The sequence below is a fragment of the Bacillus paramycoides genome (assembly GCF_038971285.1).
Classification (GTDB): Bacteria; Bacillota; Bacilli; order Bacillales; family Bacillaceae_G; genus Bacillus_A.
The window spans coordinates 545,687-603,357 of the sequence record NZ_CP152427.1 but is presented as its reverse complement, the minus strand read 5'-3'; the positions used below and the strand labels follow the sequence as shown (position 1 = coordinate 603,357).

Genomic DNA, 57,671 nt, shown 5'->3' with positions numbered 1-57,671 from the left:
ATAGGCCTTCAGAAATTCACTCACAGCAAAGTAAATAAGTACCCAAAGGTAGAACGCCTACTTTATGTAGAAGGTAGAGAGGCCTTTCTACTCGTTCTATCGTTTCGATTAATACCTTTCATCCCATCAAGTATCGTGACTTTATTTGCCGCTCTAGGCAAAATGTCATTACTCTCTTTCAGTATTGCCAGCACAATAGGTAAAATACCGGCTTTGCTAATCGAAGTATATTCTGCCTATCATGTCATGAATGGAACGAATGAAGCGAAGTGGATTGTCACAATCGCGGGGTGTGTTGGATTGTTTTATCTGTGGAAAAAATGGAGAAAAAAATAAAGAAGGAGCATAGGCTCCTTCTTTATTTTTGAGATATTTTATTAATAATAGTCTATTAAACCCTTAGTTTACACCAACAGCACTATATGATTGCTTCACTGCTGCTACTTCTGCAGAGTTAGCACCATATAAATCAGCTGCAGCTTGTACTAAACCAGCACGAGCTTGACTAAACGTAGTAGATTGAGTGAAATATTGCGTGTTTGCACGGTAATAAATCGCTCCTACTTTATCTTTGCCAATACCACTCACAGTCACACCGTAATGCGTGCCACCATTCGCTAATAAATAAGCCGCTTTGTTAATAATACCGCTATTCGTATGAACGCCACCATTGTCACTAGTACCAGTGTAACGCTTAGAGTAATGGTCTGGATCACCGTATTTCGTTGGATCACTCATAGAGCGAAGCGCATCTCCTGCTTTACCAGGCGTATAAATATCTTCCCCAATTTCCCAATCTGGATTACGGTTATCATAATACTCTACTAATGTACCAAAAACATCTGAAATAGCTTCATTTAATGCTCCCGATTCATTTTGATAAATTAAATCTGAGCTATACTCTGTAACCGCATGCGTTAATTCATGTCCAATTACATCAATACCACCAGATAATGAAGTGAACGTTACACCATCACCATCTCCGTATACCATTTGTGAGCCGTTCCAGAATGCATTATTATACTTACTTCCGTAATGAACTGTTGATTTTAATGGTGCTCCTGCATCATTAATAGAGTTTCTATTAAATGTAGCTTTATAATAATCATATGTTTTACCTGCATAGTAATGAGCATCTACTGCCGCTGCATCATACGCTGCATTGAAAACATTATCTGCATCTACCCATAAAGTTCCTGGTAACGTAGTACGATTTTTCGCATCATATGTGAAAATCGTTGCTCCACGCGTATTATCTTGTAAGTAGTAAGATGAGCTAGATAACGTTGTATTAAGTGATTTTGTATCTCCTAATACCCCTTTACCAGTACCCACTGCATTTGTTCCTGTTACAGGCTTTGCAGCTGGCTTTGCTTCTTGTTTAGGATCCTCTTGCTTAACTGGTGATTTATCTTCATTTGCTACATGATCAAGTTTATTATATTTATTTAATACTTTACCGCTGTCTGCTTCAATGAAGTAATAGTAGTTTCCTGGGCTTGGATCTAAGAAGTTTAGATTTACAACGTATGCATATGTTGTTTCTTCACCGTTTTGATATACATATAAGTCCGCTTTTGGTTCTACCTCATATTTAGGTGTAACCCCTAAATCTTTTTGCGCAATTTCAATTGCTTTTGCGCCTTCAATCTTATTTTTATTTTTCAACTTGTCCTTTTTGTCTAAATCAGGCGCAACTGTTCCAGACAATACTTTTAAAGAACCATCTTTACTTACGTGAGCTACTTGCGTAGACCCCCATACAGGTACTCCTTCATATACTTGTTGCAAACGTAATACTGTTGAATCAGTTACAGCATCTTTCTTCACTTGTTTCACTTTGAAAGAATCTTGCGCACTCTTTTCCCCTAACTTATAATCACCTTTTGCCGCGTTTAAGTAATCAAACACAACAGATTCTGCTTTCTTACCAGTTGCCCCAGTTAAATCACCAGAAATAAACTCCGGTGACTGCACCGTCTCATTGTACTTCTTCGTAGAGAGTACATTTTTAGAATCCGCAAATGCAGATCCTGCCCCTCCAAACGTTGTAACTGCCATTCCTGTCGCTAACACTAATGCTAAACTTTTCTTTTTCATGAACCTTCCCCCTAATAAATTATTTTTTGAAAAAGAGTAGTTTCATATTAGCATTATGTTTTCACTATTAATATACTAAAAATTCAATTAATTTATTTCTCAAGTTTTGTAGAATTTTGGGGAACAAATATTGAAAAACCCCTTTCCGATTGGAAAGGGGTTCTTATTAAGAATTTATTACTTCTATTACTTCTTTAGCTTGACCATACATATCTCCAGTCCAAGCATATTGAGGTTCTAACACTACTAATATAGCCACTAATGCTAATGCACCAAAAATCATTTTTTTCATATTCATCTTCCTCCCTTTTCTTCTAATAAATTAATAGTTAGTCTATAATATCGATTACTTTCTTGGAATTCTAATACTTCCTCATGATATTTTGCTAACTCTAAATATACCTTTTTTAAATCTTTTTTATTTTCCTCTTGCTTAAAAAATGTTAAAGCTTCTGTCTCTAAAAACTTTTTATACACCCCCTTCTCTTCAAAATATTTATATTGAAGTATTAAAAGTGTATATAACATACTTTTATACTTCTCATCTCTTTTCGCAACTTCTATCCCTTTATTAATCCACTCTTTTACTTCTTCAAATTCCTTCAATTCAATACATTGCAATGCAATCTCATATACAGCATCAATGTAATCTAAATCTTCTTCCTTCTTGTATTGTAAACATTGTAAATAATACTCTTTCGCTTTTGCATAATCCTTTAAATGGTAATGTAAATATCCCATGTTATTTAGAGCAATCGCTGTTATGTTATCTTTATCCGCAAAAGAATTAGCTTCTCTTAAAATATTTCTATAAATTGCTAAAGCTTCGTTATATTGTCTTTTCTGTATATAACTTAACCCTATCAATAACTGGCAATTAATCACATGACGAAATTTATATTCATTCTTAAAGCCTTCCATAGCTAAATGAGCAAAATGTAAAGCCATATGTTCTATTTCTAATTCATTATAAACGAGAGCTAAATTATAATAGATTCCAGTTTCATAATAGCCTTGTTCTTTCGCCATCACTTCAGTTTGAACTAAATAATCTAAGGCCGTTTTATATTTATGCTGTAAAAAATAATATAGACCTTTACTATACGTATATAATAATTTCTGAAATGGCGAATACTTTTTGTACATCTTTTTTAAGCTCTCTAATTCTTCTTCAACAGCAGGAAAATCTCGTTTCATAATTAAATAACGCGTATAAAGCAGTTTATAATAATTTATAATTTCAAAATCTAAAACATGCTTCATTTCACCTTGTAATTCTTCATATATGCGCTCTACTTGTGGCTTGTCCAAATGAACTAATGCATTTAACCAATCATCCAGCTTCCCCTTCACATCTTCTTCTACATCTCTCAAATCCGTCACGGCAATTTCTAACCTTGTGCAGAGCAATTGTAGAATTTCTTCTGATGCTTCGATCTTTCCATTTTCGATTTTACTTAAGTATGAGACAGAACAAATGCCCTGACATAATTCTTCTTGTGTCATTTTTTGCTGTAGCCGCTTGTAAAAGACTTGTTTTCCTATTTTTTCTAATGTTTGTTGCATTGTCCTCCTCCATTCTCATTTACCCCCATTACTCTAATAATACATAAAATCTAGAGAAATATAAATTGATAAATGTTAATTTTCTAAAAAATATGCATTATTTCATTTTTTTCTCTCTTGACTTCATACCAATATCTCTTCTTTGCTACGAATGGTGAAAAATTGGTATACTATAACCAAATTATGGAGGTGTTTTCGCGATGACTTATTATAAAGACGATAGCTATGCCTTACATACAGATTTATATCAAATTAATATGGCTTATACATATTGGAAAGATGGTATTTACAATCGCCGCTCGGTGTTTGATTTATACTTTCGAAAACTTCCATTTGAGAACGGTTATGCTGTTTTTGCTGGTCTTGAAAAGATTGTAGAGTACATAGAAAACTTCAGCTTTACCGAAAGCGATATCGCTTATTTAGCAGAATTACAATTTGAAGAAGAATTCCTTCACTATTTACAAAATATGAAATTCACTGGGACGATTCGAAGTATGCAAGAAGGTGAGGTTGTATTTAATAACGAGCCTTTATTACGTGTTGATGCACCGCTCGGCGAAGCACAAATTATTGAAACTGCCTTGTTAAACATTGTGAATTACCAAACATTAATTGCAACGAAAGCTGCTCGTATGAAGCACGCTGCAAATAACGATGAACTTTTAGAATTCGGCACAAGACGTGCCCACGAGTTTGATGCTGCTCTTTGGGGCACACGTGCTGCCTTTATTGGTGGTTTCTCATCTACGAGTAACGTACGGGCTGGGAAACGCTTCGGAATACCTGTAGCCGGCACACACGCTCACTCTTTCGTTCAAGCATATCGTGATGAATATGTCGCGTTTAAGAAATATGCTGAGACACATAAAAAATGCGTCTTTCTCGTTGATACATATGACACATTAAAATCCGGTGTTCCAAATGCAATTCGCGTCGCGAAAGAGTTTGGGGATCGTATCGATTTTTATGGCATTCGCCTTGATAGTGGTGATATGGCTTATTTATCTAAAAAAGCAAGAAATCTACTAGATGAAGCTGGGTTTACACATACAAAAATTATTGCTTCTAGCGATTTAGATGAATACACAATTATGCACTTGAAATCTCAAGGAGCAAAAATTGATGTATGGGGCGTTGGAACAAAATTGATTACGTCCTTTGAGCAACCAGCGCTAGGGGCTGTTTATAAACTAGTTGCGATTGAAGATACTGATGGAAAGTTAAATGATACAATTAAAATTTCATCTAACCCGGAAAAAATCACTACTCCAGGACTGAAACGAATTTATCGCATTATCAATCGAGTTAATGATCATGCAGAAGGCGATTATATTGCATTAGATTCTGAAGAACCAGGAAAAGAAGAACGCTTAAAAATGTTTCACCCTGTTCACACGTATATAAGTAAATTTGTAACAAACTTTGAAGCTCGCGAACTGCATAAAGACATTTTCGTTAACGGTGAAAGAACATATGAACTACCAGACATATTAGATATTCAAAAATATAACGAACAGAGTCTCGCGCTCTTTTGGGAAGAGTATATGCGAACTTTAAATCCTGAAGAGTATCCTGTCGATTTAAGTCAAGAATGCTGGGATCATAAAATGAATTACATTCAAACTGTTCGAGAACAAGTTGAAAAAAATATACAAAAATAAAACAGAGAAGCTTCCCCTTCTCTGTTTTTTTCATGCTATATGTATCTTTATGAAAAATATATTAACATAATAAGACAAATATTTTTTATTTGTAAATTTTAATATTAAGTTATTTATTAATAAAATAATATTTGCTATTATTTTAGTGAGTCAATTTCAACAAAATAACTTAAAAAAGAGGACGCAACTTGCGTCCTCTTTTTTATAAATCTTTCACTCGTAGTACACGCATTGCATTTAACACTGCAAGTAGTGTCACACCGACATCTGAGAAGACAGCTTCCCACATTGTTGCAATACCGAAAGCACCAAGTAATAAAACTAATCCTTTTACTCCTAATGCAAAGATGATATTTTGCCATACAATGCGTCTTGTACGTTTTGCAATGTTTACAGCTGTCGCAATTTTTGAAGGCTCATCAGTCATAATAACGATATCTGCCGCTTCAATTGCTGCATCTGACCCTAAACCGCCCATCGCAATACCAACATCTGCTCTTGCTAATACAGGTGTGTCATTAATGCCATCACCAACGAAAGCAACTTTTTCTTTTCCGTGCTTCGCTGCATCAATTTTTTCAATTTCTTCTACTTTTTGTTGTGGTAATAGTTCTGCGTGAACTTCATCTAAACCTAATTCTTTACCAACAGCTTCACCAACTGTTTTTGCATCCCCAGTTAACATGACTGTCTTCTTAATACCTAATTCTTTTAACTTTTGAATTGCTTGTTTTGAATCTTCTTTTACCTCATCAGAGATAACAATATAACCTGCGTATTTTCCATCTACAGCAACGTGAACTAATGTACCTACTGTTTCTGGTTGCTTAAATGTAATGTTTTCTTTTCTCATTAATTTAGCATTACCTGCAAAGATTTCTTTTCCTTGTACTTTTACGACTGTACCGTGACCAGAAATTTCGTTATAATCATCGATGATTTTTTCATCAATTGATTTTCCATATGCATTTCGAATCGATTTTGCAATTGGATGGTTAGAATACACTTCAGCAAATGCTGCATACTCTAATAATTCTTCATTTGTAATACCTTCGCTTGGTTCCATTTTTGTAACTTTGAAGACACCTTTTGTTAATGTTCCTGTTTTATCAAAGACAATATATTTCACATCATTTAAAGCTTCTAAGTAGTTACTTCCTTTTACTAATACACCACTTTTAGATGCGCCACCGATACCTCCAAAGAATCCAAGAGGAATAGATACAACTAACGCACATGGACAAGAGATTACTAAGAACACTAACGCTCTATAAATCCAATCTGCAAATGTAGCTCCTTCTAAAATAAGTGGTGGAATAAACGCCATGATTGCTGCTGTAATAACTACAACTGGAGTGTAGTAACGTGCAAACTTCGTAATAAAGTTTTCTGTCGGCGCTTTTTTACTGCTTGCATTTTGAACTAAATCTAAAATTTTTGATACAGTTGATTCGCCAAACTCTTTTGTAACTTCAATTGTTAATACACCATTTTGATTCACAAAACCACTTAGGACATCATTTCCAACTTCCACTTCACGTGGTACAGATTCACCAGTCAATGCTGAAGTGTCTACCATTGATGTTCCTTCAATTACTTTTCCGTCTAATGGTACTTTCTCACCAGGTTTCACAATAATATAATCACCGATTTGTACATCTTCTGGCGATACTTGTTTCGTTTCATTTCCAACCTTTACATTTGCGTAATCAGGACGAATATCCATTAATGAAGTAATTGATTTTCGAGAACGATTTACCGCAATACTTTGGAATAGTTCCCCTACTTGATAGAATAACATTACTGCAACCGCTTCTGGGTATTGCTGAATCGCGAAAGCTCCTAGTGTTGCAATTGCCATTAAGAAGTTCTCATCGAACACTTGACCACGAGTTATGTTTCTTACCGCTCTCCAAACGATATCTCCACCTATTAATAAATACGCAAGGACGAATAACGGAATTGTGATCATTTGTGGTAAGCCAGCTAATGCAGCAATTGCTGTCAAAATTCCGCCGACCACTAATCGTCCTACCATCTTTTTCACATTTGCTTCACCATGGTCGTGACTATGCCCGTGATCATAACCACCTTTTTCTTCCCGAACAACTTTCACATCTGGTTCTAACTTTTGAACGACATTTTTTATATTTGCTACAGTCGCTTCTAATTCTCTTTTATTCGCTACTTCAACTCTTAATTTCTTTGATACGAAATCAACAGTTGCTGCTGAAACAGTCGGCATTTCTTTCACTTTATTTTCAATCTTCATCGCACAGTTTGCACAATCTAAACCTTCTAATATAAATATTTCTTTCGCTACTTTTGTGCTTTTTTCTTCTTGCACTTTAATGTGCGGTTCTAATTTTGTAACGAGTTGTTTCGCTTCTGTAACAACTTCGCTTTCTTTATTTTGTGCTGTTTCTAAAACCATTGTTTTTGTTGCGAAATTTACAGAGCAAGAATTTACTCCTTCTATATTTCCAACACCTTTTTCGATTTTCATTGCACAGTTCGCACAATCTAAACCTTCTAACATCAGTTTCTTTTTCACTAATGCTTCAGCCATCGTTCTCCCTCCTCGCGTACTTTTTATTCTTCCTCGTTTACGTGTTCAAACGCTTGCTCGAAGATATGAATTACGTGCTGGTCAGCTAACGAATAATAAACGACCTTTCCTTCTTTACGATTCTTTACAAGTTTCGCTTGCTTTAACACACGAAGCTGGTGTGAAATAGATGATTGTGTCATTCCTAATAAATACGCTAAATCACAAACGCACATTTCTGCTTCAAATAACGCATGTAATATTCTCGTACGTGTACGATCGCCTAATACTTTAAATAGTTCTGCTACTTTACTTAAACTTTCATCAGTTGGAATTGTTTGTTTTACTTGATCAACAACTTCTTCATGAATTATCGTTTGAGAACATGTCTCTTGTGGTGTTTCTACTTTATTTCCAGCCATTATAGCTCACCTCTTTATTTGAACATATGAACAATCATTCATATATCTTATACTCTTATTATATGAGCGTCCATTCATATGTGTCAATGAAATCTCATACATTTTTTTGAACATTTCGTTCACATTAAAAAAAAGATCTACACATATTTTCCGCATCCATTACATTCTCATACAAAAAAGGATGTACATTTTACACAAAAGAAAAAAGCCTTGCGCGCTCCCTAGACGCACAAGGCTTACTATACTTATATCCCTTTTAATTAAGCTTTTAATTAGCTTGTTCTAAATTATCCTGCGAACTTCCATCGTCTTTTAAATGACTATGTTTTTTCGAATAAACAAAGTATACAACTACTCCAATTGCTAACCAAATACCGAAGTAAATCCATGTTGTTAACGGTAGGTTAAACATTAAGAATAGACAACATGCGATTGAAATAATCGGTAGCGTTGGTACAAGTGGTACCACAAAGCCTCGTTTTAAGTTCGGATGTGTTTTACGAAGAATAATAACTGACACACCTACCATCGCAAATGTTAACAATGCTCCAATATTCGCTAAATTCGACAATTCTTTTAAATCGATAAATCCAGCAATTAAAGCACTACCAATACCTGTTAACCAAGTTGAGAATACTGGCGCTTCTGTTTTCTTATTAATTTTCGCAAATGATTTTGGTAATAAACCATCACGGCTCATCGCGAAGAATACACGTGTTGTTGCATAAATGTAAGCAAAGATTACAGCCATAATACCAATTACAGCTCCAACTGCGATTACACCTGCTACTTTATCTTGTCCTACAACCTCTAACACATATGCCATAGCCTCTGGTACATCTAACTCTTTATAAGAAACCATACCTGTCATAACGAGACAAACTACAACATAAATGATTGTACAAATTACTAACGAAGCAATAATACCAATCGGTAAATCACGTTGTGGATTTTTTACTTCTTCAGCAGAAGTTGCTAATGCATCAAATCCTAAGAAAGCGAAGAACACTGCTGCTCCTCCGGCAAAGATTCCGCTAATACCGTATGGTGCAAATGGTGTCCAGTTTTCTGGTTGTACGTAAAACGCACCAACTGCAATGAATAAAATAACAATACCAATTTTGATTAATACCATTATGTTATTCACACGTTTACTTTCTTTCGTACCTCTTGATAATAACCAAGTTAAAACTAAAGTAATAACTACTGCTGGTAAATTCACAATTCCACCTTGTGATGGAATCTTTAACAGCTCTGTTGGAATTTCTAATCCAAATCCACTCACTAAGTTATTGAAATAACCTGTCCATCCACCAGCTACTGCGGCAGTTGTTACAACATATACAGATAGTAATGTCCATCCCATTAGGTGGGCAATAAACTCACCAATTGTCGCATATGAATATGTGTACACACTACCTGAAACCGGCAGTGTAGATGCAACTTCTGCATAACATAATGCTGCAAATCCACAAACAATCGCTGCAATCATGAATGAAAAAATAACTGCTGGACCAGCATCTCTTGCTGCTACTAATCCTGTTAATACTAGAACTCCTGTACCAATTATCGCACCAATCCCTAGCATTGTTAGGTCAAATGCCCCTAGCGTTTTCGTTAAAGTTTTACTTTTACTTTCCCCTAACAATTGCGTAACGGATTTCTTTTTAAATAGGTTGGCCACGATGTATGCCCCCTTTTGCCAAGAAGAGCTAAGAGATATTCACTCTTAGCTCTTATCATGTTGGTTTATATATTGTTCGATTTTGTTTTGTATAATGCTTCTATTAGCAAGATACTGTTTCTGCTTCTAATAATTCTTTAGCACCTTTGTACTCTACACCGTGAGCTTCTGCAACTGCTTCAAATGTTACATAGCCATCTAATGTGTTAATACCTTTTAGTAATGCAGAGTTGCCTAAGCAAGCTTCTTTGTAGCCTTTGTTCGCAATTTGTACTGCGTATGGTACTGTTACGTTTGTTAATGCAAGAGTTGATGTACGTGGAACCGCACCTGGCATGTTTGCAACTGCATAATGAACAACGCCGTGTTTTTCGTAAGTTGGGTTATCATGAGTTGTAATACGGTCAGTTGTTTCGAAAATACCACCTTGGTCAATCGCGATATCTACAACAACAGAACCTGGTTCCATTGATTTAATCATTTCTTCTGTTACAAGTTTTGGCGCTTTTGCACCTGGGATTAATACTGCACCGATTACAAGATCAGACTCTTTTACAGCTTCTGCAATATTGTAAGGATTAGACATTAAAGTTTTTACTTGGTTTCCGAAAATGTCATCTAATTGACGAAGACGTTCTGCACTTAAGTCGATGATTGTTACATCCGCACCTAGTCCAACTGCAATTTTAGCAGCATTTGTACCAGCTTGTCCACCACCGATGATTGTTACTTTACCACGTTTAACCCCTGGAACACCTGCAAGTAAGATACCTTTACCGCCTTTGTTCTTCTCAAGGAATTGTGCACCAATTTGTGCAGCCATACGACCAGCTACTTCACTCATAGGTGCAAGTAATGGTAGAGAACGGTTTTCTAATTGTACTGTTTCATATGCAATAGAAACAACTTTCTTTTCGATTAATGCTTTTGTTAATTCTGGTTCTGGAGCTAAGTGTAAGTATGTGAATAAGATTAAACCTTCGCTGAAGTGTTTGTATTCGCTTTCAATTGGTTCCTTAACTTTCATAACCATTTCCATGTTCCAAGCTTCTTCAGCTGTATCAACAATTTTTGCTCCTGCTTCAACATACTGAGCATCTGTGAAACCAGATCCTAAACCTGCACCCTTTTGAATGAATACTTCGTGATTGTTACGAATTAAATGTACAACACCTGCTGGTGTCATTGCCACACGGTTTTCGTTGTTTTTAATTTCTGCTGGTACCCCAATACGCATAATGAAATGCCCCCTTATAATTAACAGAAAAAAGAAAGTCTTTTTTCTTTTTGTAATAATTAATAACTTATGTCCTTATTCTAGCATAACTTAAAAGTTATGAAAACGCTAACATAATATGTTTTTAAAGTTTATATATTTAGAATAGTGTAAATTTATGGAATATTGATTCTATTAGCCTCTTTGTTCCATCTCATTATTTATCACTCTATTTTTATTATACTCCTTCAAAATAAGTAGTAATCATTTATTATTTGACAATAATGTAACGATGTAAGAAACCTCAATGATGCCGTATACATATTCAGTTATTAATTTACACAATACTTTAGAGATATATTCTTTTTGTAAAAAAAAACAGCTACAGGCATTTAGCCAGCAGCTGGGTAACTTATAAATAACTTGGAAAATAAATCATCTGTTGTTTCCGTAATTTTATCAAACAGATCACTTTCTTCCGCTTCTTGCTCTTTTAACATCTTAATTGTTTCACGTGCATCTTCAGGGTAATCGGTAATGATACCATCTACGTTTAACTTATAATATCCCTTTAAACTTTCCATATCATTTACCGTCCATACATAAATTGGTTTGTTTAACTTCCTTGTTTCTTTTACTAACTTCTTATTTAACATGTATTCTTCCGCTACATAAAAATCAGCTTTCACATTCTTTAAGTTGGCTCTACTTGCATACAGTATATATCCGACTTTTATATCTGAATTTGCACGCTTAAACTCTTTAATAAGCGGGTAATGTAACGTTTGAATAACACATTGCTTCTCAAATTCATTATCTTTAATCGTTTTTAGTACTTTATTTACAAAATCTTTTTCGCCACCATGAAGCTTCACTTCAATATTAAGTTTGATTTTTCCCTTAGCCAGCTTAATGATTTCATCAAGTGTACTGATTTGTCCTGAAAACCCATCTTGACTAAGAGTAAGCTGTCTTAACTCGTCCATCGTTAAATCCGAAACATGAACATTAGCATTGGCAAGACGTTTCAACTTCAAATCATGTATAACTGCTAGCTCACCGTCTTTCGTTTGTAGTACATCAATTTCAGCGTAGTCTGCTTTCGCATCAATAGCTCCCTGCACAGCTTCTTTCGTATTCTCTACACCTTTTGAAATATAACCGCGATGAGCCATAATAATCGGTTCTTTATATGTGTTTGTAATAAAGGTCACAATGAAAGCAACAACCATTCCCGCCGTAATAATTCCTACAATATATACACCAATAAATTTCCAACGATGTTTTTGGAAGAAACATTTATCTGCCTTCGTCTTTGAATAATCTAATCCTTCTTCTAATAAAACATCTTCGACCGGAACCTTTTGTAAATACAATCTTGTTAACGCCATAATATAGAACGGCGTCATAATAAAGCTAAATAGATACAATGTACTTGTTAAGAAGACTGAAATAGTTGACTCTGCTAGTAGTGCAAATGTCCCTTCTGGGTTTGTAAATTCATATACTCCCCACAGACAAAGTAAATAAATTCCTACACATAAAAGAAAAACAATTCCTACAGATATGAAAAAACCTACTAAAAAGAACAACACTTTAAAGAAGCTTTCTTTTACTAAGTTTGCACTTTTTCGTGCTGCCGTACGGAACGGCTTCTCCTCTAAAACGATAATAGGTAAAACAAAAATCCAACGAAGGTTCAAATAGGCAACTACAGCAAAGAAAGTATAATATCCAACTTGCCCCATTGTTGTCTTAAATAGTTCACCTGTAATAAAATTAGGAATTTGAATTTCTGGAATCAATGCAGACTTATATCCCATACTTAATAGTGGTAATAGTACAACTGCATACAAAACAAATCCAGGTAAGCAATATGTAAACAGAGAAGGTAAATACGTTACTGTTTTATATAAAATTGGACGTAATCTCACCTTTTGCCTTTTATGAGCGAAGTACGAAATGATAATAAGTACTGCAAACTCTGTAAAGATCAGGAACAATGCCAATATAGATAAAATTACAATCGCCAAAATCCCGTATGGTGTTTTCAAAAATGCTAATAACTCATCATTTGTTGCGTTTGCATACCCACCAAAGTACAACAACTTATTGAAAATAATACCGAAAAGTGGGATAAACACAATCGCTGCTAACAATTTATAAGCAAGTTGGAATGTTAACACATTCCAAAAGGCAAATCTAACAGTTTGAAAGGAATGTCTCATTACCCCTGGTATAGATAGTCTTTTACGGTGTTGCATATATTCCTCCACATTCTAAAACGATATTTGAGATGGATTCCACATTTCCATTTCTAACCCATCCCTTTAATAATAATATATTCCGCTTAACATGAACACTCTTATACATACAATGAAAAAAGTGATGGCTACTTCCCATCACTTTTTTCATTGAATCTATTTTTTCTCTAACCCTTGTCCAAATGCTTTCAAGAAGCTAAATCCGAATGTAATGGCTCTATTGATATCTGGATCTTTTAACACTTTAAAGAAATCCATTACTTTTGTTTTTTTACCACTCTTTAATTCATCTGTTGCAAATTGCAATCCAGTGACTAAACTCGATGTGATTTGCTTTGTTACTTCTGGGTCAACTGAGGATAGCGCTTCCCCCGCCCCCATCATGTTGTTGAGTGCATTTTTAACTGGTTCACGATTTAATTGCTCCACAGCGATTTTTGAAACATCTTCCTTCGCAGCAAGCAAACTAATTGCCGCATCTAATATACCAGCCTTCTGCAACTGTGCTAAAAGCTTCATCGTTTCTTCTACTGCTTCACGATTATTAGATAGCTCATTTAGAAGTTCATCTGCTACTTGCTGTTTCTGTTCTTCCTCTGTTACAACTTTCTTTTTAATTAACGTAATTTCTTTCGCCACTATCTCCGCCCCCTAGTCCACAAGTGATACGTATTGTTTTCTTTGCCATTTTTGCTCAATTTCAACACCATTTTGCGGATTACGCTGTTTATCTCGTGGGTTTGAAGATGGTAACGGACGGTTTCCTTTTTCACGTAATACACGCATTTTCACCATCGTTTGTTTATACGCCGGTGTACACGTATAAAGGTCTGTTGCCGTCCCAGTTAAAATATTAATCGCTTCTTCATTTATCGTTGCATGCATCGGTAAATATAGTTCTTTCCCAGTTACACGATCAGTAATAAGCGCTTGTACTTTAATCTTTCCAAATGGTGATGCTAATTCCACAAGACCACCATCTTTCACATTGCGCTCTATAGCGAGTTCAGGTGAAATTTCAACGAATACTTCAGATACTTTAGATAAGATACCAGCCGACTTATTCGTCATATTCCCTTCATGGAAATGTTCTAGCATACGTCCATTATTTAAAAGTAAATCGTACTCATCTGGCGCTACAACCGGTGGTATCCATTCATCTAATGATAAACGAGCGAGTTTATCTGGGAAGTTAAATCCGTCTACATATAATAGCGGTGTATCGCTACCATCATGACTACCCCAACATAAACTATTCCATCCTTCTAGACGGTCGTACGTTGCTTGAGAGTATAACGGTGCAAGTGATGCGATTTCGTCCATAATTTCACTTGGACTTTCGTAATTCCAATCACCACCGAGTGCACGAGCAACTTTTTGCAAAATCCACCAGTCTGGTTTTGAATCACCAAGCGGTTTCAATACTTCATATAATCTTTGAATACGGCGCTCTGTATTCGTAAACGTACCTTCTTTTTCTAAGCTTGGTGCCGCTGGCAAAATAACATCAGCAAAACGAGCTGTTTTTGATAAGAACATATCTTGAACAACGAGGAAGTCTAAATTCGCTAAAATATGTTGTACATGGTTCGCATTGGAATCGACTAAAGCCATTTCTTCCCCCATGACATACATACCACGTAGTTTTCCTTCTTCTGCCGCGAGTAACATTGCAATATTATTTAATCCTGGTGCTTTCGGAATCGTTGTGCCATATGCTTTTTCAAACTTAGCACGAAGCGTATCATCTGATACTGCTTGATAACCTGGAAGCCAGTTTGGTAATGTTGCCATATCACAAGCACCTTGTACGTTATTATGACCTCGTAATGGATATGCGCCTGCACCAGGACGACGATAGTTGCCTGTAACAAGCAGTAAATTTGAAATGGCTGCAGACGTTGTACTTCCTCCTGTATTTTGCGTTACACCCATTCCCCAAAGCACACAAGTACCATCTGCTTCATATACCATACGAGCCATTTCTTTCAGATTTTCTTTCGAAATCCCCGTAATTTCTTCTGTATAATCAAGCGTATACTTTTCTAACATTTTGCTATATTCATCAAAGTTCTTCACATTTTCAGCTAAAAACTTTTTATCGTGCCAATCTTGATCAATAATATATTTCGTAATACCAGCAAGCCATACGTAATCCGTACCCTGGCGCGGATGAATAAATAAATCCGCACGCTCTGCCATTTCATGTTTGCGAAGGTCTGCTACAATCAGTTTTTGCTCGTGTAATTTATGAGCACGTTTTACACGCGTCGCAAGTACAGGGTGTCCTTCTGTTGGATTCGCACCAACGATAATGACAAGGCCTGCTTCAGCTATATCTTTCACTGTTCCAGCATCCCCGCCCATACCGACAGTTTTAAATAAACCATCTGTTGCTGGAGATTGACAATAACGAGAACAATTGTCCACATTATTCGTTCCATATATTTGTCGAGCTAGTTTTTGCATAAGGTAGTTTTCTTCATTCGTTACTTTCGATGAAGAAATAAATCCAAATGCATCGCTACCATATTCAGATTTAATATGCTGCATGTTAGAAGCAACAACTTCAAGAGCCTCTTCCCAAGTAGCTTCAACAAACATATCTCCTTGGCGAATTAATGGCTTCGTAATGCGATCTTCACTATTTACAAAGTCCCATCCAAATTTTCCTTTTACACATGTGGAAATACCATTAACAGGTGCATCTGAAACAGGTTGAACTTTTAGTATATGGCGATCTTTCGTCCATACTTCGAATGAACAACCGACACCACAAAATGTACAAACTGTTTTTGTTTTATTCACTTTCGTCTTACGCATCGCAGCCTCTACTTCCGAAACCGCTAAAATACTACTATATCCAGGCTCTACATCTTTTACAAAATCAATCATCGGATCTAACACATCTGGTTTTAATCCAGTCATGAATCCAGCTTCACCTAACATTGATTTTTCCATTAACGCATTACATGGACATACTGTTACACACTGCCCGCAACTTACACAAGACGAGTCATTAATGCTTACACCATGATCCCATATAACACGTGGACGATCTAAGCTCCAATCTATTGATATAGTTTCGTTAACCTGTAAGTTTTGACATACTTCTACACACTGTCCACAAGCAATACATTGATTTGGATCATACCGATAAAAAGGATGTGACATATCCACTTCACAAGCACTTACTTTCGGCTCATACGGATATTTCTGTTCTTCAATTCCCATCATATGTACCGTGTTATGGACTTTACAGTTACCATTATTGTTATCACAAACAGTACAATACAATAAATGATTCTCTAATATTCGATCCATTGCCTCTGTCTGTGCCTCTTTTGCACGCTGGGACTGTCTTTCAATATGCATACCATTCTCTAATTTCGTTGAACAAGCACGCATTAACTTCCCATTCACTTCTACAATACACGTATCACAAGTTTGAATTGGATCTACTTCTGGTACATGACAAATTTGAGGATGTTCCAAATTACTCTCGTTAAATAATTGTAGTATCGTCTTTTCACCCGATGCGGAAAATTCTTTACCATCCACGGTTACACGGACTGTCTGTTCTGCCATAGTTTCCCCTCTCCTTACAACCAACTGTACAAAATAAGATTATGAATCCGTTTTCAAAATCGCATTACTGTACATATTTTTGAAACGCTCTGCGCAAATACTTTTCTTATGAAGTCGATTCTAGATGTTATAAGGTATAACTACGAAAGCTTGAAAATATCACTATTCTACTGTTCTATTATATCGTACATATACAATAATAACCAAAATAATCTGTAATCTTCTTGCTAATAGGTGTTTTTATTTTCTCATTGTTTTATGATAAATATGGGAGAGAAATACATATAAAAGGGGAATTTAATATGGGGCCTACGCAAGAGACTTATACAATTGTACGCTATCAATCTGGTACATTTTCAAAACAGCTTGATGAGATTGTTACAGAATCTCCTATTACGATTAAATTGAATGGTGAAGAATATGTAACAGTCGTATGCACACCAAATTATATTGAAGATATGGTAATTGGTTTTTTAATTTCTGAAGGAATTATTTCTTCCTATAAAGATGTTGAAGAACTATGGGTTCAAAAAGATAACGGAATTGTCCATGTAACATCATCAAAAATAAATCCGCTCTATCAAAATTTATATAATAAACGATACATTACTTCTTGTTGCGGAAAAGGTAGACAAGGTTTTATTTTCGTTAACGACGCAGCAAAGGCAAAAGATTTACATGATATACACGTGAAAATTTCTCCTGAAGAATGCTTTCACTTAATGAATACTTTACAACAATCTTCCACTACATTTCGCCAAACCGGCGGTGTTCACAATACCGCACTATGCGATCGAAACAATATCCTCCTATCAAGAATGGATATTGGAAGACATAACGCATTAGATAAAATATATGGCCACTGTTTGCGCAACGATATATCCGTTAAAGGAAAAATCATTGCATTTAGCGGGCGCATTTCATCCGAAATTTTACTCAAAGTTTCAAAAATCGGATGCGAAATTGTTCTATCTAAATCTGCTCCAACAAAACTAGCATTGCAACTCGCTCACGATTTAGGCATTACAGTTGTAGGATTTATTAGAAATGGATCTTGTAATATTTACACACATCCACATCGAATTGATGGTTATCAATCGAATAACTAAAATAACTCCTCAAACGAGGAGTTATTTTAGTTATGAAAATGTAATATATTAAACACTTGAATAGTTAATAAAGTTAATATATAATTTCATTACATATTAAAAAACAAAACATTGTAGCATATATCTTTTCATTCTTTTACAAATTAAAAGAGACTGCTAACAAAACGCATACGCAATCTTATAAAAGTAATGGATCTATTTTATTTGAAATCGACCAAGGAGGTTACAACTATGGAAATTCGCTTATTAACGACAGAGGACGCAGAAATATATTTAAAAGTTTGTATGGAAGGTTTAACGAAGAACCCGGAAGCTTTTAGCTCTTCTTATGAAGATGTTCTTAAACATGAGAATCCTGTAGCTGCTATGGCAAAACGATTAAGCAATCCGGATAAGTATACTCTAGGGGTCTTCAAAGATAACGATTTAATCGGCATTGCTACTTTAGAAACAAAGCCTTTCATTAAACAAGAACATAAGGCAAAAATCGGTTCCGTTTTCGTTTCTCCAAAAGCGCGTGGCCTTGGAGCAGGACGAGCTCTCATTAAAGCAATTATTGAAAATGCCGATAAATTACAAGTAGAACAACTTATGCTCGATGTTGTAGTTGGTAACGATGCCGCAAAAAAATTATATGAGTCATTAGGCTTCCAAACTTACGGCGTACAAGAACGTTCATTAAAACATAATGGTCAATATTGGGACGAGGAACATATGGTTCTGTTCTTAAATGATTAATACTTCAATATAGTTTTTAAAAGCATCTTCTTATTAAGAAAGGTGCTTTTTTCATTACAACAATGTAATCTTTATGTCACCTTTATCGATCGTACCAAACCTTTCCATTCATTATACTAAAAATATAAAGTGAAACTTTACTCAGTGGGGAACTACATCCACGCTAATCGCATGTACTTGATAGGTAGAGGAGAATGTGACATGAAACAAAACAAACGAGCTATGCTTTTAATATGTACTACAGCAATTGTAACTTCTGGGTTAGCAATTTTACCTTGGTTTATTATATAGAACGATTCCCCTAATAACGAAAAAAGCTTATTGCTCCTTAAGAAGCAATAAGCTTTTTTTATATTATAAAATCCCCAAAATTTTATTTACACAACTTATGATAATAACCATAGATACGGCAATGCACATGACAACCGTATTACGATCTTGCTTTTCTTTTTTTGAAATTTCTTCTTTTGGATTCATGTGTATGATCTCCTTTTAAAAAAAGTGTGAGATAGGAAATTTTTCTTATCCGATGCGAGGTGAATACGAAAACCCTCTCTATCTCACATACACAATAGAATGGAATTGTCATTTTATAAATAAAATGACATGACGTTATGTCGCAACATAGGGTATTTTGTGTCGCTACGTTTTCTATTATAAAAAATAGTTGTGCAAAACTAGTGCATTTTTTATGTCAATTACTCTGAGCGAAAAATAACTCTTCCACTCAATCACATAAAAAGAGTTTTTTATTATTTTCATGTAAACTATACAAGTAGAATGAACAGTTTGGGGTGCACAAGATTATGGTAAAAATTTTATTAGTAGACGATGAAGAACGCATGTTACGATTATTAGATCTGTTCTTAAGTCCTCGTGGCTATTTTTGTATGAAAGCTACCTCTGGCCTTGAAGCGCTAAAGTTAATAGAACAAAAAGACTTCGATATTATTTTGTTAGATGTTATGATGCCGAACATGGATGGCTGGGATACTTGCTATCAAATTCGGCAAATTTCCAACATTCCAATCATCATGCTAACAGCTCGTAATCAAAACTACGATATGGTGAAAGGCCTCACTATGGGCGCGGATGACTATATTACAAAACCATTTGATGAGCATGTATTAGTCGCAAGAATTGAGGCTATATTACGCCGTACAAAGAAAGATGGCTTCGTTAGCTTCAATGGTATTGAGTGGGATAAAACGAAACATACTGTCACAGTATATGACGAAAAAATTTCACTAACTCCTATCGAGTTTTCGTTACTTGGACTATTTTTACAAAATACAAACCGTGCTTATAGCCGAGATGATTTAATTGAAAAAATTTGGGGTTATGAAACAGACATTGAATATAGAACAATCGATTCACATATTCGCAATATCCGTGATAAACTACGCAAAAAAGGATTTCCAGTTGAAAATTACTTAGAAACTGTCTATAAAGTCGGATATAAATGGAAAAGTGAATAATTACTTCGGTCAGTGGAAAATATCGTACCACTGACCGTTTATTATGAATAAGGTATGGTGAGAACATGAGCAAACTTTCCCTTAAAATCGGGACATACTTTTTAATATTAGCTTTATGCATCGAAACAATTGCTTTCGTTTCTTTTTACAAAAGCATTTCAACAATGCGGATTGAAGAAGAAACACTTGCTCTTTTAGAAAAAGGTAATCGCTATAGTAAAAAAATTAAAATTCGCGAGAGACGGGATGAATATTATAAAGAAATGCAACACGCTGAACACAATAAAAATCCTAAACGCCCCGTGTACCCTGAGTTCCAGATTGCAAATGCGGCTGCACACTTAGTTGAATCGGAATCAATTTCTAACACCGATATAGCTATCATTATTACTGACCATAACGGCAAAATTATTTCCACCTCAGAACCCGTAACAAAAGAAATGCAAAAACAACTTACTTGTAAAACAGAATCTGTCCCAGAAAGCGGATTAATCGTTGAGAGAAACTGGAAAAAATCAAAATTCATCACAACAGTAAGCCCACTTAACACAACAAAGTTTCAAGGAAAGTTATATATGTTATTAAAAACATCTTTCTTAGAAAATATGTTACTTAAACTCATGAACCAATTTCTTATCATTAGTGTTTTAACAATTATTTTAACAACTATTTCTGTCTTTATTTTTTCTCGTGTTATTACAGAACCGCTTATAAAAATGAAGAGAGCAACAGAAAAAATGTCAAAATTAAATACGCCAATTCAATTAGGTATAAAACGAAATGATGAACTTGGAAGTTTAGCAAAAACGATTGAAGATTTATCCAGTGAATTGACTTATATGAAAAAAGAACGCAATGAATTTCTCGCTAGTGTTGCCCATGAACTATTAACTCCATTGACCTATATGAAAGGGTATGCGAAGGTAGCAAAGAGAGACTCTTTAACGAAAGAAGAGCGAGAAGAATACTTGCAAATCATTGAGGATGAAACAGATAGTGTCACTGATCTCGTCCAAGATTTATTTATGCTTGTACAATTAGAACAACACCAGTTTGTTATAAAAAAACAAAAAGTGCTACTTAAACCATTTTTAGAACGAATGATTGAAAAAACAAAAACAACATTAACAAATAAAAAAATGCAACTCCATGTATACTGCAAAGATGATTTAGAAGTTTGCATAGACGAAAGACGTATGGAGCAAGTTATGTTAAATTTATTACACAATGCTTATCAACATTCGCCAGAAAACACATCTATTACGATACGTGTACTCACGGAAACAGATTCTTTTACAATAAGTGTAGACGATGAAGGAGAAGGTATTCCTGAAGAAGATATCTCACATATTTTCGATCGTTTTTATCGCGTTGATAAATCCAGAACGAGAGCTACTGGAGGAAAAGGTATCGGACTAGCTGTTGCAAAAGAAATTGTAGAATTGCATAACGGTTCCATTCTAGTAACAAGCAAATTAGGAGTAGGAACAAACTTTATAATTGAACTACCTTTTGAATAAGATGCGTGTGAAAACACCAGTAGTAGTAAACACTACTGGTGTTATTTTGTTCATAAAATCTATTCATTTAAGCTAAGCTTTTGAAATTATTCTTATTTCAATATAAAATAAAGATACATTTGTCAAAGATTTGGAGGGTGATATAATTGGATATCCATGTATTAACAAAAGATGAAGCGGAAATTTACTTAGAACTTCGTGTAGAAGGTTTAAAGCAAAACCCTGAAGCTTTCAGCTCTTCTTATGAAGATATTATTAATAAAGAGTGTGCGATTGAATATAAAGCACAAAAATTAGCACAAGATGAAAACTATACGCTAGGTGCATTTAAAGATGGACAATTAATCGGGGTTGCAACACTGGAAACGAAACCATATGTAAAACAAGAACATAAAGCTAAAATTGGTTCTGTATATGTGTCTCCAAAAGCACGCGGACTTGGAGCAGGAAAAGCACTTATTAAAGAATGTCTTGAACTTGCTAAATCTTTAGAGGTAGAACAAGTTATGCTTGATGTTGTTGTCGGCAACGATGGAGCGAAAAAACTTTATGAATCATTAGGATTTAAAACATTCGGTGTACAAGAACGTTCATTAAAATATAACGGACAATATTGGGACGAAGAGCATATGGTCTTATTCTTAGACGAAAATAAATAATAAAAAACATCCTCTTATATTGAACTGTACCCCGAATCATGGACACTTAAAAAAAGCCCCATGATTCGGGGTTTTTGTGTATTTTTATCAAAAAACCTCGTTATAATGGAACCAACGATAGAAATGAGGTACGGAGAATGAGTAAAATTATTTTTAATGAGATTCAAATGAAGCAGCTGGAAAAAAATAAAAATGTAGTAAAAGCGTCGGAACGTTCGATTAGCTATTGTCCAGATTTCAAAGTAAGAGCGGTAAAAGAAAATCAACAAGGAAAAGGTCCTAGCCAAATCTTTTTAGAGAATGGGTTTGACTTAGCTGTGATTGGTGAGGAGAAACCAAAACAATGCTTGAAACGTTGGCGAAGAACCTTTGAACAATTTGGTGAAGAAGGATTTTATACAGAACGCCGCGGGAAAGGAAGCACGGGACGTCCTTCGGAAAAACCTCTCTCTTCCGATGAAAAATTAAAGAAAGCGGAAGCGCGTATTGCGTTCTTAGAAGCGGAATTGACATTCCTAAAAAAGTTAGAAGAACTCGAAAGGCAGGCGTTACAGAAGAAGCGTTAACACCACGAGAAACATACACACTGATTGAACAAACCATACGTCGATTCCAATTCCCACGTATGGTGCGTTATCTTTGCACACTGGCTGGGGTAAGTCGGAGTGGATACTATGCGTGGCTTCATCAGACAGAGAAACATTTAGAAAAAGAACGCAATGATGAAACAGATTATGAATGGATCCAAGAAATTTTCAATCGAAAAAGGAAAACATGTGGTGGTCGTTCTATCAAAATGGTGTTGGAAAAGACAAAAGGAATTTGTATGAACCTCAAACGTATTTACCGTATTATGCGTAAATATAATCTTGTGACAAAGATTCGCCGAGCGAATCCTTATAAACACATCGCAAAGGCGACACAAGAACATAAAACATGTCCGAACCTTTTAAAACGCCAATTCAATCAAGAAGAGCCTGAAAAAAGTATGTTAACGGATATTACCTATTTATTTTATGGAAAAGGAAAGAAGGCTTATTTATCATGTGTAAAAGACAGCACAACACGAGAAATTTTAGCCTATCATGTCTCCTCTTCTTTACAAATGGATATCGTCTATCAAACATTAAATAACTTGAAAGAGAGATTAGGAGAAAGCATCCATTCTGAAGCGCTTCTACATTCAGACCAAGGTATTCATTACACACACCCTGAATTTCAGAAACGCGTAAGGGAAATGGGAATCAGACAATCTATGTCCCGTAGGGGCAATTGTTTAGACAATGCACCAATGGAATCCTTTTTTGGTCATATGAAAGATGAATTAGATTATAAAGATTGTCAAACCTTTGAATCCCTCGAACTCAACATAAGGGAATATATGAAGGAGTATAATTATAATCGTTATCAGTGGACATTAAAAAAGATGGCTCCGATTGAATATCGGAACCACCTTTTAAGTGCTTGATTTTTCAGGGCTTTTTTATTAAACTGTCCATTTTATAGGGTACAGTTCAATATATGAGGATGTTTTTTACTTTTTTCTAAACCACGCTGTATCTAATAGTTGAATCGCTTTCGCAATTTCTTCTTCTGATAAGATCGCAAACCCAAGTAAAACGATATTTTCAGGTGCAGTACCGTCTTTATAGTACGTAGAAACAGGATATACTTTAATACTATATTTCGCAGCTTCTTTAATGAGTTCCTCTTCTCGCATTCCATTATGCACTTGTAATAAAATGTGCAATCCCGAATCTTCTCCTATCACTTCAACACGATTAGAGAAATACTTTTCTATTTCAAAGACAAGTCGATCCCTCTTTTTTCGGTAGACGACACGCATTTTATGAATATGTTTTTCCAAATGGCCTTCATTTAAAAACCTTCTAATCACTTCTTGGTCCATTCTCGAAACACTTTGCGTATAAAACAAATATTCCTGTTGATATTTTTCAATTAAATTCTTCGGTAATACTATATAGCTCATCCGTAATGAGGGTAACAAAGCTTTTGATAGCGTCCCCATATAAATAACTTTCCCATCTGTATCTAATCCTTGTAGTGCCGGAATTGGCTTTCCTGAATAACGAAATTCACTATCGTAATCATCTTCAATAATATATCTATCTTCTGCTTTCTTCGCCCATTGTAAAAGCTGCGTCCTTCTCGTAATAGGCATAATCATTCCATATGGAAACTGATGAGAAGGTGTTACAAATACAACATTTGCATCGCTATTTTCTAAATCTGCCATACAAATTCCGTCCCTATCTAAAGACAACATTTGAACCTTCTTTTCTCCTTGTTCAAAAACAACCATTTTCCTATGATAACCTGGGTTTTCAACTGCATAATTACTTCCCTTCAACAATTGAAAAAGTAACTTCACTAATATTTGTGTTCCCGCCCCTAATACAATTTGGCTAGCTGAACAACGCACACCTCTAGATTCATACAAATAGTTGGCAATTTCCTCCCTCAGGCTCAATTCCCCTTGAGGATGTCCAAGAAAAAGCAATTTATTATTATGTGGCTGCCATACATCATTTATAAGCTTGCGGTACATAGTGAACGGAAAGGTATGCGTATCAACTCCTGTTTGGGTGAAATCAAATGTATAGTTTTCCTCCCTAAACGGAACCTCTTCTACTTTCACTTCACTTCCTTCTACATAAATCATCTGTTCAACTTTACATACAAAATAACCTTTTCTCGATGCCGACTCAATATAACCTTCTGCAAGTAATTGCTCGTAAGCCGCTTCTACTGTATTCTTACTCACTTGTAAATAGCTCGCCAGCTTTCTTTTTGCAGGTAGTTTTGTTAAAGCCGGAATCGTTCCATCTTTAATCTCTTTTTTTATATACTCATACAATTGCACGTACAATGCTCTTTTACTATTCACATTTAAATTAGGCGTTAATTCTAACATAATATCTGACCCCTTAATAAAACTAAAATCTGATACTTTTTACAGTACCAGATTTTATATATAATTCCTTTTATCATGTCACACATAAAAAATCAAATACCGGAGAGGAGAAACATGATAATGAACAATGGTAGACGTATCGGACTCATTATGATTATTACAGGGGCTACATTATGGGGATTATCTGGCCCGATGATTCAGTGGCTATTTCAACATACTAACGTATCATCAGTTGATTTTTTAACAATTCGCTTATTGCTTGCGGGAATATTTATTTTATCTTTCTTACTTACAAAGAAACAAAACATATTTCAAATTTGGAGACACCCTAGACATTCTATACAACTTATTATTTTCTCTATTCTCGGCATGCTTGGTGCGCAATACGCCTTTATTGAAACAGTTCATATTAGTAACGCGGTTACAGCGACATTATTTCAATTTCTTGGCCCTGTTCTTATTACCATTTATGTCGCATTTGGACAAAAAAAATTCCCAGCGTCTATGCAACTGCTCGCAATTATAACGGCACTAACGGGGACATACTTTATTATTACAAATGGTTCAATTGAAAATATTGTTTTATCAAAAGAAGCCATTATTTTTGGTCTATTAACAGCAATTGGATTTGCATTTTATACCCTTCATCCAGCCTCTCTTATTAAAGAATGCGGAACAACTGTAGTAATTGGCTGGGGAATGTTAATTGGAGGTATTGCCCTGCTTATTTGTAATCGCTCGTTTGAATGGAATCAGCTTTCACAAACTTTTACACTAAAAACATTTTCTATGCTTATTCTTATCATTATAAGTGGCACTCTTTCTTTCCTCCTTTATATCGGTAGTCTGAAATATTTAGCAGCAACAGAAACAAGCATTTTATCTAGTATTGAACCACTTGTAGCTACCATCGTTTCAATCGCTTGGCTGAATGAATCCTTTGGAGCCTATCAATTATTAGGCGGCTTATGTATCGTTCTTTCTGTTATTTTCTTAACGATGCCACAAAAAGAGAATGAACCTACCTTTTCAACTGAACAAATATAAAGTGAAACTTTAATCAGTGGGGGGGTTCTTCATCCCCACTGATTATTAGTTGAACCAATCGGACTTTTATGGGCAGTTGATCCCCCACCTAAATTCTTAGCTTTCGCTGAATTTTGAGGTGGGGATCTTACTGCCCATTAAAGCGGGATAGAAAATGTCAAAAGAGGTCGTACAAAACTTACGACCTCTTTTGACGTTTTAAAGGAATTGTCCCGCTTTCTGGCAAATACAATTACACTAACAATAAAAATTAGGAGTGTGACACCATGAAAAAAATCGGAACTATGCTACTTTTCTCCTTTCTCATCGCTGGATGCACACAAGCGCAACCTGATTTAGAAAAACCTAAAAAAGAAGCTATCGCAACGTCATCCACTCAAGTTAATGCACCTTCCTTCTTTCACCTTAGCGTTTTAAAAGATGTAAATTGGGAAGAAACACCCTCCTTCATACAAGAAAAAATACCTTTAAGAGGTATTGAAGACAAAATCGCAATGGCTGATAGCCCTATTATCGCAAATGAAAAAAGCGAAATGATGTGGTACTTTTTAGATCCTGAAATGCCAACTGGAAAACTATCTATTATTGCACTAAAGCAAGGATCAGTAACTCCAACACCAGTACTCTTTCAACAAGAAACTTCCAAACCAACTTGGACTACTTCAAATACAATTGATTCCACTACAAACGAACTCCCTCTCACTATGTCACTACCTTCATCTGGATTATGGGTATTAAATATATATGTGAATGAAAAATATTATGATCAGTTTGTAATCCATACTGAGTAAAGTAACTAAACTAAAACACTCTCTCCTTATTTTAATTTCTTATCTCAACAAAGCAGTGCCTTTTAGGCACTGCTTCTAGCTATTAATAACTTGGCACTTCTGTAATTTGTGCCACACCTGACTCAATGGCTGCTTTCGCTACAGCTTCCGCAACACTTGGAACAACTCTTTTATCTAACGGATTCGGGATTACATAATTCGCATTACATTCTTCTTCCGTAATGATGTTAGCGATCCCATATGCTGCCGCTAATTTCATCTCTTCTGTAATATCAGTCGCGCGCACATCTAACGCACCACGGAATATCCCCGGGAACGCTAATACATTATTTACTTGATTCGCATAATCCGAGCGCCCGGTTCCTACTACAGCTGCCCCAGCCTCTAATGCATCCTCTGGAAAGATTTCTGGAATTGGATTCGCCATTGCAAACACAATTGCTTTCTCATTCATCGTCTGTACAAGTTCTTTCGTTAATACGTTAGGAGCAGATACGCCAATAAAAATATCAGCTTGGTGAATTGCTTCTTTCAACGTTCCACGCACATGTTCTCGATTTGTCTTTTTTGAAACTTCAATTTGCGCTTCGTTCATCCATGTTTCACCTTCACAAACAATACCTTCTAAGCTAACTAACGTAATGTGCTTTGCACCAGCCTTTAATAATAGTTTCCCAATTGCAATTCCTGCCGAACCCGCACCGTTAATAACGATTTTTACATTATCCATTTGTTTGCTAACAACTTTTAATGCATTAATAACAGCTGCTAAAACGACAATAGCGGTTCCATGTTGATCATCATGGAATACAGGAATATTTGTTTCTGCTTTTAATCGCTTTTCAATTTCAAAACAACGTGGTGCTGCAATATCTTCTAAGTTAATTCCTGCAAACGTAGGCTCTAAATTTTTTACAAGGGTAACGATTTCATCCACATCAGTTGTACCTACACATAACGGGAAAGCATCTACATTCGCAAATTTCTTAAATAAAATACTCTTTCCTTCCATAACAGGCATAGCTGCTTTCGGTCCAATATTCCCTAAACCGAGTACCGCTGTTCCATCTGAGACAACTGCCACCATATTACCGCGTGCTGTATAGTCATACACGGTTTCTTCATCCGCCGCAATTGCTTTGCAAGACTCTGCTACACCTGGTGTATATGTCAGGCTTAAATCATCCGCTGAATTTACTTCTACTTTACTTGTAATTTCAATTTTCCCTACTAATTCTTTATGCAGTAACAATGATCTTTCATTAATTTGATTTTCTAACATACTTATAATCTCCCCTTAATTTGACAAGCTAGCTATATGAATATAGCTAGCTTGTTTGACTATGAAAACATTTTTAATAAAATTGTCGCTGTTACAACCATTGCTGCCCCGCCTAAACGTGTTGAAATTTGCGCAAAAGGCATTAATTCCATACGATTTGAAGCTGATAAAATAGCAACATCTCCAGTTCCACCTAAACCACTATGACATCCCGTTACAATTGCTGATTCAACTGGATACATTTTCATCACTTTCCCTACAAGAAAACCTGATGCTACCATTGTAAGAACAACTGATGCGCACACAACAACATATCCTACTGAAAGAACTGCTGCTACGTCTTTTAGCGGAATATATAGCAATCCTAGTCCAACCATTAACGGCCAAGTTAAATTCTTCGAAATGAATTTATATAAATGGAATGCACCTTGCTCCATTTTTGCTGGCATTAATTTGAAATATTTTACAATTGCTGCCGAGAAGATCATAATGATTGCCCCAGGAATACCGATGAACTTAGAAGCAAATCCTCCGAAAATGAAGAACGTACACGCAATTAATAAACCTGCTCCCATTAATGAGAAGTCAATTGGCTTTTCTGTATTTTGTTCTTTTAATAACTCGGCTTGATTGTCGGTTTTCACTAATACACCGTTACCACTAAGCTCTGGTTTCTTCTCACCTAAACGCTTCATATACCCTGCACTCACGATTGCGAACATATTTCCAATAATAGCCGCTGGAATAAGCTGTGATACAAACGTTGCTGATGATTCGTTTAAAATATCACTATAAGCTAGCGATAATGGTAAAATCCCTTCCCCGATACCACCACTCACAATTGGTACGATGATGAAGAAGAATGTTTGCTTCATTTCAAATCCAAATAGTGAACCGACCAATAATCCTACTGCTACAGAAGCTAACGTCCCTACTACTAAAGGAATAAACATACGAACGAAACCTTGTACTAACACTTTACGGTTCATTCCTAAAATACTCCCGACTACTAAACAAGAAATATATAAATATAAGAAGTTCGATTTTTTCATTAACATAGTCGCAGCTTCCATTGAAGCTGGATTCATCCAGTTAAAAAATACAAGTAATGATGGAATAAATAGCGAAAGTATTGCCGGACCGCCGATATTTTTTAAAATTGGAATTCTCATCCCAATGTCTCCTAAGAAAATACCCATGATCATAATAACTGCAAATCCACCAATCATATCTGCTGGCAATTTATTATATACAGATGCCCCATAAATAATAGCAGCCAATACTACATATAACGGTAAAGGTATAACACCGATTTTTACATTCATAATTTTAGAAGCGAAAGATTCTCTTTGTACTTCATTTCCTTCAGAAAATGATACCGCTTCCACATTCTTTTGAATTCCCATATGGCACCCCCTTGTTTTCTTAATAACAATATTAAAACGCTTTCAACAGTAAAAATAGTTTTTGTAAGTTTTGTAATTGATTTTGTAATTAAAAAAAGTATAAGCGACTTATAATAAGTCGCTTATACGTAAAACTCTATTTTATTTTGGTCAATACATCTTAATTTACTCACCGGTCTCCCTACATGTTGATACACCATTTCGTTTTCTAATACTCCAATTTCAGTCAAAAACATTACATACTTTCGAATAGAAACCCTTGAAACACCAACTAATTGCGCCATTTCATCTGTTGTAAACGCTCGTCCATTCAGCGACTCGATTTTCTGCCAAATTAGTTGCAACGTTTGCTTCGTTAATCCTTTCGGAAGCTCTTTAGTAACAGTAGACTCTCTTTTTTCTTTTTGCAAAATTAACGAATCTAATTCCGATTGACTAATTTTTTGTTGTTCTTTCATGAAAGTAAGTTTTTCTCGATATATAGTTAACGCCTTTTTAAATCGTTCAAATGTAAATGGTTTAATTAAATAATCTACTACGCCATATTGTAATGCTTTTTTAATACTCCCCATATCATGTACAGCTGAAATCATCATAATATCGATTTCTTTTTCTTGGTTCCGAATATACATTAAAAGCTCAAATCCAGTCTCTTCAGGCATAAAAATATCAAGTAATACTAAATCTACTCGTGATCCCTCTAATACTTCTATCGCCGATTTTACGGAGTTAACTGCTTGAACAAGTTCAAACCCTCCTACTTGCTCTAAATAATGCGTATTTAACATTGCTACCATCGGGTCATCTTCTACAATTAAAACTTTAATCATATTTGCCTCTCATCCCTACCTTTAGGTATTTCAATTGTTATCGTTGTTCCCTTTCCTACTAATGAATGCATATGAATTTCCCCATTTATTCGCTGTATACTTTCTTTTACAAGATACAAACCATAACCACGGTTATCTCCCTTTGTGGAATAACCTTTCGTAAATAATGCCCCTATTTCTTCTTCTGGTATACCTTTCCCCGTATCTTGTACTGTAATGATTAATGTATCACCATATTGTATCTCAAGTTCAACTTGCTTCTTTTCACAATTCGTCACTGCCTCTAATGCATTATCAATTAAATTTCCGACAATCGTAATTAGTTCATGAATAATACTTTCATCATCTATTTCCGGCATGTAAGAGTCTTCACTTATGATTAATTTTATATTTTTCTCTCTAGCATAGCTAAGTTTCCCAAGTAAAAACCCAGCAAATACTGGACTTTTTATCCTTTCCATAACCCCACCAATTTCATATTGATGCTCTGATACCATACCGCTTATATACTTCTGCAATTCTTCATACTGCTTCATGTGTGTAAGCCCTAATACGACATGCATTTTATTCATAAATTCATGCGATTGTGCCCGTAATGCTTCCGCATATAGTCTAATACCAGTTAATTCTTCTGCTAACTTTCTAATCTCTGTTTTATCACGAAATGTTGCAATCGCACCAACTATTTCTCCTTTTACATATAAAGGAACACGATTCGTCACAATCGTAATTCCATAAATATTTTGTTCTTCGTTTAATTGTACCTCTCCCGTTTGTAATACTTCTTTTATACGTGAATTAGGCATATACAACTCAACATCTTTACCAATAAAATCTTCTTCAAGACCACTTTTCTTAAACAATCGTTTTGCCTCATTATTTATTAAAGTCACATTGGCCTCTTTATCTACAGCAATAATACCTTCCTTTACAGATTGTAGCATCGTATTTCTTTCTTCAAGAATTTTCGCTATCCTGTGAGGTTCAAGACCAAATAAACTTTTCTTTATATGTCTAGCTAGTAATATTGCTCCTATAATTCCGACTAGTACTCCAACTCCAACTCCAATATAAATAATATGTCTACTTTCCTTAACTCTCTCTTTTACATTATCTGCTGAAATACCAACGGCCACCGCTCCAAGTTGTTCACCCGTTTCAGAAAATACAGGTACAAATACTCGCATTGAAATACCTAAAGTTCCTTCTGCCAGCGATACATGTTCCTTTCCTTTCAATGCAGGCCCTTCATCTCCCCCAATAAAATGATGACCTATTTTTTGAGGATTTGGATGTGATTTTCTTATTCCATTCATGTCCATAACTACAATAAATTGAACACCTGTGTTTTTTAATATTCTATTTGTATACGTTTGGATTGCAGAAGTATCTGCTTTCCCAGTCAAACCATCGATCACAATCGAATCATTCGCCACAATATGTGCAATTGTTTTTGCTTTCTCTGCTTGGCTATCCTCCGTCGTCCGTTCTACATTATGACTAATTAATATATCTGTCACAAGTAAAGAAAAAATTACAACTGTACAAACTAACAATGTAATCGTTTTCCATAAATTCCATAGTCTTTTTCTTTTTTTCATCCCGTTAATGACTCCCCTAATTACTGAATAGAAAAATAAGTAAGGTGATATTATTTTCACCTTACTTATCTGCTGTTATTATACTTTAAATTTACTAGTCATCGCTTGTAGTTCTTCGGCCATCTCAGCTAAATTTTGCGAAGCTGAACTAATTTCTTCCATTGAATTCATTTGTTCTTCTGTTGAAGCAGCAACACTTTGCATACTAGCTGTATTTTCTTCTGCAGCTGCTGCGATTTCATCAATAGCATTTGTCACTTCATTTGCATCTCCAGCAATTCTCTTCGTTGTTTCTACCATTTGATTCACTTGAGAAACAATATGTGTAGTAGAACTTAAAATTTCCGTAAAACTCACCTTCGTTTTTGTTACAACATCAAGACCTTGTTGAACTTCCCCATTCACATTATCCATCGCCTTAACAGTATGTTCAATATCAGCCTTAATTTCTGCAATTAAATTTGCAATCTCTCCAGATGATTCTCCTGATTGCTCCGCTAATTTTCTAACCTCATCTGCTACAATAGCAAATCCTCGGCCCTGTTCACCTGCTCTTGCTGCTTCAATAGCTGCATTTAAAGCTAATAAGTTCGTTTGAGTAGCGATATTTTGAATTGCTTCAGAAATAGCTCCTACCTGCTTTGATTTCTCATCAAGAAGTTTAATAATAGCATCTGACTCGGATACCGATTTAGAAATAGACTGCATTTGTTTTGCTGTTTGTTCAACCAATTCTTCCCCTTCTTCAGCTCTTTCTTTCGCATGTAATGAGGAGATAGAAATTGATTCCGCGCTTCCATTTACATCTTGAATTGCAGTATTTACTTGTTGTAATGTAGCCGCACCTTCTTCAACACCTTGACTTTGTGATTCAGCCCCACCTGATACTTGTTCCATTGCAATTGTAATTTGATCTGTCGCATCATTTGCTTGCTGTACGCTCGCTGTTAACTCTTCAGCCGATGCAGCGACATGTTCTGCTGAAAAACTAATTTGAGTAATCACATCTTGTAAAGAGGCAGACATTTTATTGAAGGAATCCCCTAATTTCCCTATGTCATCCTTGGAATAGATTGTAATTTTCTCAGTCAAATCTCCCTTACTAATTTTATGTGCCGAGTCAGCTATTTTTCTTAATGGTCTTGTAATAGACTTTGTAATGAAATAAATTAATACACTACCAAATACAATAGCTATAGCTATGACAATAAAAGTCTTATAAAATACTGGATTCGCAGCTTGGGTAATTTCTTCGTCGAACATAACTCCTACTACTTTCCATCCTGTTTTCTCATTTGTTGCAAAGATTAAATTCTTTTTATCATCTTGTTCTGTATAAGACACATTTCCTTGTTTATCTTCATAAATTGGTTTAATCCAAGGATCAGTAACTTTTGCACCTGGTTTTCTAGATGGATGACTAACAATTTGCTTATTTTGATCTAAAATAACTGCATAACCTTTTTCACCAATGTTAATCATTTTGGAAATTTTTAAGATGTTATCTAAATTTAAGTTAATTCCTATAACACCTTTACCATCTTTTACTTCTTTAGCAATTGTCACTACCATATTTTTGGTAGATGCTGATTGATATGGTGCAGTAACAATTACTTTCCCTTTATTTTCATGCGCTTCTTTATACCAAGATCTATCTGTTGGATTATATCCATCAGCCATTTTGATAAATGGTTCTCTTATAAACTTTCCCGTCTGTGTTCCAATATAAATACCTTCTACTTCTGGATGAAGTTTTATATATTGAGCTAACTTTGCTCTTACTATTTCTTCTTGTCCGTTTGGATATGTATCTTCTGTCAAGATGTCTGCAAAGTATGCTGCATCAACAAATTTCTCTTCTATATTTTGAGAAATAACAGTATTTAAAATCGAAATGTTTTCCTTTGCTTTACCTGTGATTTGTTGTTCAAAATTTGTTTTGGCAGTTTGATATGAAACACCACCGATAATAAGTCCTGGTATAGTTAAAATAAGAAAAAATGAAATGATTAATTTTTTCTTGATACTCATGCATTTAACCCAGTTAAATATTTTTTGCATAATAAGCCTCCTTTATGTAATGTGAATACTTGTGTAATTTTATACAAGTAACATATATAAAACAATATATAATGATAACATGTAATTTTTTTGTCAATTATGCATTTTTACATATTCACTACTTCTAAAGATTTAATCATAAAAAATAAGAAAACTTCAGCTTATATAATAAGCTGAAGTTCTCTTATTTCTCAACAAAAATCTTACAATTCCTTACATCTATTTCCTTACTAATTCATTTAGAGCTTTTCACATAACTAATCGCCTGACTCCCCATTTGTATCCAGGCCTTTTCAAAGTTTTCTCTCGGTACTTTTACATCTAAACTATCACTTAGAGGATCTCGAATGTATACAAATTCTTTATCATATCCAACAAGTACTACACAATGTTCATTATACGTAATAGAAACATCTCCACTATTTGTTTCCCATGTAGTAAATTCATCTTCATCTAATGGTGCAAACGTTGCATTTGTAATCATAACTACCGGTTGTCCTGCCTTTACACTCTTATAAAGTTCTTCTATACTCTTCCCTGTTAAATCCACAGCTTTATTAGGTAAATACTTTTTCGCTAATTGAAAAAGTGGTCCATGATATACACCATATCCAGATTCAGAAAAGGTATAAATATTCCCTACAAATCCTTCATTCGGATTTCCACGTACACCATCGTTCATAAAATCAACTTTCTTTATTTCATTTGCTAATTTCATCTTATCCACTGTAATGCCTGCGTATTGTAACATCATCGCTAAGCTCGTCACTTCACAGCCTCTATCTAGCTCTGGTAATTGCTGAATGAAAGGTACATTTGATAAGATGACCTTTTCATCATTATCACTAAACTCTGCTTCTTTTCCGCTTCGTATATGGAAGAAGGTTAACTTCTCCACATACTTTGTAATTCCATTTGTATATACATTCCATACTGCTATAGCTAGTAAAGCCATACATATATACCACTTCCATCTCCGTATCACTCTCACGCCCTTTTTAGTTCGTTAAATACGAATAAAACGCGTCAGCATCCGTGCGAATCACCGGTACAAAATTTAGTTCTTTGCCTTTTTCAGGCTGATCTTTTTTTATTTTTTCGGCTAATTCTTGAACGTTCATACTCGTTTTATCCATATTAAGCTCATCTGCCATTTGTAATACTTTTTGTTCATTAATTTCTTTTAATACTTGATATTTATCTTTACCATACAAATCAATATGATATTTTTTTGCTTCTTCCTGTACTTTTTGTTCATACACTTCTTGTGCTAACATTTCTATCTCTTTTCCTTTTTGGGAAATACCTAACTTCCCTGCTTCCTCCCTTACTTTCGTTCCATAGATTTCTTCCTCAATGTCCTCTATTTCTTTTCCTTTTGTTGAGATGCCTAATTTATCCGCTTCATCGTTAATTTTAATCGTATTAATTTGATTAATTAAATTTATAATCGTTGTATTCTCTATAGATATCCCTAGCTTTAACGCTTCTTGCTTTATTTTTGTTTCATAAATTTCTTCGGAAAGAGTTCCAACGTCTTTTCCTTCAATCGAAATTCCTAACTGTTCTGCTTCCCTTCCTACTTCTGTTTCATGGATTTCTTTTTCTAGCGTAATTTGTTCTTTCCCTTCCGTTTCAATCCCTAGATTCTCCGCCTTTTCTTCTGTATGCACCGCATGTATCTTCCCATTGTTTAATTGTTCTTTGCTGCGCTGCTCGTAATCTGTCTTTCCTTTTGATGTTTCAGAAGGAGAGGCACCCCCTAATATACTTAAACTCATTACTCCAATAGTGAATACCGTCATCATTTTCTTTTTCAAAATTAATTCCTCCCTCTTACACGTTCTTTTCCATCATTCCCTATACATAATCAAAATAACGTTATGATTGATATAATCTGCTCAAATACCTTTTTATAATCGCTTCTTCATAGGGCGAGCTTTCTGTATATAATACATGTTATAAATAGTTTCTTAACTTTCCCTTAAAAAAAGACGACCTTGTAAAACAAGATCGTCTTCTCACTTATATCCTTTGGTTTTTCGGAAGAATCACTTCAAAACAAGTGCCCTCTCCCCATTTGCTCTCTACTAATATTTTTCCATAATGCTTTTCTACAATCCAATTTGCGATTGAAAGACCTAATCCTGCTCCTTCTGACGCACTTCTTGCTTTATCACCTTGATAAAAACGATTAAATAGTTTAGGGATGTCCTCATCTTCCACTCCTATCCCATCATCTTTCACTCGTATACGAATCGAACTGTTCGTTTGCGTACAATCGATTTGAATATGACCACCTTCATTCGTATACTTCATCGCATTATCTAACAATATGACCATCATTTGATGGATTCGTTCTCTATCACCCATAAATGATATGTTATGTTCTACTTGCAATATCATCGCTTTTTCTTGATAAGAAGCAATTTCCTTATATGGATCTACTATTTCTTCTAACAATACATCCATTTCAAATGTTTTCTTATCCATCTCAATTTGATTAGAATCTGAACGTGCTAACAATAATAAATTAGCTACAAGCTTAGATAACCGTCTACACTCCTTGGAAATCGTAGAAATATCCATCGCTTTTTCTTCTATTGTCGCAGATGGTGACTGAAATAACACATCCGTTTTGGATTGAATAACCGCAAGTGGTGTCCTTAATTCATGTGATGCATCCGAAACGAACTGCTGCTGTTTCTCCCATGAAATTTGAATGGGTACGAGTGCCCTGCCAGCTAAGAAAAAGCCAATTCCTATTGCACATAAACTTCCTACGCTACAACCTATCACAAGAATTAAAAATAAAGTATTTAACATTTCTTTTTCAGCTGTTATATCCCTTACAATTTGAACTATTTTTGTATCTTGTTGAAATGCAAACGTTCTAAAATATTGCCCTTGCACTTCTATATCTTGCAAAGTTCCTAATTTCTTCGGAGAAAACTTTTCCAAATTATCTTCAAAGATAAAACGACGTTTGCTGTTTTCAATACCTATCTCCACTGTGTTTCCAAGCCAAGTTAACTCCATTATCCTTGGATCCCCAATTGGAGGATATCCCCTAATTTTTTTAGGTAGTTTTTTATCATCTGAATTCTTTCTATGCTGAACGGATTTTCCTATCGATATATCTACTTCATTATAAATACGATTATATGTGTACGAATAAATAATACTACCTAATACACCTATCAAAATGATAAATACTAATGAATTCAATATAGTCAATCGAATACGTGTCTTCTGAAACATACTTCCCTTTTTCATTGTTCTTTTAATATATATCCAATACCTCGAACGGTTTGAATATCTTTCTGATAACCGAATGGCTCTAATTTTTTACGTAAATGATGTACATACACTTCTACAATTGCTACTGTCGTATCAGAATCAAATCCCCAAACACGATCAAAAATTTGTTCACGCATTAAAATTTTTCCGCTATTTTGAACGAGGTACTCTAGAAGCTCATATTGTTTTAATGTTAGCTTCATACTTTGTCCATCTACTTGAACGTCTTTATCTTTTCCGAACAGTTCAATCCCTTTATAACGAATAGTCTGCTTTGTTGTTAAACTACCGCTTCGTCGTAATAAAGCACGAATTCTCGCTTTTAACTCTGGAGCCTGAAATGGCTTAACGATATAATCATCCCCGCCAAAATCCAACCCTTTCACGCGATCTTCTAGAGAATCTCTCGCTGTTAAAAACAGGACTGGTGTTTCAATCTTTTCCTCACGTATTTTTTGAATTACTTCAAAACCATCCATTTCTGGCATCATCACATCAAGTAAAATGGCATCATATATATTTTGTAACGCTAGAAATAATCCATCTTCTCCATTCAATGCTGTATCTACTTCAAATTCATCGCGTAATATTTGGACAATAGACTCTAATAAGGAAGCATTATCTTCTACTACGAGTAAGCGCATATTCTCACCTTCCACCATATTGTTCGATTCTATATTATAATTACATTTTAACGTTTTTCTCGATGTAAAATTTGGAAGACTTATTATATAAGCTCTTCCTTAAATTTAGCTTAATAAAAAATTGAAAGAAATAAGATTCCTCTTATCTCTTTCAATTTTTTACTACGTATACCTTTTTGCTCGGCAATTCTAAACAATTTAGCTGGCCGCCATATACAGCACCGCCATCAATTCCTATAATACGATTGCTCCCAAAATATACACCACAATTCTCACTACCATGAAGCGTTTTTGTTTCCGTATGACCAAATACAACAACCTTTTCCCCGCTATATCCACTATGAAACTCATTACGAATCCACATTAACGTATATGGTTCACATTCCGAAACCTGCTTCAATGGCTCAACACCAGCATGTACAAATATATACTCTTCTGTTTCAATGTAATGATCTAATTTTTGAATAAACTTTACATGTTCATCTAATACACGCGATTGTAAAATCGGTTTTTGGAAATTCTCCTCATTAACCACAATATCTTCTTCCACAAATCCATAACTATATAAAGTCTTATCTCCACCATTTCTTTTTACCCAATGGTTCCATGAACGTTCATCATCTGTCGTTAACGCCTTAATCATCATATCTTCATGATTGCCCTTTAGAACGAGGGCTCCATCTTCTTTTAACTCTTTTACTTTTTCAATTACTGCACGCGCATTTGGACCACGATCCACATAATCTCCCAGTAAAATTAATTGATCCTGTTTTGCATCGTATTGAGCTTCTTCCAGTAACTGTTCGAACTTTTCTATTTCTCCATGAATATCACTAATAACAAGAATCCTTTTCATATTATCCCCTTCTTTCTAGGCCACTCTCTTTCTAATTATATTTCAAAACAACAGAATCCTTTGAACTCATATTCAAAATCATATTTATTACAAATAAAACGATTATCCTTACAACAATGTAAGTCTCTTGTCATCCAATTCGATAGTTGCAATTGCTATATTTCCTTATACTAAAAGTAAGAAATGAAACAAAAAACAAGGAGAGATGAGAAATGAAAAAAGTGATGGAAGTTGTAGTAGCAGTGGCAGAAGTTTTCGTTAACGGTAAACAAGTCGCAATGGAGTTAAACAAATAATGAAAAGGACAAGATTCATTCTAGACCCTTTACTCATATAAAAGGGATAAGACTTCTTCATTTTTTTGATCCCTTATCTCCTAAAAAAAGCCGTATCCTTTTTCGGATACGGCTTTCTTATTTCCATGTTCATTTACACACTTTATTATTCCTAGTTGGTTATAAACAAGTAAAATCTCTGCTTAAATTGTTTTCTCCTCCTTGTTTACTGTGTATCTATCCCTCTCTTCAAACAATTTTTTCAAAACAAAAATCCCATTCAAATACACATTACTGAATCCATCATACGAAATGACTTCTTCATTCTGTCTATCTAAATGGGATTATTTCATGCTTGTTATTCCACCGGTTGTGGTTGTGGCTGTACTACTTCATTCGCCCCAGCAACCCTCAACATATTTGCAATATCTTTAAAACCTCTTTTTTCAGCATATTGCAGTGGCGTAATATTTTCCTTATTGGCCATATTTACATCTGCCCCGTGGTCAATAAGCATTTGAATTACTTTCTTATGATTTTCACTACCATTTCCTAATACGATTGCTTCTACTAAAGCTGTTCCACCACGAGCATTTTTATAATTCACATCAATATCTGTATGCTCTAACAATTCTTTTACGACCTCTACATGGCCACGTTCAGATGCAAAAATGAGTGCTGTTCCACCTGATTTAGTCGTTTCTTTCGTATTAACTCCTGCATTAATTAGTAGCTTTACAATGTCTGTATATCCTTCTCTACTTGCATAAAGAAATGGATTACTTTGTTTCTCATCTTTACTTTCAATATTAGCACCTGCACCAATTAATGCTTTAACTGTCTCTACATGATTTTGATACGTTGCTGCAAGGATAGGTGTTTCTCCGTTGTCACCTTCTACGTTTATATTAGCTCCATCTTGAATCAGCTTCATAGCTGTTTCTGTGTCTCCAAGGGTCGCAGAAAGTAGTAACTGTTTGTCCATTAAATTTATACTTTTTTCTTCTTTAGATTCTTCCTGTTCTTTATGCTGTTCTTTTTTCTTTTCGTTTTTCACATGAACCGGTTTCGATTCTGGCTCCTCTTGCTTATCGCAAGCCACTACCGTCATTAAAAGTCCTAATAACATACATAATAAAATTTTTTGTTTTCTCACAACTACAGCTCCTATGAAAGATAATGTTTTCTTAACCATTCCTCCATCACATACAATAACTCTTCTTGAGTACATTTATCCATAAGCTCTTTATATTCCTTCTTTAATCGGATTATCTAAACTTATATTAGCGAAGCAATTAGTTTAGCACGATTTTACCGCATTTGTATACATTTCTAAAAAGTACATAAATGATTGCTTTAGGTTACTATATTCCATTGTAACCGTTCTTCTAAAAATTTTACACCTTTTCTATATTTGCACCTGAATAATACTAGAAAAAGACAACTATATAGTTGTCTTTTTCTAGTATTAATGATGTCCACCGTGATTTCCCTTTTTCGGATTCCCCATCATTTCTTTATTCATTTCCCATTTATGCTCTGCTAGCTCTTTATATGAAAGAACTTTCCCCTTATAGTTAGATACAAAGTTCTTTGCATCTTTTTTGTTTTTAAATGAAATGACGTTATAAGCCATTGGTGTTGTAATTGTTTTATCATATACATAAGTAGCGTCTTCTAACGAAACCCAATCTTTCGAATCATAATCTCGAACAAATTTTTCTTTCGTCTTTTCGCCCGGATTAATCTCCATCCATTTATACATACAACCGATATCATCAAACTTTAACGCTTTTCCATTTTCTAAAATGATTTCCGTTGCAAATTGATTATCCATTACCCCAATTTGGCAAATATCACACTTATCATGTTTCTCATCGATTGCTACTGCCTCTCCTTGTTTCTTACCACATCCTACAATTGTAAAGACAAAAAATAAGCATATAGCAAGCATCACATACTTTGTTCTCATTTCATTTCCTCCCTAACCGTATCTTCCACTAGGAGCATATCAAAAACTTGTGTGCGATTTGTGAAAAAATGATGTGTCTTTTGTAATATATGGAACAAAAAAGATGTGTAGTCATATCTACACATCTTTCATCATTCACAACCTGTAATTAATAAATCATCTTCTAACTTAACTAATAATGTATCTGTATTAATTTGCTGTCCAACAACTACATTTACTAATCTTATATTTCCACTGATGCCGACCGAAACCTTTTCAAGCTCACCGTTATTTTTTCGGATCATCATTAACTTTTCCCACTCATATACGTAAGAAGATTCATTAACAAAAATCTCCTCTACTTTTCCTTCATAAGAACTATAAATCTCTTCCATTCTCGTTTTCATATAAAATCTACTCCCTATTTCACACTTCAATATTTTCATCTTATTCTACCATTCTTACGGAGAGCAGCTTACTTTTTAAAAATTCAAATTAACTAACGTGAACAAAATGACCAAAATAAAAATTATGCTTCTAATGATGTTATTTTTCAAATTATTTACCATTTGGATGGATGCTTTTATGATAAACAAAAAAACTTTTTCTGAATTTTCATTCTTTTTTTGAAATCGTAATCATTTTTGAGGGGGAGATTACATGTTAGCACTACTTGGATTTGCGATGGTATTTGTCTTTATGTTTTTAATTATGACGAAACGTATGTCTGCACTAGTCGCATTAATATTAATACCAATTACTTTCGCATTAATTGGTGGTTTTTATGCAAATATGGGACCTATGATGTTAGAAGGAATTCAAAAACTAGCACCTACTGGTATTATGCTTATGTTCGCTATTTTGTATTTTGGAATTATGATTGATAGCGGTTTATTTGATCCTGTCATTAGTCGGATTTTGAAATTTGTAAAAGGAGACCCTTTAAAAATTGTTGTTGGTACAGCGATTCTTACAATTATCGTTTCATTAGATGGGGATGGAACAACGACATATATGATTACTGTTTCTGCAATGTATCCACTATATAAACGCCTTGGAATGAATCCACTTATATTAGCTGGGGTTGTTATGTTAGGGGCAGGAGTAACAAATCTTACACCGTGGGGCGGACCGACAGCTCGGGTTATGAGTGCTCTTGGACTAGACGCATCAGAGCTCTTTACACCACTTATACCAGGAATGATCGCTGGTGCCATTTGGGTCGTTTTCGTTGCTTACTATCTTGGCAAAAAAGAAAGAAAACGTTTAGGAATTATGGATGTACAACATTTAAAACAAATGCAAACGATGGATGAGCAAGCTGCCACAGTGGAATCTGCTGTTCATAAGCGCCCCAAACTTCTATGGATTAACTTTTTATTAACCGCTACTTTACTTGTCTGTCTCATACTAGAAGTTATGCCGTTACCTGTTTTATTTACAATTGCTTTCGCTATTGCTGTTATGCTTAACTATCCGAACTTAGAACAACAGAAAGAACGTATTGCTTCTCACGCAGGAAATGTATTAGCGGTTGTTTCTCTCGTATTTGCCGCTGGAATTTTCACTGGTATTTTATCAGGAACGAAAATGGTAGATGCAATGGCTCAAAGTGTAGTCACTCTTATACCAGATGCTCTTGGACCACAACTGCCAATTATTACGGCACTTCTTAGTATGCCGTTCACATTTTTCATGTCCAACGATGCTTTTTATTTCGGCGTATTACCTATTTTAACGAAAGCTGCCGCTGCTTACGGAATTAGTGCAGCTGAAATGGGACGCGCTTCATTACTCGGGCAACCTGTTCACTTATTAAGTCCTCTTGTCGCATCCACTTATTTATTAGTCGGAATGGCCAAAGTGGATTTTGGTGAACATCAACGCTTCACTTTATTATGGGCAGTTGGAACGACAATGGTGATGTTGATTACTGGAATTGTAATTGGGATTATTCCAATATAAGATAAAAAAACAGCAGAGGGCACATAGCCTCTACTGTTTTTTTATTATGAAGGAACAAGAAAATACCTTCTTTCTGGTCTCCCAACGCTCCCATATGTAAGTTCCGCATGTACTTTCTTTCCTGATATTAAATACTCTAAATAACGCCTCGCTGTCGACCTACTTACTCCTACCATCGCACTTAACATTTCTGCCGTAATTCCTTCTTCACTCACTGTTAACATATGCTTTTTTATTTTTGCTAAAGTTAAAGGATCTATCCCTTTCGGGGCATATTCTATTTCATTTCCCTTCACGCCTCTTTGAGACCATAGATGTTCAATTTGTTCTATAGATAATTGATTATTTTTCTTTAACTGCACAAGCTTTTTTTGATAATTTTCCAAACTTGCTTTAAAACGATCAAACATAAGTGGCTTTACGATATAATCTGTTACTCCGCCTCGTAAAGCATGCCTCACTACATCTGTTTCCGATGCAGCTGTAATCATAATAATATCTGTATCATGTAAATTATGCCTAATATACGTAACAAGTTCCGTACCTTGCATATCAGGTAAGTACACGTCTAATAAAACGAGCTGTGGTTTCACAAGATCTAACCATTCTTTCGCTTGTTCCCCAGTCGTTGCTGTTCCAATTACTTTAAACCCCTCAACCTTTTCAGTAAAACGACGATGAATGTCCGCAATTCGAATATCATCCTCTACAATCAATACTTCAATCTCCTCACCCATTACAATTCGCCTCTCTCTTTTGGTAATGCAATAATAAATAATGCACCACCTAAATCCCCTTTTTCGATTGCAATACTCCCATTTAAATCTTCTACCAATTCTTTCACCTTCGCTAATCCATATCCTCGCTTCCCGCCTTCTTTCGTCGAGAAGCCTTTATAGAATATGCTAGTAATGACTTCATCATGAATCCCTTGTCCTGAATCTTCCACTTCAATTACTATTTCTTCTCCGATATCAGTTACAAACATCCTTACCTTCTTATCATTCTCTTCATTTCTTTCAATTGCTTCAAATGCATTCGTAATTAAATTCCCTAAAATAGAAACGACATAATTACTCTCAATATGCGGGCTTAATTTTTCTAAGCTACTTTCACGATCTAGCATAAAATCAATCTTCAACTCTCTTGCTCTATTATAGAATCCAATTAAAATCCCACCTAACCATGGATTTTGAATTCGCTTCATAATGAATTGGACAAAATCTTGATATATCGCTGTTTCCTTATGAATTAGCTCTAAAGCATCTTCATATGATTCTAACTGAATAAGGCCTGAAAGCGTATACAACAAGTTGTTATATTCATGTGTTTGCGCTCTTAATGCCTCTGTATATTGCTTCGTCTGAGATAACTCTGCTGTTAACTGATCCATTTCAGATTTCAAACGTAAGCTCGATACAACACCCGTTACTCTATTCTTTACTTTAATAGGTAGACGATTCGCAATAACAGCCTGCCCTTTTATATTTAATTGACGATCAAACTGTTCTTCACCAGTTTGAAGTACATCTAATATCGTTGAATTAGGAATTACATTTAAAATAAATTCTCCAATAATATTTCGTTGTTCATCTAGCGAAAGAATATCGTAAGCTGCTTGATTAACTAAACTAATTATGCCATTTTGATCAATAACAATAATCCCTTCACGTACAGATTGAATCACTGTACTATGCTCTTCATATAAAGATGAAATTTCTTCTGGCTCCATCCCAAACATCATTCTTTTTATACTTCCCGCTAAATATATAGAACCAATTACCCCGATTAAAAGACCTATTATTGTAATCCAAAATACACGTTTTCCATATACTTCTACCGCTCCATGAATATCATCCATTGAAAATCCAACAGACACTACACCTATAATTTCATTTTCCTGATTACGGATTGGAACTTTGCCGCGTAATGAAGGTCCTAATGATCCAGTTGCTTTCGAAATATAAGATTTTCCTTCTAATAGAACTCCTTTATTATCTCCACCAACCATTGCTTCTCCTATTTTATCTCGCTTAGGATGTGCATATCGAATCCCCTCTTTGTTTCCAACTACAATAAAATCAGCATCTGTATCAATTCGAATTTTTTCTGCAATTGGCTGAATGATAGAAGCTGGGTTTTCTTTTTGAAAAGCTTCCTTTATTTCAGGTATAGCAGCAACGGTTTTCGCAACATGCAAAGCACGTTTCCCAATTTGCTCTTCTACTGTTTCAGACAATATGTAATAGAATAAATAGCTTGTTAACAGAAGTACAACTAAAATAAGTGTACTAATTGTTAAAGTAATTCTCGGTTGTAGTTTTAATTTTTTCAATTTCAAAACCATTCCCCTAACATGATTAAAAGTAGAATTTAAAGAATATACAGTCTTTTTTAATTATACTTAAATCATAACACGGTTACTCTATATTTCTTTCTTTTTCTCTTCGTAAAAAAAGAAACGAAGTAAAATTATTACCTCGTTTCTTAACATTTGTTATTACACTTTAAACTTACTAATCATCTCTTGTAGTTCTTCTGCCATTTGCGATAAATGAACTGCTGCTGCATTGATTTCATCTACTGAAGCTAATTGTTCCTCTGAAGAACCAGCAATATTTTGAACGCTTGCTGCATTTTCTTCAATCGTAGCTGCAATTTCATTAATAGATGCACTAACTTGTTTTGCATCTACTGTCATTTGTTTCGCTACTTCTACCATATTATCAATTTGTACAACTGTATCATCTGTAGATTTCAATATTTCAGCAAAGCTTTGCTTCGTTTCATTTGCAACTACAAGTCCTGATTGTACTTCTGTTCCAACTTGCTTCATAGAACTTACCGTTTCTTTTATGTCAAATTGTATCTCTTTTACTAGTTTTCCAATTTCCGTAGAAGACTGTCCTGATTGTTCTGCTAACTTTCGCACTTCATCTGCTACAATGGCAAATCCTCTTCCTTGTTCTCCAGCTCTCGCAGCCTCAATTGCAGCATTTAATGCTAATAAATTTGTCTGCTCTGCAATATGTTGAATCACCTCAAGGATTGCTCCAATTTGTTTCGACTTATCATCTAATAAAACAATCACTTTATCTGATTGTGAAACAGACTCATGGATTAATTGCATCTGATTCACAGTTTGTTCAACTAACTTCCCACCATCTTCAGCCTTTTTCTTCGTATACATAGATGCTGTAGATACTAATGAAGAACTATCTGCAACACGCTGAATTCCTTCTGTAACTTCTTCTAATAATGTTGCGCCTTCTTCAACTTCTTTCGTTTGTATTTCCGCTCCGCTCGATACTTGCTCTATCGCTTGTGTAATTTGTTCCGTCGCTTCACTTGTCTGCTTCATACTAGCTGTTAACTCTTCTGAAGATGCCGCTACATGACTTGCTGAAGTATTTATATTAGAAATGACCTTCTGTAATGAGGCTGCCATCTCGTTAAAGCTTTCTCCTAGCTGTCCAATTTCATCTTTAGAATGAACTGTAATGGATTCTGTTAAATCGCCTTCACTAATTTTTTTCGATGATGTAACAAGTTGTTTTAACGGATTGATAATAGAAGCAATGATGAAGTAAATTAAAATCCCGCCAATTATTAATGAAATACCAATAACAGTTATCGTTTTATAGAAAATAGGTTCAGCTGCTTCAATAATTTCTTTTGCAGGCATAATTCCTGCTATTTTCCATCCAGTTATCTTATTTGTTTTAAAAGTGATATGACGCTCTTCACCATCTAATGTGAAATTAAAATCACCTGTTTCTTGTTTGTACAACTCTTTTTCAAGCTTCTCTTCTACCTTATCTCCTGGCTTCATCGTCGGATGTGCTACCACATTTTTATCTTGATCAAAAATTGCTACATATCCTTTTTTACCGATATTAACCATCTTTGAAGTGTTTACGATATCATTAATAATTAAATCAATACCGAGAACACCGCTCTTATCCTCATTTTGTTTTGCTATTGTAATAACAATATTTCCTGTCGTTTTTGATTTATATGGAGCTGTAATAATTACTTCTCCACTTTTTTTCACTGCCTCTTTATACCAATCTCTTTCTGTAGGATTATATCCTTCTGGCATCTGAATAGACGGTGATTGAATAAACTGCCCATTGCTCGATCCAGTATAGATGGCTTCCAGTTCTGGATGTAACTTATTATATTCTTCTAGTTTATTTTGGATATTTTGTATTTGATCCGTTTGGTAACTTGATTGTGTAAATAATTTTGTAAAATAAACTGCATCTACTTTTTTACTATCCAGTTCTTTATTAATTACATTATCCAAAATTTTTATATTATCTTTCGCCGTTTGTGAAATCGTTTCATTAAAGTTTGTCTTCGCTTGCTGATAAGACGTCCAACCAATTACAATACTTGGAAGAATTAAAATGATAACAAATGATACAAGTAACTTTGCTTTTAGACTACTACTCCTTAATTTCCCTTGAAACATATTTCTACCCCTCCATACCGTTTTAAATGTAATTATCTCACATTTAATTTATTTATATGAATTACACGATTAATTGTATTAACTCTTTGTCTCTTTTTCTATTAAAGAGTTAATATATACCTTTTTCATTCTATATAAATTAAATAATTAAAACAATGTATAAAAATGTATATTATTCGAAATATTATAATCCACAGAAGAACCTCTAGCATCGCACTTACTAGAGGTCCCTCCCGCTTTACTATTCTTTCTCTTTTTCTACTTCCTTTTTCTCATCTTCTACTACAGATACAACAGGTTTATCGCTTGATAATTGCTGTACTGCTCCTTTTCCAGCAAATCCTTCTAATAACTCTTTTAAATCAATGCCAGAAGATGCTTTTAACGTTTCTTGCATCGTTGCCATTAAATCAGTCGCATAACCTGCAACTTTTCCGGCGCCGCTATTTTTACCACCGCCGCCTGTATCAACAACTGTAATTTTATCAATGTTGCTAAGTGGGCTTGCAACTTCCTTCGCATAACTTGGAAGCATGTTAAGAACCATATCCATAATCGCCGCTTGGCCATATAACTCAAATGCCTCTGCAATTTTTTGTTTCGCTTCCGCTTCTGCTAAACCTTTTAACCTAATAACATCTGCTTCCGCTGTACCTTGCGCTTTTTGTACTTCTGCCTTTGCTTGACCTTGCGCTTTTTCGATTTCTGCCTTCGCTAAACCTTCTACACGTACTTCTTCTGCACGAGCTCTCGCTTCAGCTTCAATCTTATATTGATCCGCATCTGCCTTTTTAATTTGTTTTACTTTTTCTGCTTCTGCTGATTGCTCAACAGCATAGCGATCTGCATCTGCTTTTTTCTTTACTTCTGCATCGTATTGCTTTTCACGACGCGCAATCTCTTTTTCTTCTAATTCAATTTGTTTCTCACGCTCAATGATTTTAACACGCATTTGTTCTTCTGTAACACCTTGTTGTGCTTTCGCTTGTTGTAATTCGTAAGAAAGATCCGCGTCTGCTCGAGCTTGTTCTTGCTCTCTCTTATAAGATTGTACTTTTAATTCTTTATGTTTTTCAGCTTCAGCGATTTGAGCATCACGTTGATATTCAGCTTCTTTTGCTTCTTTCTCAGCACGAGCTTTTTCAATACGAGCTTCTTTTTCACGCTCTGCATTCGCAATTGTTGCATCACGCTTAACTGTCGCAATTTGCGGCTGACCAAGTGCATCTAAGTAACCATTCTTATCCATAATTTCTTTAATTGTAAAGGAAACGATGCGAAGACCCATTTTCTTTAAATCAGTAGAAGCTACTTCATGTACTTTTTGAGCAAATTGCTCTCTATTACTATACGCATCTTCTACTGTCATAGAAGATAAAATCGCACGTAAATGACCTTCTAAAACTTCTTTTGCTTCTACTTTTAACTCTTCTGTTTCTTTTCCTAAATATTGCTCAGCTGCTGTAGATACTTCTTCAATTGTAGAACCTACTTTAATAATAGAAACACCATTTACTGTAACTGGAACACCTTGCTTCGTATACGTATCACGTGTACCCACTTCTAACTTGTAGTTTAATAGGCTTAAAGGCTCTGCTCGTTGCATAATTGGAACTACGAATGTACCGCCACCGCGAATAATCTTAATCTTCTTTCCATCATCAGTGGTAACTACATTTTTTCCGCCACCAAGCCAGTTCCCTGTAACAATTAACGCTTCATCTGGTCCAACTGTTCGATACTTCGTAATGAATACTAAAATGAGTAGAATTAAAATTGCGAGTAACACTCCACCAATAATTAATGGAATAGTCATGTGAATTCCCCCTTATAATTTTGGTTTTTTTAAAGAATAAGCGATGTTTTGTACAAGTAAAACACCATCTTGGACTCCCTCGATAATAACCTCAGTTCCTTGTGAAATATCTTTTTTCCCAATTGTTTTAGCTGGAATTGCATTACTTCCAAATTGAGAGGAGATTAGTACTTCTCCAAATCCTTCTGTAGGAATTGTCGTAATGACTTCTCCCTTGCAACCTATGAACTCATCCATACGTTGCACAGTATTTTGTTCTGCTTCTGCAATCGGCTTTAAAATTAGTATTTTCATTATGAATACACCAATAAAGGATATAGCACATGCAGCCCCGAAAATAAGAATGCTATTAAAGGAAAATAAATATTCTCCTATATAACTAAGTCCACATAACATGGCGAAAAAACTAAGTAATAAAGTAACAACGGATACCGATCCGCCTCCAAAACTAAATATGGATTCAAATATATCTCCAAAAAAGATATAAATAACAGTGAGTATAGTAGCAATAATAAATCCGTATAAATAAATTGTTTCAAGTGGATAACCAAACAAATCCATTTCTTATCCCCCTCTCTTAAACAATCCCTTTTTTGTTATGTGTATGCCCCACCTCTTTCAAAGATTATTGTTCTTAATTTTCAGTTATTTACTTTTTAAAGAAAAGCCTGTAAGACAGGCCCCCTAAAAAAGAACAGGAGAAGCCTATTGTGACAGGCTCCTCCTAGTAAATAACCGATATATTATATATCTATATAATACACTATTTTCCACAAAAAGTAAAGTTAAACATACATTGGAAAAGCACTTATTTTATCCCGCTTTAATGGGCAGTAAGACCCCCAACTCAAAATTCAGCGAAAGCAAAGAATTTAGGCGGGGGATCAACTGCCCATAAAAGTCCGATTGGTTCAACTAATAATCAGTGGGGGATGAAGAAAACCCCCACTGATTAAAGTTTCACTTTATTGATAATTCGTACGTTCCATCGCCATTATCATATTTATATACATACAAATAATACTTACCTGGTTTTGCATTCATTTTTGCCTCTATATGATTTCCATTAGCTTGACCGTAAGCAGCATAATTTTGCATATCTGATTCATGGTGAAGCACCCATGTCATCCCGATTCCATACTCATTTAAAACAGAAATATCGATATCTTTCGCTGATGCTACATTAAATGTATAAACATCAGTGTGATCTCCACCGATAAGGCTACCTTTTATAGTAGTGTTTAGCCCAATACGATTCGCTTCTTCTGGACGATTATTTGGTTCTGATTCTGTTAAACTTCCATCTTTAATCGTAACAGTTGTTTCGCTTCTGCTCTCTTCCCCTTTATCATCTTTTACTAGTAACGCAACTTTGTAAGTTCCTTCTCTTTCATATGCATGTACTGGATTAACCTCTGCACTTGTGCTTCCATCTCCAAAGTCCCATAAATAAGAAACGATTTTTCCATCTTCATCTTTTGAGCCATCACTTTTAAATTGAATACCTTCTTTTATAAGGCCATTATAAGGACCATTTATATGAACCGTTGGAGCTTTATTTTCTCCATCATCTTTTGCGATACCGTGGAAAACTACATCATATTCAAATTGATTTGAGCTATTCACACGATAATTGACGAAGTATGCTGTAACAGTTTTGTAGCCACTCCATTCTTTTTGTGCTAGTTGTTCTAGAGCTTCATTTACTCTTTTGCTCATTGCTTTCCAATCTTCTGACTCACCTTTTGTTACATTACCTGTAAATGTGCCTTCTAGTGTAAATGTATTAAAGAATTGAGAGCTATGTTTTGTCATTTTTGCATCTTTCATCGGTAATGTATCACTAATTTCTTTCTCTACTGCTGTTAACGATTTTGATGCATGTTCAGCTAAATAAGCATCTGCTACTTCCGGTACATTATATTTATCTTGATTATCGATTAGCTGCTGCATATACTCTTGATACTCTTTATTTAGTTTAGAGTCTTTACTTAAATTCTCACGATAAACATCATAATTTTTCACGTCATTCGCTCGAATTAAATCTTGAATTTTATCAAACGTTTCAAATTGATGTGTATATAAATAAGATTGCAATGCGAACGAGTAATTATAGAAATCCCAAGAACCATATTTAGCAAATAATGTGCGCTCTGCGGTATAACGGCTTGCAGGATCAGATGATAATCCACTAATGATGCTCTTTCTCGGTACTACATCATTTGTACGAGTAGACCCTGCGAAAAATTCAGCATTCCCTTCTTGGAACCAAGTTAATCTCTCATTTTGATACATATCTCCTCTTCCAAATAAACCTGGCACTTCAAATCTCCCTTGAAGATAATGGGTAAACTCATGACGGAATAATTCTTCTAAACTATAAATACTTTGTTCTGGCGTACGCTCATATGTAAAGAATGTTCCTGTTTCTTCAATATAAATTCCACCGTTGTTTGTTTCATATCCATACAGTTGTCTATTTAACTGATACTCCTCTGGACTGTTATAAATCACTATCGTTAATACATCATCTGCATTGCCTGGCTCTAATGCTTTGTCATTTCCAATTACACGATGATACTGCGCTTTTACTTCCTTCGCAGCCCAGTATAGTCTCTTAATTTTTTCTTCTGATACTTTATCCCCTGTTTTAAACACGATAGATCCATCATCGAATGTGTATGTTTTTGGTAAGTACTGTTCTTTTCCTTCTTTACGTATTTTCTCTAACTCTACTGCATTGCCGCTATAATCTTTCCCATTATAATTTGTTGTAATTTGTTCTACTGCAACAAAATATGGCTCACTTAAACGCGGATACATATGCATTGCTTGTGTAACAACCTCTAATCCTTTATTTGGATTACTATGAAACTTCCCTAAACGGCTAGCGAAATAAATTCCATTATTAACAAGCCACTTATTTTCTGGTGTTACTTCATTTAGAAGAGCGATACGATTTATTTCATTAATAAACCCATCTATTTTCCCATACCACATCGTTTCATTCGCTTCTTTACGAGCCTCAATTAAGTAAGACTGTATATCATAGTCAATCCCTTGCATCATATCGTATACAGCTTGTCCTTTCATACGATCGTCTACATACGTACGAAGATTATCATTATATTGTTTTAAAATATTAGCTGCATATTGAACCGTTTCTATATCACTTGAAGCATTACTGATTAATTTACCGTATGCCGATACGACTGAATCTTGCTCATATGTACCAAGCTTAAAGTTTGGGTTATTCGCAATTGCTTTTAAAGCAGGTAAACATTTATCCTGGAAGCTTCTCTCATTCAAATCGCTTAATTCATTATTGTAAAATGCAAGATAAAAAGCTGAACGTAACACTTCCGTAAACGTTTGAATTCCTTTTGAATCATCTTTCGTAAATGTACTACCTCTATGAGCTAATTCATCTATAACTACTTGCATTTTTTCCTTGTCTTTATAAAAAGCCTTTGCATCTTCATTGAACTGGAATAAGTCTGTAATTTGATTCCACTTAATACTTCCTAGTGTTTCGACTAATTCTTGATCATTCATTTTATTTAAATCAGCCATTGAATAGCTTTCTTTCATTTGCTTTACTTCTGAGCTCTTCATACTAGATGCTGGTCGCTGCGAAAAGTCTCCTACTTTTAACCGTTCTTGAAACGATAATGTTTCCTCTGCTTTAGAAACGTGTCCAATCTCATCTACTGGCTTTTCAATTCCAACTGGTTTCGAATGCAATACATTATATGGCACCTTTTCTTCTGCTGATGCATGAGTTTGAATTGCCCCCAGTGATAGAGCCATTGTACTAATGCTAAGCATTACTTTATTAATTTTTGATTTCTTGTTCATATCCTTGCCCCCTATTTAAAGATTCCATTCACGAATTTAACATAAAATCTAGATACAATAATATAAAATGCAATATTTCATATTATTTTTTCTTACATTTTGTACATATCGTGAACAATCTCTCCTTTATCTAACCTCCGATAGGTATGAAACTATAGCGATTAAACAGTCCCTTTACACGTTCTAAAAATCGAATTTTTTGACAATTAACCCTTTAATTGTTATGATTAATATAATTGTTAACTTTATTAAACAAGGGTGGGATTCTATGATAAAAAAAGAGAACAGTGTATTTTATATCTCCATCTTGCTAACAACATTATTCATCATATGGGGAATTACCCCGGCAAGTTGGATACAAGGCTATGATTTACAAAGCGTTACATCTTCCTTAAATTCATTTATCCTCAATAAATTTGGATGGTTTTACTCTCTACTTATGACCGCAATGATTATTTTAGCCGCTTATTTAGCATTTTCTAAGTACGGTTCTATTCGTCTTGGTAAGGATGGAGAAAAACCAAAGTATAGTTATCCATCTTGGCTATCTATGTTATTTGGGGCAGGAATGGGAATTGGACTCCTTTTTTATGGAATCGCTGAACCGATTTCACATTTTACAGATCCACTAACAGGAAAAGCAGGTACAGAGGAAAGCGCCAAGCTCGCTATGCAATATTCATTTTTCCACTGGGGTCTCTTTCCATGGTCACTATACGCAATGGTTGCTTTAACAATTGCATATTTCACATTCCGCAAACAAAAAGGTAGCACAATTGGGGCTACAGTTACTCCATTATTTAATCGATCGAGAAATTCTCCTATCGGAAAAACAGTCGATATTTTAGCTGTTTTAGCCACTGTATTCGGTATTGTGCCATCTGTTGGGATTGGTGCTCAACAAATCGCCGGAGGATTAAGCTATTTATTCCCTTCTATTCATAACACTTTACTTACACAGCTCATACTTATCGCAATCTTCGCTGTTTTATATTTAACAAGCGCACAAACTGGCTTAGATCGTGGGATTAAATATTTGAGTAACTTAAATTTCTCTCTTGCAGGTATTTTACTCGTCTCCTTTTTACTTTTAGGACCAACTGTATTCATTATGAAATATTTCACATCTACACTCGGTTCTTATATCGGAGCTTTACCTAGTATGGGATTAAATTTAGGAGCATTTAATGAAAAATCTTCTTCTTGGATAGAAAACTGGACTATTTTCTATTGGGGATGGTGGATCTCTTGGTCTCCATTCGTCGGTACATTCATCGCCCGTATTTCTAAAGGACGCACAATAAAAGAATTTATTTTTGGAGTTGTATTAATCCCAACTCTTATCTGCACATTTTGGTTTGCAGTATTTGGCGGTACCGCTATCCATATGGAAATGTTCCAATCGCTTGGTATAGCTGATGAAATCGCCAAAAATGGTACAGAGATTGGATTATTTGCTGTTATTTCACACCTACCGTTCTCTACATTTTTAACAATTATCGGGTTAATTTTAGTAGCCACATTTTTCGTTACTTCTGCTGACTCGGCAACATTTGTTGTTTCAATGCAAACGAGTAACGGAAGCTTATCACCGAAAAATAGTTTAAAACTTATATGGGGATTAACAATCGCGATCATTGCAGCTATTTTATTACAAGCTGGAGGATTAAATGCACTGCAAATTGCGGCTATAATCGCAGCACTACCATTTTCTATCGTAGTCGTCCTTATGGTTACCTCACTCTTTAAAGAGCTACGAAAAGAAGATGTTAATTTGCAAGCGAAAGAAGTTCCGAAAAAAATAAAAAAGGTTATGTAACGATTAACACCTCTTCTAAAAAAAGAATTCGGTCCTCAAATTAGTCCTGAATCCGTTATTACTGAGGGCGGAAAAGTAAATGAAATAAAACCCATTCGTATGAAATATAATTTTCATACGAATGGGTTTTTTACTCTATTATATAGTGTTGTAAACATGCTTTCTTCTTAACACCTTATATAACTATTTTACATTATAATAAGATTAAGCGTTTTTATTTCTTAAATAATCTCTTTCTAAATACAAACATACTCAGTGCTGAAAGAACTAATGCTAAGCCACCAAATAAAGATACATTATTTTCTTGACCACCTGTTGCTCCTAGCGATTTCTTACTTTCTTCTTGCTTAGTAACTGCTGGTTTATTTTCTTTCACACTTTGATTCGCTACTACTTTTTCTGCCACAACTTGATTATTCACGTTTTTTTCTTGAACTACTGCTGATTGATTTACTGCATCTTTTGAACCTTCAATTGCTTTTCCTGCTTCTTTTACCTCAGCTTTCGATCCTTCAACTTCTTGTGCTGGTTCTTTTACTTCTTCTTTCGATTCTTCAACTTCTTTTGACGGTTCCTTTACTTCTTCTTTTGACTCTTCAACTTCTTTTACCGGCTCTTTTACTTCTTCTTTTGGTTCTTCAACTTCTTTTACCGGCTCTTTTACTTCTTCTTTCGATTCTTCAACTTCTTTTACCGGCTCTTTTACTTCTTCTTTTTCAATTATATTTTGAATTACCGTTCCGTTAAAACTTATACTAATTTCATCAGAATCCAAATCAAATTTATACACCTTTTCACCTGGGGTACTCCATTTTATTACTCCGTTATTAAACGTCCCTCCCTCACTTGCCAATTGAATATTTTCAATACTTTCTCCTTCTAAATTATATACAGGAACTTGAATTTCTTCGTTTATTTTTGCATCATTTAAAATGATATTTTGTCTTCCCACATCAATTGTAAACCACTGACCTAATTGTATTAACGGCCTTACATCCCGAATCTCGTTTCCAGCTAATTTTAAACTAAGTAGGTCTAACATTGAGCCAAAAACTGATACATCTTTGATATGATTATCCGCAAGATTTAACCACTGTAAATTCTTCAATGAAGATAATGGGCTTATATCTTCAATTTGATTATGAGATACATTCACAGCGTTCAACTTTTCTAAGTTCGAGATAAATTCAATATTCTTCAAACCTACTCCTTCTAAAGTAAGTTTTTCTAAGTTCGTCATGTACTCTAAACCTGTTATATCTTTTATATCTTTTCCTTTTTCTTTAAGTATTTCTAAGTTTTTAATCTGCAATAAATCTTCTTTTGTAATAGGAGCGTTTAAATTCTCTCTACCTAAATTCTCTTTATTGATATATTGTTGTAAAGTTTTATCGAGAATTACATTTTCACGTTCTTTTTGTTTTTCAACTATATTCTGTATAACCGCACCATTAAATCTAATTTTACTTTCAGTAGAATTAGTATCTAGTTTAAATTCATATATTTTTTCTCCAGGGCTATTCCATTTTATAAATCCATTATTCAGAACGGCCCCCTCACTTTTCACATTAATATTTTGAAGTGGCTCTCCTTTAAGATTGTATATTGGAATTTTTATTTCTTCATCTACGCTTGCTTCATTTAAAAAGATTTTTTGTCTTTGAATGTCAATTGAAATTCGCTTACCTAATTCCTCAACAGGTCTTACGTCAGAAATTTCATTCGCTCCAAGATTTATCTCATTTAAATTTGTTAAAGTGCTCAGCGGTGATATATCAGAAATATAGTTTTCTTCTAAATTTAGTACTTGTAATTTTCCTAATTTAGATAATGGTGAGATATCATTTATTTCACTATCAGCAATTTCTAGTTCAAGAAGATTACTCATTTTACTAATAGATTCAACATTATTAATTTTATTGTTCCCTATCCATAGTAGTTCCACATTATTTAATTGGTCAATTCCAGTAAGGTTACTGATTTGATTATTTGCTAAGTATAATTGTTTCATAGTTGATAATGTAAATAATGGCTGGATATCTTTAATGTTATTACCGATTAAATCTAATGTTTTAATTTTTTTCATTTTACTTAATGGTGTAAGATCTGAAATTTTATTATCTCTTAAAAAAAGCATATTAATATTCTCTAACTGCCCAATTGGATGAATATTTTCAATTGGATTAGAAGATAAATCTACG

The 57,671-nt window shown here is 34.7% G+C and carries 44 protein-coding genes and 1 pseudogene (2 of these 45 running past the window's edge); 12 read left to right on the top strand and 33 right to left on the bottom strand.

What is annotated here, in order from left to right; translation table 11 throughout:
- Positions 1-336 carry the 3' portion of a TVP38/TMEM64 family protein gene (locus AAG068_RS03100; RefSeq protein WP_342717858.1) on the top strand. It extends 213 nt beyond the left edge of the window, so the window shows 336 of its 549 coding nt (coding positions 214-549); the start codon falls outside the window, past its left edge; it ends in the stop codon at positions 334-336.
- 63 nt (positions 337-399) lie between these two features.
- Here AAG068_RS03100 and AAG068_RS03095 read toward each other — a convergent pair whose 3' ends face one another.
- The 3 genes from AAG068_RS03095 to AAG068_RS03085 all read right to left on the bottom strand — a co-directional run bounded on the left by AAG068_RS03095 (position 400) and on the right by AAG068_RS03085 (position 3,666).
- On the bottom strand, positions 400-2,100 hold the full coding sequence (locus AAG068_RS03095; RefSeq protein ID WP_342717856.1) for a M4 family metallopeptidase: 1,701 nt from the start codon (positions 2,098-2,100) through the stop codon (positions 400-402).
- Positions 2,101-2,266: 166 nt separating this feature from the next.
- Positions 2,267-2,392 (bottom strand): NprX family peptide pheromone, encoded by a 126-nt coding sequence (locus AAG068_RS03090; RefSeq protein ID WP_000738188.1) that lies wholly within the window; start codon positions 2,390-2,392, stop codon positions 2,267-2,269.
- Positions 2,393-2,394: 2 nt separating this feature from the next.
- A complete protein-coding gene (locus AAG068_RS03085) occupies positions 2,395-3,666 on the bottom strand; it encodes a helix-turn-helix domain-containing protein (protein WP_342717853.1) in 1,272 nt (423 codons plus the stop codon).
- 200 nt (positions 3,667-3,866) lie between these two features.
- Between AAG068_RS03085 and AAG068_RS03080 the strand changes: the two genes are divergently transcribed.
- Positions 3,867-5,330 carry a nicotinate phosphoribosyltransferase gene (locus tag AAG068_RS03080; protein ID WP_342717851.1) on the top strand — a complete coding sequence of 488 codons (1,464 nt, stop codon included), beginning with the start codon at positions 3,867-3,869 and terminating at the stop codon, positions 5,328-5,330.
- Positions 5,331-5,532: 202 nt separating this feature from the next.
- Here the strand turns inward: AAG068_RS03080 and AAG068_RS03075 are convergent, their stop codons facing one another.
- The 7 genes from AAG068_RS03075 to fdhF form a co-directional block, all read right to left on the bottom strand.
- On the bottom strand, positions 5,533-7,899 hold the full coding sequence (locus AAG068_RS03075) for a heavy metal translocating P-type ATPase (RefSeq protein WP_342717849.1): 2,367 nt from the start codon (positions 7,897-7,899) through the stop codon (positions 5,533-5,535).
- A gap of 23 nt (positions 7,900-7,922) precedes the next feature.
- Entirely contained in the window at positions 7,923-8,300 is a 378-nt protein-coding gene (locus AAG068_RS03070) for an ArsR/SmtB family transcription factor (protein ID WP_000918377.1), read from the bottom strand.
- A gap of 268 nt (positions 8,301-8,568) precedes the next feature.
- Positions 8,569-9,984 carry an amino acid permease gene (locus AAG068_RS03065; protein WP_001284878.1) on the bottom strand — a complete coding sequence of 472 codons (1,416 nt, stop codon included), beginning with the start codon at positions 9,982-9,984 and terminating at the stop codon, positions 8,569-8,571.
- Between the two features lie 103 nt (positions 9,985-10,087).
- Complete coding sequence (gene ald, locus AAG068_RS03060) at positions 10,088-11,221, bottom strand: alanine dehydrogenase (RefSeq protein WP_001219742.1); 1,134 nt, start codon at positions 11,219-11,221, stop codon at positions 10,088-10,090.
- Between the two features lie 371 nt (positions 11,222-11,592).
- Positions 11,593-13,464, bottom strand: a complete 1,872-nt coding sequence (locus AAG068_RS03055) for a glycerophosphodiester phosphodiesterase (RefSeq protein ID WP_342717817.1) — start codon at positions 13,462-13,464, stop codon at positions 11,593-11,595.
- A gap of 156 nt (positions 13,465-13,620) precedes the next feature.
- Complete coding sequence (locus AAG068_RS03050; RefSeq protein ID WP_342717815.1) at positions 13,621-14,103, bottom strand: DUF1641 domain-containing protein; 483 nt, start codon at positions 14,101-14,103, stop codon at positions 13,621-13,623.
- Positions 14,104-14,115: 12 nt separating this feature from the next.
- Positions 14,116-17,052: a formate dehydrogenase subunit alpha gene (gene fdhF / locus AAG068_RS03045; RefSeq protein WP_342717813.1), complete on the bottom strand. Its 2,937-nt coding sequence runs from the start codon at positions 17,050-17,052 to the stop codon at positions 14,116-14,118.
- Positions 17,053-17,354: 302 nt separating this feature from the next.
- Here fdhF and fdhD point away from each other — a divergent pair, with 302 nt between their 5' ends.
- Together fdhD and AAG068_RS03035 are read left to right on the top strand one after the other, a co-directional pair.
- On the top strand, positions 17,355-18,161 hold the full coding sequence (fdhD, locus tag AAG068_RS03040; protein ID WP_342717811.1) for a formate dehydrogenase accessory sulfurtransferase FdhD: 807 nt from the start codon (positions 17,355-17,357) through the stop codon (positions 18,159-18,161).
- Positions 18,162-18,392: 231 nt separating this feature from the next.
- Entirely contained in the window at positions 18,393-18,899 is a 507-nt protein-coding gene (locus tag AAG068_RS03035; RefSeq protein WP_029437410.1) for a GNAT family N-acetyltransferase, read from the top strand.
- Positions 18,900-19,253: 354 nt separating this feature from the next.
- On the opposite strand, the gene AAG068_RS03030 is transcribed toward AAG068_RS03035, so the two are convergent.
- Positions 19,254-19,376 carry a hypothetical protein gene (locus tag AAG068_RS03030; protein WP_001068388.1) on the bottom strand — a complete coding sequence of 41 codons (123 nt, stop codon included), beginning with the start codon at positions 19,374-19,376 and terminating at the stop codon, positions 19,254-19,256.
- A 329-nt stretch (positions 19,377-19,705) separates the two neighbouring features.
- Between AAG068_RS03030 and AAG068_RS03025 the strand changes: the two genes are divergently transcribed.
- The 4 genes from AAG068_RS03025 (at position 19,706) to AAG068_RS03010 (ending at position 24,024) form a co-directional block, all read left to right on the top strand.
- Positions 19,706-20,377 carry a response regulator transcription factor gene (locus AAG068_RS03025; protein ID WP_342717804.1) on the top strand — a complete coding sequence of 224 codons (672 nt, stop codon included), beginning with the start codon at positions 19,706-19,708 and terminating at the stop codon, positions 20,375-20,377.
- A 65-nt stretch (positions 20,378-20,442) separates the two neighbouring features.
- Entirely contained in the window at positions 20,443-21,897 is a 1,455-nt protein-coding gene (locus tag AAG068_RS03020) for a sensor histidine kinase (RefSeq protein WP_342717802.1), read from the top strand.
- A gap of 146 nt (positions 21,898-22,043) precedes the next feature.
- Complete coding sequence (locus AAG068_RS03015) at positions 22,044-22,556, top strand: GNAT family N-acetyltransferase (RefSeq protein WP_000351216.1); 513 nt, start codon at positions 22,044-22,046, stop codon at positions 22,554-22,556.
- 137 nt (positions 22,557-22,693) lie between these two features.
- A protein-coding gene (locus AAG068_RS03010; RefSeq protein WP_088060789.1) for an IS3 family transposase occupies positions 22,694-24,024 on the top strand; the annotation gives its coding sequence in 2 pieces (ribosomal slippage) (positions 22,694-23,081 and positions 23,081-24,024; 1,332 coding nt in all).
- 66 nt (positions 24,025-24,090) lie between these two features.
- Here AAG068_RS03010 and AAG068_RS03005 read toward each other — a convergent pair.
- Positions 24,091-25,491 (bottom strand): PLP-dependent aminotransferase family protein, encoded by a 1,401-nt coding sequence (locus AAG068_RS03005; RefSeq protein WP_342717780.1) that lies wholly within the window; start codon positions 25,489-25,491, stop codon positions 24,091-24,093.
- Positions 25,492-25,611: 120 nt separating this feature from the next.
- On the opposite strand from AAG068_RS03005, the gene AAG068_RS03000 reads away from it, so the two are divergent.
- Positions 25,612-26,538, top strand: a complete 927-nt coding sequence (locus AAG068_RS03000) for a DMT family transporter (protein ID WP_342717778.1) — start codon at positions 25,612-25,614, stop codon at positions 26,536-26,538.
- A gap of 266 nt (positions 26,539-26,804) precedes the next feature.
- Positions 26,805-27,329 (top strand): DUF4871 domain-containing protein, encoded by a 525-nt coding sequence (locus AAG068_RS02995; protein WP_342717776.1) that lies wholly within the window; start codon positions 26,805-26,807, stop codon positions 27,327-27,329.
- Between the two features lie 82 nt (positions 27,330-27,411).
- Here the strand turns inward: AAG068_RS02995 and AAG068_RS02990 are convergent, their stop codons facing one another.
- The 13 genes from AAG068_RS02990 to AAG068_RS02930 form a co-directional block, all read right to left on the bottom strand.
- Complete coding sequence (locus AAG068_RS02990; protein WP_342717774.1) at positions 27,412-28,611, bottom strand: NAD(P)-dependent malic enzyme; 1,200 nt, start codon at positions 28,609-28,611, stop codon at positions 27,412-27,414.
- A gap of 59 nt (positions 28,612-28,670) precedes the next feature.
- Positions 28,671-30,017 (bottom strand): 2-hydroxycarboxylate transporter family protein, encoded by a 1,347-nt coding sequence (locus AAG068_RS02985; RefSeq protein ID WP_342717772.1) that lies wholly within the window; start codon positions 30,015-30,017, stop codon positions 28,671-28,673.
- Between the two features lie 122 nt (positions 30,018-30,139).
- Positions 30,140-30,847 carry a response regulator gene (locus AAG068_RS02980; protein WP_342717770.1) on the bottom strand — a complete coding sequence of 236 codons (708 nt, stop codon included), beginning with the start codon at positions 30,845-30,847 and terminating at the stop codon, positions 30,140-30,142.
- The gene (locus tag AAG068_RS02975) at positions 30,844-32,448 is read right to left on the bottom strand and encodes a sensor histidine kinase (protein WP_342717768.1); all 1,605 of its coding nucleotides are present in this window, start codon (positions 32,446-32,448) and stop codon (positions 30,844-30,846) included. The genes AAG068_RS02980 and AAG068_RS02975 overlap by 4 nt, the downstream gene beginning before the upstream one ends.
- A gap of 78 nt (positions 32,449-32,526) precedes the next feature.
- The gene (locus tag AAG068_RS02970; RefSeq protein WP_428845994.1) at positions 32,527-34,368 is read right to left on the bottom strand and encodes a methyl-accepting chemotaxis protein; all 1,842 of its coding nucleotides are present in this window, start codon (positions 34,366-34,368) and stop codon (positions 32,527-32,529) included.
- 376 nt (positions 34,369-34,744) lie between these two features.
- Complete coding sequence (locus AAG068_RS02965; protein WP_342717764.1) at positions 34,745-35,494, bottom strand: C39 family peptidase; 750 nt, start codon at positions 35,492-35,494, stop codon at positions 34,745-34,747.
- A gap of 13 nt (positions 35,495-35,507) precedes the next feature.
- Positions 35,508-36,329 (bottom strand): transporter, encoded by an 822-nt coding sequence (locus AAG068_RS02960; RefSeq protein ID WP_342717762.1) that lies wholly within the window; start codon positions 36,327-36,329, stop codon positions 35,508-35,510.
- A 205-nt stretch (positions 36,330-36,534) separates the two neighbouring features.
- A complete protein-coding gene (locus AAG068_RS02955) occupies positions 36,535-37,785 on the bottom strand; it encodes a sensor histidine kinase (RefSeq protein WP_428845983.1) in 1,251 nt (416 codons plus the stop codon).
- Positions 37,782-38,453, bottom strand: coding sequence for a response regulator transcription factor (locus tag AAG068_RS02950; protein WP_342717758.1), 672 nt, complete (start codon positions 38,451-38,453; stop codon positions 37,782-37,784). Before AAG068_RS02950 ends, AAG068_RS02955 begins: the two co-directional genes overlap by 4 nt.
- Positions 38,454-38,604: 151 nt before the next feature.
- Entirely contained in the window at positions 38,605-39,309 is a 705-nt protein-coding gene (locus tag AAG068_RS02945; RefSeq protein ID WP_342717756.1) for a metallophosphoesterase family protein, read from the bottom strand.
- Between the two features lie 633 nt (positions 39,310-39,942).
- Complete coding sequence (locus AAG068_RS02940; RefSeq protein WP_342717754.1) at positions 39,943-40,815, bottom strand: ankyrin repeat domain-containing protein; 873 nt, start codon at positions 40,813-40,815, stop codon at positions 39,943-39,945.
- A 237-nt stretch (positions 40,816-41,052) separates the two neighbouring features.
- Positions 41,053-41,556 (bottom strand): nitrous oxide reductase accessory protein NosL, encoded by a 504-nt coding sequence (locus AAG068_RS02935; protein WP_342717752.1) that lies wholly within the window; start codon positions 41,554-41,556, stop codon positions 41,053-41,055.
- Positions 41,557-41,687: 131 nt separating this feature from the next.
- Positions 41,688-41,942 (bottom strand): hypothetical protein, encoded by a 255-nt coding sequence (locus AAG068_RS02930; RefSeq protein WP_342717750.1) that lies wholly within the window; start codon positions 41,940-41,942, stop codon positions 41,688-41,690.
- A 253-nt stretch (positions 41,943-42,195) separates the two neighbouring features.
- Here AAG068_RS02930 and AAG068_RS02925 point away from each other — a divergent pair, with 253 nt between their 5' ends.
- Complete coding sequence (locus AAG068_RS02925) at positions 42,196-43,500, top strand: CitMHS family transporter (RefSeq protein ID WP_342717748.1); 1,305 nt, start codon at positions 42,196-42,198, stop codon at positions 43,498-43,500.
- Between the two features lie 44 nt (positions 43,501-43,544).
- On the opposite strand, the gene AAG068_RS02920 is transcribed toward AAG068_RS02925, so the two are convergent.
- From AAG068_RS02920 to colA, 7 genes and pseudogenes are all read right to left on the bottom strand, one after another.
- Positions 43,545-44,237, bottom strand: a complete 693-nt coding sequence (locus AAG068_RS02920) for a response regulator (protein WP_342717746.1) — start codon at positions 44,235-44,237, stop codon at positions 43,545-43,547.
- Positions 44,237-45,847, bottom strand: coding sequence for an ATP-binding protein (locus AAG068_RS02915; RefSeq protein ID WP_428845982.1), 1,611 nt, complete (start codon positions 45,845-45,847; stop codon positions 44,237-44,239). The genes AAG068_RS02920 and AAG068_RS02915 overlap by 1 nt, the downstream gene beginning before the upstream one ends.
- A gap of 153 nt (positions 45,848-46,000) precedes the next feature.
- Complete coding sequence (locus tag AAG068_RS29865; protein ID WP_428845993.1) at positions 46,001-46,861, bottom strand: methyl-accepting chemotaxis protein; 861 nt, start codon at positions 46,859-46,861, stop codon at positions 46,001-46,003.
- Positions 46,862-46,942: 81 nt separating this feature from the next.
- Positions 46,943-47,977 (bottom strand): annotated as a pseudogene (locus AAG068_RS29860) (HAMP domain-containing protein); the annotation flags it as partial.
- A 241-nt stretch (positions 47,978-48,218) separates the two neighbouring features.
- Positions 48,219-49,793 (bottom strand): flotillin family protein, encoded by a 1,575-nt coding sequence (locus AAG068_RS02905; RefSeq protein WP_342717740.1) that lies wholly within the window; start codon positions 49,791-49,793, stop codon positions 48,219-48,221.
- A gap of 12 nt (positions 49,794-49,805) precedes the next feature.
- Positions 49,806-50,354 (bottom strand): NfeD family protein, encoded by a 549-nt coding sequence (locus tag AAG068_RS02900; protein WP_342717738.1) that lies wholly within the window; start codon positions 50,352-50,354, stop codon positions 49,806-49,808.
- A gap of 399 nt (positions 50,355-50,753) precedes the next feature.
- Positions 50,754-53,651, bottom strand: coding sequence for a collagenase ColA (colA, locus tag AAG068_RS02895; RefSeq protein WP_342717736.1), 2,898 nt, complete (start codon positions 53,649-53,651; stop codon positions 50,754-50,756).
- Between the two features lie 268 nt (positions 53,652-53,919).
- Between colA and opuD the strand changes: the two genes are divergently transcribed.
- Positions 53,920-55,470, top strand: coding sequence for a glycine betaine transporter OpuD (gene opuD, locus AAG068_RS02890; protein WP_342717734.1), 1,551 nt, complete (start codon positions 53,920-53,922; stop codon positions 55,468-55,470).
- Positions 55,471-55,684: 214 nt separating this feature from the next.
- Here opuD and AAG068_RS02885 read toward each other — a convergent pair whose 3' ends face one another.
- Positions 55,685-57,671, bottom strand: the 3' portion of a protein-coding gene (locus tag AAG068_RS02885; protein WP_342717732.1) for a leucine-rich repeat domain-containing protein. 806 nt of this gene lie beyond the right edge of the window; only the last 1,987 of its 2,793 coding nucleotides appear in the window; its start codon lies beyond the right edge, outside the window — the gene reads right to left on this strand; the stop codon is at positions 55,685-55,687.

What these genes read in the sequence shown, in the direction of transcription:
- AAG068_RS02975 (WP_342717768.1), bottom strand. Translation starts at nt 32,448, where the DNA reads ATGAAAAAAAGAAAAAGACTATGGAATTTATGGAAAACGATTACATTG.
- AAG068_RS03020 (WP_342717802.1), top strand. Translation starts at nt 20,443, where the DNA reads ATGAGCAAACTTTCCCTTAAAATCGGGACATACTTTTTAATATTAGCT.
- AAG068_RS02980 (WP_342717770.1), bottom strand. Translation starts at nt 30,847, where the DNA reads ATGATTAAAGTTTTAATTGTAGAAGATGACCCGATGGTAGCAATGTTA.
- AAG068_RS02925 (WP_342717748.1), top strand. Translation starts at nt 42,196, where the DNA reads ATGTTAGCACTACTTGGATTTGCGATGGTATTTGTCTTTATGTTTTTA.
- AAG068_RS02940 (WP_342717754.1), bottom strand. Translation starts at nt 40,815, where the DNA reads ATGTACTCAAGAAGAGTTATTGTATGTGATGGAGGAATGGTTAAGAAA.
- ald (WP_001219742.1), bottom strand. Translation starts at nt 11,221, where the DNA reads ATGCGTATTGGGGTACCAGCAGAAATTAAAAACAACGAAAACCGTGTG.
- AAG068_RS02955 (WP_428845983.1), bottom strand. Translation starts at nt 37,785, where the DNA reads ATGAAAAAGGGAAGTATGTTTCAGAAGACACGTATTCGATTGACTATA.
- AAG068_RS03055 (WP_342717817.1), bottom strand. Translation starts at nt 13,464, where the DNA reads ATGCAACACCGTAAAAGACTATCTATACCAGGGGTAATGAGACATTCC.
- AAG068_RS03005 (WP_342717780.1), bottom strand. Translation starts at nt 25,491, where the DNA reads ATGTTAGAATTAACGCCTAATTTAAATGTGAATAGTAAAAGAGCATTG.
- AAG068_RS02990 (WP_342717774.1), bottom strand. Translation starts at nt 28,611, where the DNA reads ATGTTAGAAAATCAAATTAATGAAAGATCATTGTTACTGCATAAAGAA.
- AAG068_RS03025 (WP_342717804.1), top strand. Translation starts at nt 19,706, where the DNA reads ATGGTAAAAATTTTATTAGTAGACGATGAAGAACGCATGTTACGATTA.
- AAG068_RS02930 (WP_342717750.1), bottom strand. Translation starts at nt 41,942, where the DNA reads ATGAAAACGAGAATGGAAGAGATTTATAGTTCTTATGAAGGAAAAGTA.
- AAG068_RS02920 (WP_342717746.1), bottom strand. Translation starts at nt 44,237, where the DNA reads ATGGGTGAGGAGATTGAAGTATTGATTGTAGAGGATGATATTCGAATT.
- AAG068_RS02900 (WP_342717738.1), bottom strand. Translation starts at nt 50,354, where the DNA reads ATGGATTTGTTTGGTTATCCACTTGAAACAATTTATTTATACGGATTT.
- AAG068_RS03080 (WP_342717851.1), top strand. Translation starts at nt 3,867, where the DNA reads ATGACTTATTATAAAGACGATAGCTATGCCTTACATACAGATTTATAT.
- colA (WP_342717736.1), bottom strand. Translation starts at nt 53,651, where the DNA reads ATGAACAAGAAATCAAAAATTAATAAAGTAATGCTTAGCATTAGTACA.
- AAG068_RS03035 (WP_029437410.1), top strand. Translation starts at nt 18,393, where the DNA reads ATGGAAATTCGCTTATTAACGACAGAGGACGCAGAAATATATTTAAAA.
- AAG068_RS03000 (WP_342717778.1), top strand. Translation starts at nt 25,612, where the DNA reads ATGAACAATGGTAGACGTATCGGACTCATTATGATTATTACAGGGGCT.
- AAG068_RS02985 (WP_342717772.1), bottom strand. Translation starts at nt 30,017, where the DNA reads ATGGGAATTCAAAAGAATGTGGAAGCGGTATCATTTTCTGAAGGAAAT.
- AAG068_RS03030 (WP_001068388.1), bottom strand. Translation starts at nt 19,376, where the DNA reads ATGAATCCAAAAGAAGAAATTTCAAAAAAAGAAAAGCAAGATCGTAAT.
- AAG068_RS02995 (WP_342717776.1), top strand. Translation starts at nt 26,805, where the DNA reads ATGAAAAAAATCGGAACTATGCTACTTTTCTCCTTTCTCATCGCTGGA.
- AAG068_RS03075 (WP_342717849.1), bottom strand. Translation starts at nt 7,899, where the DNA reads ATGGCTGAAGCATTAGTGAAAAAGAAACTGATGTTAGAAGGTTTAGAT.
- opuD (WP_342717734.1), top strand. Translation starts at nt 53,920, where the DNA reads ATGATAAAAAAAGAGAACAGTGTATTTTATATCTCCATCTTGCTAACA.
- AAG068_RS02935 (WP_342717752.1), bottom strand. Translation starts at nt 41,556, where the DNA reads ATGAGAACAAAGTATGTGATGCTTGCTATATGCTTATTTTTTGTCTTT.
- AAG068_RS03095 (WP_342717856.1), bottom strand. Translation starts at nt 2,100, where the DNA reads ATGAAAAAGAAAAGTTTAGCATTAGTGTTAGCGACAGGAATGGCAGTT.
- AAG068_RS03090 (WP_000738188.1), bottom strand. Translation starts at nt 2,392, where the DNA reads ATGAAAAAAATGATTTTTGGTGCATTAGCATTAGTGGCTATATTAGTA.
- AAG068_RS02915 (WP_428845982.1), bottom strand. Translation starts at nt 45,847, where the DNA reads ATGGTTTTGAAATTGAAAAAATTAAAACTACAACCGAGAATTACTTTA.
- AAG068_RS02945 (WP_342717756.1), bottom strand. Translation starts at nt 39,309, where the DNA reads ATGAAAAGGATTCTTGTTATTAGTGATATTCATGGAGAAATAGAAAAG.
- AAG068_RS02950 (WP_342717758.1), bottom strand. Translation starts at nt 38,453, where the DNA reads ATGCGCTTACTCGTAGTAGAAGATAATGCTTCCTTATTAGAGTCTATT.
- AAG068_RS29865 (WP_428845993.1), bottom strand. Translation starts at nt 46,861, where the DNA reads ATGAAGCAGACAAGTGAAGCGACGGAACAAATTACACAAGCGATAGAG.
- AAG068_RS03070 (WP_000918377.1), bottom strand. Translation starts at nt 8,300, where the DNA reads ATGGCTGGAAATAAAGTAGAAACACCACAAGAGACATGTTCTCAAACG.
- AAG068_RS03085 (WP_342717853.1), bottom strand. Translation starts at nt 3,666, where the DNA reads ATGCAACAAACATTAGAAAAAATAGGAAAACAAGTCTTTTACAAGCGG.
- AAG068_RS02905 (WP_342717740.1), bottom strand. Translation starts at nt 49,793, where the DNA reads ATGACTATTCCATTAATTATTGGTGGAGTGTTACTCGCAATTTTAATT.
- fdhF (WP_342717813.1), bottom strand. Translation starts at nt 17,052, where the DNA reads ATGGCAGAACAGACAGTCCGTGTAACCGTGGATGGTAAAGAATTTTCC.
- fdhD (WP_342717811.1), top strand. Translation starts at nt 17,355, where the DNA reads ATGGGGCCTACGCAAGAGACTTATACAATTGTACGCTATCAATCTGGT.